The sequence below is a fragment of the Rhizobium sp. NFR03 genome (assembly GCF_900111275.1).
In the GTDB taxonomy this organism is placed as follows: Bacteria; Pseudomonadota; Alphaproteobacteria; order Rhizobiales; family Rhizobiaceae; genus Ferranicluibacter.
In genome coordinates this window covers 1-56,758 of record NZ_FOGR01000013.1, presented here as the reverse complement: position 1 = coordinate 56,758, position 56,758 = coordinate 1, and the positions used below count along the sequence as shown (strand labels likewise).

Genomic DNA, 56,758 nt, shown 5'->3' with positions numbered 1-56,758 from the left:
TCTCGTCGAAATCCGACGAGATGAGGATGATGGCGACGCCATCGGCGGCGAGCTTGCGGATGAGATCGTAGATATCGTTGCGCGCCGCCACGTCGACGCCGCGGGTCGGCTCGTCGAGGATCAGCACCTTCGGACGGGCAGACAGGCACTTCGCCAACAGAACCTTTTGCTGGTTGCCACCGGAAAGACCGCGCACCTCCTGTCCGGGGCCGGTGCACTTGATGCCCATCGAGGAGCGGAACGTTTCGAAGACCTTCCGCTCGGCACCCGGGCGCAGAAAGAAGGGCAGGCGATGTACGAGATAGGACGAGACATTCCAGAACAGCGGCGCCTCGAGAAAGAGGCCGTGTTGCTGGCGGTCCTCCGGCAGGTAGACGAGGCCGCGGTCGATACAGATGCGCGGCGACCGTTTTCTCAGCTCGGTGCCGTCGAAGACGACATTTCCCGCCGACTGCGGACGCAGGCCGAACAGCGTTTCGGCGAATTCCGTGCGCCCCGCGCCAACCACGCCGGCAAGGCCGAGAATCTCGCCCGCGCGGACATCGAGGCTGATATCGCGGAAGCCTTCGCCGGTCAGGCCGCGTACGCTGAGACGCGGCTGGCTGATGTGAGAAACCTTTCGGCCGCTACGGTCCTTGCCGGAGATCTCTGTGATCTGCACCCGGCTCATCGCATCGATGATCTCGGCATCGCTGTAGTTGTCGAGCGGACCGGACAGGACGATGACGCCATCACGCAGAACGCTGATCGTGCGGCAGATTTCGCGGATTTCCCGCAGCTTGTGCGAGATGAAGAAGATGCCGACGCCCTGCGCCTGCAACTTGCGCACCCGCTGGAACAGAGCATTCGTCTCGAAAGGCGTCAGCGCCGAGGTGGGCTCGTCGAGGATCAGTACGCGCGCATCGCGCACAAGGCCGCGCAGGATTTCGATGATCTGCCGCTCGGCGATCTCAAGCGCGGCGGCCTGCGCATCGAGATCGAGCGAGACCGCAAGTTCTTTGACCAGCTGCTTGACGCGCGGCCGGAGCGCCCGGGGCGAAGCGGCAAGGCCGAGGCAGATGTTTTCCAGAACGCTCTGGTTGGGCAGGATGTGCGCTTCCTGTGGCACCAGATAGAGACCAAGCTGCTGCGCATGCGCCGGCGATGCTGGGATGAGCGCCCGACCATTGATTTCAATGTCACCGGAATTTGCCGGAATGACGCCTGACATGATCTTCATGAGGCTCGACTTGCCCGCACCGTTGCCGCCGAGAAGCGCATGCACCTCCCCAGCCTGGAGGGCGAGCGAAACGCCCTTCAGCACCGGGACGGCACCATAGGACTTCCAGATATCCGTCAGCTGCGCAACCCTCCCGGTCGCCGCCTGATCCATCATACTGCACCTGTTCATATGTAGATTACGGTAATCATGTGATCACAGCAACAGATCGCCGTCAATATGCTCGCTGTGCTCGGCATGGCCAAAAACGCGAAATATCGCGCTGCGAAATATGATTTACCTGCCAGAATCAATGCATTGGACACACGAAGAATTTTTCGTCACCAAGAGCGTTGACGTATCAAAAGTTTATTTGCTATTCAAATGATCAGAATATGACCAAGGGGCGTTCGATGGCGACTGATAACAGGGAATGGAGTTATGCCGATACGGACGAGGAAATCCTCACCCGCATCGCCTGGTACTATTACAACGACGGGCTGACTCAGAGCGAGATCGGCGAAAAGCTGAACATGTCGCGCATCAAGGTGTCGCGTTTGCTCGAAAGCGGCCGCCGTTCCGGTATCATCCAGGTCCGCATCAACTCGCGTTATCAAGGCTGCCTCACACTCGAGCGGCAGATCAAGGAACGCTATGGGCTGCTCGAGGCCTATGTCGTGCCACAGCTTCCTGATCAGGAGCCGAGCGACCGGCTGGGTCAGGCCGCGGCACAGTTTCTGATGCAGCGTCTCCAGACCGATGATCTGCTGGCAGTCGGCTGGGGGGCCACAGTCTCCAATACCATCCAGCGGCTTGGCCATCTCGCCAACGAGCGCAATATTGGCCTCGTCAGCCTCACCGGCGGCGTCAGCACCTATGTCGACGGCATGCGCACGGCCAACTGGGGCAGTGGTGTGCATCTGGTTCCGGCGCCGCTTGTCGTGCGCGACCCGAACGTGGCGCGCAATCTTTCCTCCGAACCGGCCGTCGCGAACCTGCTCGACATGGCGCTCAACGCCACCTACCAGCTCGTCGGCATCGGCGAGCTTTCCGCCGCTTCGACGGTGGTGCGGGCCGGCTATGTCAGCCCCGACGAGGTGGAGCCGCTGCGCCGCAAGGGCGCGGTCGGCGATATCCTCTGCCAGTTCTACAATGAGCGCGGCGAGGCGCTCGACCTGCCCCTGCACGACCGGGTGATCGGCGTGAAACTTGCGGGGCTCTCGCGCGCCGAAAAGGTCGTAGCGGCGGCCGGCGGCATCCAGAAGGTCCAGGCCATCCACGCAGCGCTGCGCGGAAAACTCGTCGGCATCCTCATCACAGACGAAACGACGGCCGCCGGCCTCCTCAAAATCAAGGACTGAACGTATGACGACGACGTATCTGCTGGCCGTCGATGCAGGCACCGGCAGCGGCCGGGCCGTGATCTTCGACGAAAGCGGCAATCAGGTCGCCAGCGCCCAGCACGAATGGTGGCACAAGACCGATCCGCGTTTTCCCGGATCGATGGATTTCGATGTGGTGGGCAACTGGGCGCTTCTTTCGCGCGCCATCCGGCAGGCGATCGCCGACGCCGGCATCGCGGCTGCCGACATCCGTGCCGTCAGCGCCACCAGCATGCGCGAGGCCATCGTCGCGTATGATCGCGGCGGACGGGAAATCTGGGCCTGCGCCAATGTCGACAGCCGCGCCGTCAGCGAGGTGCGCGACCTCAAGCGCGATTTCCCGGACCTCGAAAGCGAGCTCTACACGCAAAGCGGTCAGACCTTCGCGCTCGGCGCACTGCCGCGCCTGCTCTGGCTGAAGCGCAACCTGCCCGACGTCTATGCACGTATCGACCGGATCAGCATGCTGTCCGACTGGGTGCTCGCACGCCTGTCCGGCGTGATCGCCAGCGATCCGTCCAATGCAGGAACGACTGGCCTCTACAGCCTTTCAGAACGCGATTGGCTGCCGGAAGCGATGGCTAAGGCCGGCATGCGTGACGATATCTTTCCCGAAAGCGTTGAGCCTGGCACGGTAATCGGCCACGTTACGGAGAGGGCCGCTGACGAGACCAACCTCGCGCCCGGCACGCCCGTCGTCATGGGCGGCGGCGATTGCCAGAGCGGGGCTGCGGCCATCGGCGTCGTCAACGAAGGCGACTGCGCCGTGCTCGGCGGCACCTTCTGGCAGCAGGTGGTGAATGTCGGCCTTGATGTCTCCGACCCGTCCATGGACCTGCGCATCAATCCGCATGTCGTGACCGGTCTTAACCAGGCCGAAGCGATCAGCTTCTTTGTCGGCATCGTCATGCGCTGGTTCCGCGACAGTTTCGGCGCCGAGGAAGTGGCGACGGCCGGCCCAGGCGGCGATGCCTACCGGCTGCTGGAGGAGAAGGCTGCGAAGGTGCCGATCGGAGCATACGGCATCATCCCGATCTTTTCCGACGTCATGCATTACGGCAACTGGTATCACGCAGCCCCTTCGCTGCTCAACCTGTCCATCGATCCCGAAAAGTCTGGCAAGGCCGCGATCTTCCGCGCCCTGCAGGAGAATGCGGCTGTTGTCGCGGCGCGCAATCTCGCGGCGATCTTCCAGCTGTCGGGCAGGACGCCCGACAAGATCGTCTTTGCCGCCGGTGCATCGAAATCTGCCCATTGGTCGCAGATCCTATCGAACGCCACCGGCCTTCCCGTCGTCACACCCGTCGTGAAGGAAGCGACCGCGCTCGGCTGCGCAGCGGCTGCGGCTATCGGCATCGGCCTGCGTCGGGATTTCGTCGAGGTGGCGGATGGCTGGGTGCGCTGGGACAGGCACTTCGAACCGAATTTCACGCACAAGGCCATATATGACGAGGCGGGCGAGCGCTGGGCGCGGGCCTACGCGCTGCAGCGTCAGCTCGTCGACGAGTGCATCACGACCCCCATGTGGAAAGCACCGGGCCTTTGACCCTTTCGTCCAGGACTTTAACATATAACAAGGAAATGAGACATGCTCATCCAGATGGTCAGCATCAACGTCAAGCCGGGCCATGCCGCAGAGTTTCTCGAGGCGTTCCGCATCAATTACGAGGGCACCCGGCAGGAGCGAGGCAATGTGCGCTTTGACGTGCTTCGCAATCCCGAAGACGAAAATAGCTTCACGATTTACGAAGTGTTTACCTCGCGGGAAGCTGTCGACGAGCACCGCAAGACGCTGCACTATCAGGAATGTGTACGCCGGATTGACCCGATCCTCGCAGGCCCCCGGACCAAGACCTTTTTCAATGCCGAAATGGCAGATTTCCTCGGCACCTAAATCAGTAACGGCGCGTGGCGCGACAACGTTTTCGTCTGGCGCTTCGGGGAACTGCGTAACGACTTTGCAAGTCTCATGGGTTGTTTCGATGTGGTGATAACGGCGGCATCAGCCTCCGAAGCGCCGCGCATGGACGACGTCACCTTCTGGGATGGATTTGGAATGTCGAGTTTCGCGCTGTCGTGGAATCTGACGGACTATCCCGCAATTGCCTTATGCATGGGGTTCGGGCCACAAGGACTTTCGCTCGCCGTAGAAGTCGGAGGCAGACCTTTCGACATACCAATTCTTTTCCAAGTGGTAGGTCAACTGGAACCGTCGACGCGCTGACGAACGGCGCGCCCCTGTTTGTAGGACCTATGTTTCAACGCAGCCTGTAAACGTTGTGTGGAATCGAAAGGTGCTAAGCCTTTGCATTAAGCTCGCGCTGCGTCATGTCGCAGGGAAATTAAAATGCCACACTGGGCAGTAGATAAGTCCCATACGTCTCGGTACGCGACAGTGTTTATCATTTCCAGCTACTTAAAAGAATCCAAAAAAACGGTCGCCGGTTCGATTCGCTTCAAGGCGCGGGACAGTAACGCGTCTTAATGGGAAGATATTTCTGCCCAGAACTTGCCACGACGAATCCCGTTAACCGGCCTTGCCAACTGAGGACAAGTTAATATGACATCGGACCACCCACGCCTGGCATGAACCGATACCTATACAAAAACGTGCCTTAACGGCTTACCCGATGGCCCATGTCGTTGCCGAGTAGACACCGTAGAGCAATGCCCCCGTTACGCCGAAGGCGATTAGCGACAAGAGAAGACCAAGCGCCGCTGCGAGCCCGTCTCTCTCCAGCATTGCAGCGGCAATGACGACAAGAGCGATAACGGGCAAGAAATTTCCGAAAGGGATTGGCAGCACGATCGCTATCGAAAGCACGAAAATGGGGATGCCGAGCAGACGCTGGGCTGTCGGTCCGGCCAGTGCTGGAAGACGACCCGGTCGCAGCAGCTTCTCGATACGGGCGATGACGCGCTCGGTGTACCCGACAACAAATGCAATTGTGCCTGCCGACATGCGCCGGCGGCCGATAAACCCAATTACGGTTGGATGCCGGGCGCCGAAGATCACCTGTAGCGACACGATGGCAAGGCAGGTGCCAAAGACCATGCCAAAAGGCCCAGGAATTGGACAGAGTGCCGGCAATGCCAGCACGAGGATCGTGAACGCGAAGCTCGCCGTGCCCATGGTCGCGACCATCTCTGCAACGGAGAGACTGCCTTGGCGGGCAGCCTCCTCCTTCAACCGGCGCAGCCCTGAGGATGTTGTATTGCCTTTTACCCCATCTCCTGCCTCCCCGCCGTGACCTGCGGGCTGCTGCATCAGACGTCTGTCCTTGCATCACGGGTCTTCATCAGGCTCCACACAACACCGAACGCGATGATGGCAAAGGTGATGCCGAGGGAGAGGCCAGCTGGAAACTTCTCAAGACCCAGGAGGTCGGCGATAAAAATTTTCGAGCCGATGAAGATCAGAACCACGGCGAGTGCCGGCTTCAGGTACTGAAAGCGATGGATCATAGCGGCAAGCGCGAAGTAGAGCGCACGCAAGCCAAGGATGGCGAAGATGTTGGAGGTATAGACAAGGAACGGGTCGGTGGTGATGGCGAAGATGGCCGGAACCGAGTCTACCGCAAAGATCACGTCGGCAACCTCAATCAGGACCAGCGCCATGAAGAGCGGCGTTATGAACCAGGTAAGCTTGCCGGTCTTCGGGTTGGATTGCTTGACGAAGAAGGCCTCGCCGTGATGGTTCTCCGTAACATTGAACCGGCGCCGCATGAAGCGCACCAGCGCATTCTTCGAAATATCGGGCTCAGCCTCCTTCAGAAAGAGCATTTTGAGGCCCGTACCGACAAGAAAGGCGGCGAATACGTAGAGAAGCCAGGAGAACTCGGCGACCAGAGTGGCGCCGACGCCGATCATTATGGCGCGCAACACGATCACACCGAGAATGCCCCAGAAGAGAACCCTGTGTTGGTAGAGGCGTGGGACGGCAAAGAAGGAAAAGATGAGGGCGATAACGAAGACGTTATCGAGGGCGAGTGTTTTTTCAACGACGAAGCCCGTCATGTAGGCGAGACCGGCGTCGGAGCCAAGGTACCACCAAACCCAGCCGCCAAAAGCGAGACCGAGCGAGATGTAGAGAGCGGAAAGCTTGATACTCTCGCCAACTTCGATTTCCTTGTTCTCCTTGTGGAGAATGCCAAGGTCGAACGTCAGGATGGTGATAACGAGCGCTAGGAAGCTCAGCCACACCCAGACCGGCTTTCCAAGCCAGTCGATGAAAATAAATGTTGTCTCCAAGAGGATCTACTCCACCGGCTTATGGTGTCGGAATAGGTCCGACATCACAAGCTGCCGGGCGCCTGTCAGAGGGGCCCGGACCAGCGGGTTGGGCAAGATTTGGGAGCGCGGAGTGTGCCGTTCAATACCGTCTGAGAAAATTCCTCAACAGGAGCAGCTCGGGGCAAAGTTGCCGGAATGAACAACGTATGCCGTCAAGGCTCAATACGGACATGTTTCTACCGAGATGCCGATACGGTGGTAGGCGCGCTTGAAATAAATCAGCGGAATGTTGCTGCCGGTTTCATGGATGCCGAGGACCTTGCAGAAGAGGACTTGGTGGGTGCCGATGTCGGTGCTTGTGTCAATCGTGCAGTCGAAGGAGACGACAGCGTCGGTCAGGACTGGGGCGCCGGTCGTGCCAGGCTTCCAGGTGGCCGCGGCGAAGCGTTCCTCGACGGGGGTCTTGCCGCCGAAGAGGCCCGACAGATGTTCGTGATGCCCCGCGAGCACGTTCACACACAGCGTCCGGTTGGCGGCAAAGGTCTGAAAGACCGAGCTCGACCGGTTGAGGCAGACGAGAAGCGTCGGGGGCGTATCCGTGACGCTACAGACGGCGGAGGCCGCAAAGCCTGCCTTGCCGGCCGGTCCATCCGTGGTGATGATGTTGACGGCCGCGCCGAGTTGCGACATGGCGCTGCGAAACGCATCGCGATCGACCTGCGCGGGTTCGACCAATGTGGCATCGACGAGGGGTGCTGCGGACATAAGACTTCCTTTTCGCGTTTCCGGCTTGCGCTCAGGCCGCGGTCGAGCGGGCAAATTCGTCTGCGAACGATCCAAGCGCCAGCACCTGCTCGATGTGGAGAGCCAGGGACGCTGCGCGCTGCTCTCCCCAGGGCGGCGCGACGATCTGCAGGCCCACGGGCAGACCTTCGCGGCTGCGGGCGACCGGCAGCGTCACCACGGGCAGGCCGAGGAAGGAGAAGGGGCGCGTGAGGGCCGTCATGTCGCTGACGATGCGGTTCATGGACGCACTCGCGCCGACGTCGACATCACTTGAAAGCGGCGGAAGGAAGGGCATGGTCGGGACGATCAGGACGTCGCAGGCCGAAAATACTGTATGGAGGAACTCTTTCAGCATCACGACACGGATCTGCAAGGCCCTGAGATAGACAGGTGATGGAATGGCGATCGCCTGGGAAAGCCGCATGCGCACTTGCGGACCAAAGTCCTCCGGTCGGCTGCGAAAAGCGTCGAAATGAACGGCCGCGGCTTCGCTGATCGCCACGACATTGGCAAGCTCCGCAAGGTCCGAAAGGTTGGGCGGCAGAACGGTTTCGACGGAATGGCAGGCGGGACGAAGAAAACGTGCCATGTCGTCCATTGCCGCTGCAACCTCGCCGGAGAGCCCTTCGGCGAAGACCCCGCCGCCAAGGCCGACGCGCAAGGTTCCGATCTCCGGTGTCAGAGCCGCGGGCACGGCGATATCGAGGCAGGTTGGGTCCCGGCCGTCGGCGCCGCTGATCAGCTGCAACAGGAGGTAGGCGTCCTCGACGGTGCGGGCGAGAGGGCCGACGCAATCCTGCGAGAAGGACAGCGGCATGGCGCCTTGACGACTGACGCGGCCCTGCGTCGGCTTGATGCCGACGACGCCGCAACAGGCAGCCGGCAGGCGAATGGAGCCGCCCGTGTCGGAGCCGAGCGCCGCAAAGACGACCCCGCCACCGACGGCCGCACCAGAACCGCTGGAAGAGCCCGCGGTGATGCGCGCGGGGTCGATCGGATTGATGGCCCGGCCGTGATGCGCGTTGTGACCGGTCGGACCCATGGCGAATTCCGACATGTTGAGGCGGCCGATCTGAAGCGCGCCGGCACTCTCAAGCCGGTTCATGACGGTGGACGTTTCCGTAGCCACATGATCCGCGCGAATTTTGGAGCCGCAGCCTGTGATTTTCGCCGCACGGTCGAACATGTCCTTGTGCGCCAGGGGAACGCCATGCAGAGGGCCGAGCGGAAGGCCACGCACAACGGCCTCGTCGGCAGCCTTTGCCGCTTGAAGGGCCGCGTCCCGCTCGATCGCGATGAAGGCGTTGAGATGCGGCTGCGATCGGTCCGCCCGCTCCAGTGCGTCCGTGGTCATCTCGAGGGAGGAGATTCTGCCGGTCGCAATGGCGGCGGCCGCCTCGCGCAGTGTTCCCGGTTCACTCCGGCTCATGACGTGCCTCCTGCAAGGTCTTTTCGAAATGCGTCGGCTCGATGGCGAAGAGGGCAACGCCGCGCGCAGCGGACGGAGCGGCGACATGTTTGGCCGCGCGCTCTGCCTGTCCTGACATCGCGATCAGCTCGGCCTCGTTTGCCGCGCGATGGAGGAACTGCCGCGCAAGGGCTGCGAAATTGCCATGGTCCATGGGGGGTCCTTAGCTGAAATCCTGGGGCTGCCGATTGCGCACCAGTTGAGAGAGTGCCACCGCGATCACCAGCGCGCCGCCGTAGAAGAGGTTCTGCACATAGGCGTCGGCGCCCAGCATGGTGAGACCGGTGATCCCCGTTACGAGGAAATAAACCGCGATGACGGCGCCGAACGGGTTGAACCGGCCGGGCGAGATGGTCGTTGCGCCCAGAAACGCGGCGGCAAAGGCCGGCAGCAGCAGGCTGAGGCCGGAAAGCGGATCGGCGGAGCCGGTCATGCCGGCATAAAGCACGCCGGCGAAAGCGGCGATCAGGCCGGATGTGATGAAGGAGACGGCGCGGACGCGATCGACCGCGATGCCATTCAGCCGCGACACCTCGCGGCCACGGCCGACGAACAGCAGCTTGCGGCCGGGAATGGTGAATTCCAGCACGTACCAGAGGATGCCGGCAAGAAGCAGCGCATAGAAGAAGGCGAGCGGGATGCCGAGGAAGCGGTTGATGATCACCCAGCTGACGAGGTCCATCGAGATGCCGGAAATCGTCTGCGACTGGCTGACCCAGAGGATCAGCCCATTGACGAAGGTGCCGATGCCGAGCGTAACGATGAGGGAGTGGATGCGGAAATAAAGGACGAAGACGGCATTGACCGCGCCGATGACCGCACCGCTGGCAAGAGCAATTAGGATGACCGGCACGATGGGCCAGCCCTCGCGAACATTGAGGACGGCAATCAGCATCGTGCTCATGGTGAGCACCGAGGCGCCGGAGAGATCGAAATCGCCGGAGGTGAGCGGAACGAGCAGCGCCAGCGTGAGGACGACGAGGACCGCCTGCGAGCCGAACATCGTGGAGAAATTTCGCCAGCTGAGGAAAGAGTCGGGCATCAGTATGCCGAAGACCGCGATCAGCAGCAGCCAGGCGCCGAGAAGCGCGAAGCGCTCCGTCTCGGCCTTCCAGTCGAGCGGCCGGCGTGACGGGACGGCGGGATGGTTCGTCGCAGGCGTTTCGGGCTTCGAGAGGTCGATGGTGGTCATTGCGCGGCCTCCGCTGCAGTTGTCTCGCCGTGGAAGCATGCCTCGGCGATGGATTTCCGGGAGATGTCTGCACCGGTGAGTTCTGCCACAGGTCGCCCTCGTGCAAAGACGATGATGCGGTCGCAGATCTGCTCCAGCTGCTCGTTGTCGGTGGAGGCGCAGAGAACGGATGTGCCCTGTCCGGTCGCACGGTCCAGCGCTTCGAAGATCTGCTGGCGCGCGCCGAAGTCCACCCCTTGCGTGGGTTCGTCCAGCATCAGCAGCGTCGGCTTGGTCTGCAGCCATTTGGCCAGCAGGACCTTTTGCTGGTTTCCGCCGGAAAGCGACCCGAGATTGAGCTCGGGCCGGGCCGGCCGCACGTCGTACGCGGTCGAAAGCGCGGCGGCCTGCCGCCGCATGCCGCGCTGATCGAGACCGAGCACCGAGAGATGATCGGCAAGCACGGGCAGGGTAATGTTGTCGGTAATGGGCAGCGATCCGACGCCGGCCGCACCCAGGCGGTCGCCGGGGAGAAAGGCGATGCCGAGCGATTGCGCGCGCTGCGGCGTCATGCGCGCGATATCGACCTCCTGGCCGCCTATGCGGATGCGGCCCGCGCCGCGGCGGGCGCCATAGAGCATGTAGGGTACGGCTGCAAAGCCCGAACCGATCAGCCCGGTGATGCCAAGCGTCTCGCCCGGGTGGATGTCGAGATCGAAGCCGGGGTGACGGTCATCCGTCAGGTCGCGCACACTGAGGGCCGGAGCGCCGATGCCTGTCTTCCGGGTCTTTTCGAAGGCATCGACCCTGAGGCCGACGATCGTGTCGAGGATGTCCTGCCGGCCGGTCGTCTTCGTGTCGAGAATGGCGACCAGCTTGCCGTCGCGCAGGATGGCGACGCGATCGGTGATATCCCGGACCTCGTCGATATCATGGGTGACGATGACGACGGAGGCGCCTGTCCGCACGATCGAACGGATGAGGGCGAAGAGGCGCTCGACATCCTGCGCGGGCAGGAAGGGCGTCGGTTCGTCGAGCACGAGAATGCCTTCGCCGCCATAGCCGGCATCGGAGGCGCGCAGGTCGTCGAAGGCGCGCACGATCGCGACGAACGCCCGCTCGACGGGCGGCAGGCTGGCGACGGTGGCGAAGGGGTCGATGGCCAGGCCGAATTCGGCAAAGAGCGCGGCGACGCGGGCCGCTTCCTTTTTCCAGGAAACGTGCCAGGGCGTCTTCTGCCCAAGAGCCGTCACCCGCATGTTCTCGACCACCGTCAGCGACGGCACGAGGCTGAGATGCTGGTGGACGAAGGCGACGCCGCGCTTCTTGATCGCCATCGGATCGAGCGGCAGGGTCATCGTCTCACCCCACAATACGATCTGGCTGCCGGCCTCCGGCTGGTGGAAGCCGGCAAGCACCTTGATCAGCGTCGATTTTCCCGAGCCGTTCTGACCGAGGAGGCCGAACACCTCCCCGCGGCGGATCGATAGCGTTACCCCGTCAAGGGCATAATAGCTGCCGAAGCGCATGCGGATGTCCGAGAGGAGAAGGACGTCTTTCCCACTCTTTGCGTCGGGTGCGGGCGTATCGAGTTCAGGCATGGGTGACGTCCTGGGGTTGCGGTCCGGCGGGCGCGGTCTCTCAGTTCAGCTTCCACAGCTTCCGGAAGCCGCCGAGATGGGCATCGCCATAGCCATCGTTGAAATTCGCGGGGACACCGGCCGTCTTCACGTTCTTCTCGTCGAAGATCAGCAGGGGCACGTTGAGTTTGGCGACGGAGGGCTGGCCGCAGATCATGCGCATGATGTTGTCGATAGCGGCATAGCCGGCCCAGCCGAGGCTTTCGCCGATATCCATGTCCACCTGTCCCTCGCGCAGCATGTCGAGAACGAAGGGTGTGCCGTTGAAGCTCGCGATCTTGACCGCGCCTTCCGACCCGGTGATGCGCAGGGCGGGGAAGACGAACTGCGACATGGAGTCATAGATCGGCAGCACGAAATTGATGCCGGAGTCGGCGATCAGGGCCGATTGCACGCCCGGCTGGATCTTCGTCGCCCATTCCGACACCGGTACATCCAGATGCTTCTGCGTGCAGTCCGGGCAGAGGGCCGTCAGCTCGCTCTGGATCGCCTTGACGAACGGAATGGAGGGCAGGACATCGGATGAGCCGACGATCAGTACATTCGGCTTGCCCCCGGTCTTCACGTAGGCCCAGGCGGCAAGCAGCTTGCCGGCACCGGAAAAATCGACCTTGGCGGAATAGTCCACGCCACCGAACTGCTCCTGCGTGATATCGTAGAGATGCGTGGTGCTGATCTTGAGGCCGGCCGAGCGGGCTTCGGAGAGTTGCGGGCCGAGCACTTCAGGATTGAGGCCGCCGGCGATATCGAGCGCGTCGTATTTTTGGCTGATCGCCTGCGAAACGCCCTGGATCCATTGATCGACCTTCAGCTGGTTGTCCCAGGTCGTGTAGGTGAAGCCGACCTCCGCCGCCGCCGAGGCCATCGCTTTCTGCAGTTCGACATTGAACGGAATGGTCATCGAAATCGGGATCGACAGGACCTTCTTGTCCTTCATGCAGGCCTTCGCATCGAAGGCTTCACCCGGCGGTTCGAAGACAGGCATCTTCTCATGCTCGGCGATGATGTCCTTTGCATCCGCCATCGGATCTGCCATGGCCGGAGCACTCATTCCATAGGTGCAAGCGGCCAGAAAGGCGCCGGTCAGAAGCTTATGCATGTATCCCCTTTTCCAGCTCTTTAGCGTGAGCCCATGGTCTGCGTGATCGCAAGTCCTAGAATGAGAATGTACGTACTTATTCTGTCCGTCGTCAACCGTATCTGCTCAAGAAATATTCCTGCACATAAACTATGCAAATCTGCTTGACGGTCAGGCAGAACGCTCTTTCCTTGGTCAGACGGCGTGTTGGATGGGTAAAGACTGGAACGCAAAAAACCCGCCTTCCCACCGAAGGAAAGACCCGTTTGTCCGTACTTTTCAAGATCATTCGGTCAGTTGGAAGCACGGTGGGCCTGCCAGGCCAACAGCATGCCGCTGAAGCCGAACAGCGAGAAGGTGAGGAAGCTCGCGCCGTAATGGCCGATCAGGGCGTAGAGCATGGCAAAGCTCGACGGGCCTACAATGACGCCGATGAAGGTGTAGACGAGAACGCCGCCGGTGATCGCGCCGACGCGGGTATCCGGCGCGTTGCGCGCGACCTCGGCGAGGAGCACGCCGTTCCAGCCGATGGACACGCCGCCCATGGCGACGAACAGCGCTATCTGGGCAATGGCCGACATATCCGGCAGCCAGAAGAGACCGGCATAGCCAAGGCCGCTGAGAAGGCCGAGCAGCGCGAGCGTGAGAAAGCCGCCGCCGATCCGGTCGGCGACGACGCCCCAGAAGATGCGGCCGAACGCACCGGCAAACTGCATGGCGGCTGCCACCGAGCCGGCGGCAAGCACCGACCATCCGGCATCGTGAACGAGCGTGACCACCGCAAAGGCGGAGATCGACAGCTGCATTGCGGAATAGGCAAAGCCGAGCGCGCTCAGCGCCCTCAGTTTCGGGCTTCTCCAGATGATCGTCTGCTCGTCGAGGAAGCCGCGGCGAAACGAGGTGGGCGTGCGGCGTGCGACAGGTTCCGCCGCATGCGTCGCCATCATCAGCAGGGAGACGAGGAAAGGCAATGCTGCGCCGACGAGGAGCGCCGTATGCCAGCCGAGTCTGGCGGAAAGATAGGGAAAGAGGAAGCTGGCCAGAATGCCGCCGAGCGGGACGCCGCTCTGCTTCAGCGAGAAGACGATGTTGCGGCGTGCGGGCGGGGTTACGCGGCTCAGCATTTCGGACGCTGCGGGGTTGTTGAGCCCGTAGCCGATGCCGATCAACAGCGAGCCGATCACGATCAGGCCAATCATGGCGGTGGCGATGCCGATGCAGCCGAAGCTGAAGCAGCCAAGCGCCGCCTGTTCGATCCGCACCGGTCCGAAGCGCTGGACCAGTGTGCCGGCGACGGCTGAGGAGATCATGCCGGAGGCGTAGATGAGGCTGATCTGGTAGCCGATCCAGTGCGCGCCGATGCCGAGATCGAGCGCGACAAGCGGCGCGATTGCGGTCAGGACAAGCACGCTGGCCGTGGCGACAATTTGCACGAGGGTGGCAACGGTGAGCGTTTGAAGGAGGGACGAGGCGCGCTGCGGCTCGGCCTCTTCTGCTAGCATGTCGGACATGGAGGGACTTTCGACGAGAATGGTGACGCATGCAAATTGTATATGTCCGTACTAATTGATTTCCCCCTTCTCGGCAACGAGGACGTTACCCTTTTCGCTATGCTGGATTTCGTTTGCCTCTCGTGGTGAAAACGGGTGAAGAAGACGTTGAGCGGGATGCGAGCGAGACGGATGGGCAAAGCGCCGATGGCGACACTGGGTGAGGGCGAACCGACGAGGGTTGTGGTCGATGCCGCGGACTGGAGGCCCGAACTCGTCACGGCGCCGCTCTACATGCAAGTGGCTCACCATCTCGAGGCGCGCATCCGGCGGGGCGAATTTCCGGTCGGCTCGCTTCTGCCGACGGAAAATGAGCTGGCGGCTTCCCTGGGCGTGAGCCGGCAGACCGTCCGCCAGGCCATCGGTACATTGCGTGCGAACGGACAGCTTTCGGCCCGCAAGGGTGTCGGTACGCGCGTGGAGGCGGGGTCCAACTTCGACGGGAAGCGCTTCATCGCGCATTCGCGGTCCGAGCTGTTCGAGATTGCCAGCCAGACGGAGTTCGTCATTACCCACAAGGAAGAGATATCCGCGCAAGGGCGCCTTGCGGTCGAACTCGGCTGCCGGCCCGGGCGCAAGTTCCTCCACATGAGTGGGGTGCGCTACCCGGCGACGCGGCATAAGCCTTACTCGTGGAACGAGGTCTATGTCGATATGCGCCTGGCCCCGGCCGTGCGCGACCTCAACGTCGCAAAATCCGCGATCTTCCATCTGATCGAGGACTATACCGGCGAGAAGATCCAGGAAATCCAGCAGGACATTAAGCCGATCATCCTGACGGCCGAGATCGCGGTGCAGATCGACAGCAAGGCCGGCGATCTCGCCCTTCAGGTGACCCGCCGCTATTTCAGCGCCGGCCGCCGCCTGATCGAATACGCCTTCCAGATTCTGCCCGCCGACCGGTTCACCTATTCGACGACGTTGCGCGCCGGAAGCTGACCGGCCGCAGCGCATGCCGGCGATGCCGCACAGGTGCGTCCAGCGGCCTCTCCTTCCATGAGCAAATTTCCGCCATCCGTTCCGATGATCGTCTCTTCCTGCGCGGAAGCGACGGCGTTGACCAGCGCCGCGGCAATGCCGAGATGCATTGCCTAAAGAATAATCACGCATAAATATACAGCAATTTTGCGCTGGACAGGCCTCTCGAATTTTGCATTAGTGCGTACATAATGCACGTCTCCTGCCTCCCTCGATCCTGCAAAGGAGTATCTCCATGGACATTGGCGTCTTCATTCCGATTGGAAATAATGGCTGGCTGATTTCGACGGAATCGCCGCAATACATGCCGAGCTTCGAGCTCAACAAGCAGGTGGTGCAGAAGGCGGAGTCCTACGGGCTCGATTTCGCCCTGTCGATGATCAAGCTGCGCGGTTTCGGCGGCAAGGCCGAGTTCTGGGACTACAATCTCGAATCCTTCACGCTCATGGCCAGCCTTGCCGCAGTCACCAGCAAGATCAAGCTCTTCGCCTCGACGGCTGTCCTTACCTTGCCGCCCGCGCTCGTCGCCCGCATGGCGAGCACGATCGACAGCGTGGCGCCGGGCCGCTTCGGCATCAACATCGTCTCCGGCTGGCAGATGGCCGAATACGACCAGATGGGCATGTGGCCGGGGGATGCCTATTTCGGCTATCGCTACGACTACGCCAGCGAATATGTCCACATCATGAAGGACCTGTGGGAGACCGGCGAATGCACATTCTCCGGCAAGCATTTCACCATGAACGACTGCCGGATGAAGCCGTCGCCGCAGGGGAAAATCGAGATCGTCGCGGCGGGGCAGAGCCCCCGCGGCATGGCATTTGCCGCTGAATATGCCGATTACAACTTCGTCATGGGCGCTGGGATCAATACGCCGAAAGCCTATGCGCCGAACAACACGACCTTGGTCGAGGCGGCGGCAAAGACCGGCCGCGATGTGGGCGCCTACGTGCTCTTCATGGTCATCGCCGATGAAACGGACGAGCTCGCCAAGGCGAAGTGGGAAAAATACCGCGCCGGTGCCGACGTGGACGCCCTTGCCTGGATGGCGGACCAGGGCGGCCGGGACCAGACGGCGGACCCGAACTCGACGGCCAAGCACATCAATCTTCCCGAAGGCGCCGTCAACTTCAACATGGGCACCCTCGTCGGCTCCTATGCCAGCGTGGCGCAAATGCTCGACGAAGCCGGCGCCGTGCCCGGCACCAAGGGCATCATGCTGACCTTCGACGATTTCCTCGTCGGTCTCGACCACTTTGGTCAACGGATTCAGCCTCTGATGCAGACGCGTGCGACCGCGACGGCCATCGCCGCGGAATGATCCGCACGGCTGTCGCTCCGCCGATGTCGACGCTGGAACCTCTCGATCCCGCAGTCCTACGGGATCCGACGCTCGCAGACGCTCCCTTCCGCTCAGCGCCGGTGTCTTCGCCTCTACCCGGGCAGGACCGGCTCATCGTCGAGAAGGATGGGGACCGGGTCGCCGCAGGCGGTTCGGTTTCAGACGATGTTCGAATTCGGCATATGGGTGTGGGCGATCTCCTGCGCGCCTATGCCAACGGCAAGACCACACCGACGGACGTGCTGTCTGCACTGCGAATCGCGATGGACAATGATCCATCTGGACGCGATGCGATCCTCGGTCCCGTTGCGCGAGCGCAAGAGGCGGCAGCGGAAAGCACGCTGCGCTGGCACGTCGGCACAGCCAGACCGCTCGAAGGCATTCCTTTCGGCATCAAGGACATCATCGACGTGGCTCAGACGCCGGTGACGTCGGGCTCGCTCTTCACAGGCGACAGAATCGCAAGGACGGATGCAGATGTGGTCGCATCCTTGCGCGCGGCGGGTGCCATTCCCTTCGTCATGACCGCCACGACCGAATTTGCGACCGGCTCTCCCTTCGGTCCGCGCTATGGCAGCGTCGGCAATCCTTGGGAAGCGACCCGCTGGACGGGAGGCTCCTCGACCGGTTCTGGTGCTGCCCTTGCCGCGCGCCTCGTGCCGCTTGCCCTCGGTACGGATACCGGCGGATCGATCCGGGTGCCGTCCTGCTGGTGCGGCACGACTGGCCTCAAACCCAGCCGCGAGCGGGTGTCACGCAAAGGCGTCGCGCCACTCTCCTGGACGCTCGATCATGTCGGACCCATGGCGAGAAGTGCAGCGGACATCGCCGCGAGCTTTCCCTTCATGACAGCCGCTTTCGATGCCGGTCTTGTCGCGGACTGCGCCGCCCTCGTCTCCGCTGAGCCCGATATCGCCGGTCTGCGCATCGGCGTTCCCGATGGCTGGTTTACGGATCAGGTATCGTCCGAGGTTCTCGCCAATTGGCGCACGGCACTGCGTGTTCTGGAGAGCCTTGGCTGCACGCTCGTGACCCTGCCGAGCATCGACGTCGAGCCGTTGCACAAAGCGGGTTGGACCATCCTCCTATCCGAACTTGCAACCTATCACGAGGAGCGGATCGACCAGGCAGCACTGTTCGATGCGGGTCTCATCCACCGCTTGCGGCAGGGCATGCAGATCCGCGCATCGGAGTATGGGCGCGCGCTGCAGATGCGACATCAGGCGCAGGAGACGGTGGCAGCGGCGATGGCCAATGTCGATCTCATGATCACACCAGGTATTGGCGGCGGGGCCGGGCTGCTCGATACGCTGACCGTGGATGTGGATGGCCGGTCCATTGCCTTCCAGGATATCATCTCCCGCAACACCATGCTTTTCAATCTCACCGGCTTCCCGGCGCTGATGCTGCCCTCGGGTTTTGCGCGAAACGGCCTTCCGACCGGCATCCAGATCGTCGGTCGGCCGATGAGCGACACGCTGTGCCTGCGGGCCGGTATCGCCTTCCAAGCCGTGACGGAGCATCACACGGCGCTGCCGCCGCGGCTGGCGGCACACGCATGAAAGCCGTCCACGAATGGACGGCATCCGAGATGCTTGCCGCGATCTCCTGCGGCAGGATCACGGTCCGGGCCTTGATCGAAAGCTGCCTTTTGCGGATTTCGGCGCGGGATGACGATGTGCGTGCCTGGTTGTGGCTGAACGCCGATGCGCTTGCGCAAGCCGACCGCCTCGATGCGCTGCCGGCCGATCAACGGGGGCGCCTGCACGGGCTGCCGCTCGGCGTGAAAGATGTGTTCGACACGATCGACATGCCGACGACGCACAATTCGTCGCTCTATCAAGGGTTCCGTCCCGCAGCCGATGCCGCGGCCGTTGCGTTGGTGCGGGCAGAGGGCGTGGTTCTGCTCGGCAAGACCGACACCACTGAGTTCGCGGCGGCAGGTCGTAACGCTGCGACCGGCAACCCACATGATCTGACGCGCACGTCCGGCGGTTCGTCCGCGGGCTCGGCAGCAGCGGTGGCCGATTTTCACGTTCCCGTAGCACTCGCGACCCAGACGGGTGGCTCCACCATCCGCCCAGCTGCATTTTGCGGCATTTACGGGTTCAAGCCGAGCGCCCATCTTATCAGCCGCGAGGGTGTAAAGGTCTATTCCATCAGCTTCGACACGGTCGGGTGGATGGCTCGCTCGGTTGCCGATCTCCAGCTTTTGGCAGGGGTCTATGGCATCACGGAACGCCTTCGCGCGCCGTTACCGAACGCAGATCTGATGATCGGCGTGACGGCAGGACCGCATGCGGGTGCGCTCGACAAAGAGGCGCTGCACGCGCTCGATACCGCGGAAAAAAGACTGGTTGCAGCGGGACATCGCGTCAAACGGCTTGAGCTTCCAACCGCTTTCCATGCGCTGGACCTTCAACATCGGACCATTTTGCGCCGGGAGGGTGCACAGGCGTTTCGAGCCCTTGCCCGAACCCATGGTACGGCGTTGCACGATGACTTCCATCGTCTTGTCGAAAACCGGGACAATCACGCGCTTGCAGATCTCAACGCAGCCTATCACGCCATCGCACAGGGGCAGCAAATGTTCGATGAGATCGCGAGCGGGTTCGATCTCATCCTTGTCCCGAGCGCGCCGGGCGTTGCGCCTGTCGGCCGCAAGCCGGGAGATCCGATTTTCAATGCCATGTGGACGGCCCTCGGCGTTCCTTGCCTCAATCTGCCGGTCAGCGGCTTGCGCGACGTTTCCATGCCAGTCGGCGTTACCGCCATTTCGATGCGCTTCGATGACGTGGCGCTTCTCGAAGCCGGTCGGCGGATCGCCCCGCTCCTGATCAGTCTCTCAAGCTTTTAGGGAAAAGACATGTCCGCCGATGAACTGCTGGAAAACTACCGCAAGGCTTACGACAACCGGATTGGCTTCGGTCGAAAACCGGCGCTGGTGTTGGTCGATTTCGTCCAGGCCTATTTCGAACCGGAAAGCCCGCTTTATGCAGGGGTCGATGCGGCGCTCGCAAGCGCATTGCGTATTCGTGCGGCCGCTCGATCAAAAGGCATTCCCGTCATTCTGACGGGGGTGGTCCTTCATCCGAGTGGTGCGGATGGGGGCCGGTTCTTTCAGAAAGCCAAACCGCTCGCCTGCTTCACCGCAGGAAATCCGCTCGGCCGCTGGCCAGAGGGGCTCGCACCCGAGGCCGACGAATTTGTCATCACCAAGCAGTATCCAAGCGCGTTCTTCGGCACCTCGCTCGCACCTCTATTGACCTCCATGGGCGTCGATAATGTCGTTCTCACCGGACTGACCACCAGCGGCTGCGTGCGCGCCTCTTGCGTCGATGCTATGTCGCACGGCTTCATTACGACCGTGGTCCGCGACGCCTGCGGTGATCGCCATCCTGCACCACATGAGGCGAATCTCTTCGACATGAACGCAAAGTACGCCGACGTCGTCTCCGAAGCGGACATACTTGCGCATTTCGAAAGTCTTTAATGCTTCAGCAACTGTCAACGCTGCGACCGAGGTGACGGGATCGAAGATGCCGATCCAAAACGTGATAGCTTCATTCTGCCTGCGTTTCGGCGTGGAATCGTTCCGAGCCGATTTACACCTCACGCCGTATGGATACATCTGCGGCATCCCGAAGAACGATTCAGGGCTCGATCCGATCTTTCAAATGCCGGACTAAAGATTTAGATCACACCCTTCTTGAAGATGAAGCAGCCGTAGGGCCCCGGATCGGCGGTCCGGACAATCACGAAAGATCGCTTGGCTGCCTCGTAAAACGCGAAGCGCTCTAGCGCGTCCATTGGTACGGCGCGTCCCTGCGACGCATCGACCACAGTCTGCATGGCGTCGAAGATTGGCATCCGCGCGCCGGGATCGCCAACCACCTGCATACGAGTGACGGGTTTTTCGACGAAGGTATCGAGCGGAAACACCGTGAGGACAGCGCGCGCGGCCTCCGTCAGTCCGCAGCCTGAGACGTCCAGCACGCTGCCATAGGTTGTGTGTGCCGCAATGGTGGCGGCAGGGTGATTGACGTCGCACAACACGAGGTCGTCACCATGGCCCATTCGCATCATGGCATGCATGAGATCGGCGTGAATAACCGGGTCGATTCCTTTGAGCATGATATCTCCTCCTCCGCTAAAACTTCACATTGCTACTACGTTCTGTGATGCGTCCAGTCCCCTCTTTCAGAATACAGTGTGAAATCGGACGTTCTTCCATCAGGTTCAGCTCTATCGCGCTACATAAACATCAAGGCCAACAAACTTAAGCTCACTGAGCGAATAACAATTTACAAGATTGTAGATATGTGTGAAGTTGTTAATCAACGGCGTCTCTGGCGCCGGGGCTGTGAGGGAGTGCACAGCGGGAGCGGGTAGGAGGCCCCCTTTGGCATCGATGAACATTGAAAACGTCGGCAAGGCCTATGGCAGCCTTGCCGTGATCCATGGTGTGTCCGTGGATATTCCAGATGGGGAGTTCGTGGTCCTCGTCGGCCCGTCCGGCTGTGGGAAATCCACGCTGCTGCGCATGGTGGCTGGCCTCGAGCCGATATCCTCGGGCGACATTCGCATCAACGGCAAGGTGGTCAACGACCTTCCGCCAAAGGATCGCGATATCGCCATGGTTTTCCAGAGCTATGCGCTCTATCCACACAAGACCGTTGCCGACAATATGGGCTTCGCCCTGAAGATGCGCGGAGACGATAAGGCGACGATAGAGGGTCGCGTGCGCAAGGCTGCGGAGATCCTCGATCTCGTGCCTTACCTTGCGCGTTATCCCCGCCAGCTTTCGGGCGGTCAGCGGCAACGCGTTGCCATGGGGCGGGCTATTGTACGTGATCCCAAGGTTTTCCTCTTCGACGAGCCGCTCTCGAACCTCGATGCCAAGCTGCGCGTGCAGATGCGCGCCGAAATCAAGGAGTTGCAGCGGCGGCTGGCCACGACCATGATCTACGTGACACACGATCAGGTGGAAGCCATGACTATGGCGGACCGGATCGTGGTGCTGCGCGACGGGCGCGTGGAGCAGATCGGCTCGCCGCTCGAACTGTACGACTGGCCGGCCAATACCTTCGTCGCCGGCTTTATCGGTTCTCCCTCGATGAACCTCATCAAAGGCCATATCCGGGCGGGTGCTACTCCGAGCTTCGAGACGGACGACGGGATCATGCTGCCGATGACGAGGGCACCGTCAGGTTCGGATGGGCAGCCCGCCTACTACGGCATCCGGCCGGAGCATTTTACGCTCGGCGGCACGGTGGAGGCCAAGATCTCGGTGATCGAATCCACAGGTTCGGAAACGCAGGTCTTTGCCCGGCTGGGACAGCAGAAGATCATCGGCGTCTTTCGCGACCGGGTAGAGGGCGCCACGGACCAGACGATCACGATGACGCCGAACCCGGCGCTGGTGCACCTTTTCGACGGCGCGTCGGGTCTGCGTCTCGGCTGATCGCGAGACAAGCGGCGCGCCTGGGGAGGGGCGCCGGAATGCCACGCAACGTGGCGACATCTTCACATGGGAGGAGACCATAATGAAAGTCAGCGATTTCGAACGAATGATGGCGATCGGCCTGAGCCGACGCGCCATCCTGAAAACAGGTGCCAGTCTCGGGGCGGTCGCGGCGGCCAGCACGATGCTGGATGGTCTGGGCGGCCTCGGTACGGTGTTCGCGCAGGATGCATCGTTCCGCGGCCAGCTGCTGCAGATCCCCGGTGTCGGCAAAGGCTCGCCCACGGATGCCGACTGGCAAAAGGTCGGTGAATTGTGCCTGGAAGCCACGAATAAGAGCGTGACGGAGGGCGAGTTCGCCGGCGTTGAGCTCTCGTTCATGGGTCTGAACAACCAGAACCTTCACAATGTCCTCTTCCGCGGCTTCCTGAAGCCCTGGGAAGACTATACCGGCGCGAAGATCACGTGGATCGATCTTGCGCAGGCCGACTATAACCCGCGCCTGCAGCAGGCCATTGCCACCGGCACGGTCGATTTCGACCTGTTGGAGATGGGTGCCCCGTTCGAGGGCGACGTTTGTGGCAAGGGGCTTGCCTCCGAGATGCCCGACTGGGTCAAGGCCCAGATCGACATGGACGACTACGTCGACTACCTGAAGGCGCCGGTTGGGACCTGGGAGGGCAAGACCTACCGGATCTCGGTGGATGGAGACTGCCACAACTTCAACTACCGGACCGACTATTTCACCGATGCCGCTCTCGCAAAGGCCTGGAAAGACGAGGGTCATGAGGGCGAGTGGAGCGTGCCGAAAACCTGGCAGAAGGTTCAGGAGGTCACGAAGTTCCTCAAGGGCAAGACTGTTGGCGGAATGGAAGCGGTGGGTTACCTCGACGCGCCGAAGGCGTGGGGCGGTTTCGGCTTCTACTTCCTGGGAAGCCGTGCCACGGCCTATGCCAAGCACCCGGATGATAAAGCCTGGCTATTCGACGTCGACACGATGAAGCCACGCATCAACAACCCCGCCTGGGTTCGCGCCATTCAGGACGTTATCGATGCGCTTCCGTCAGAGGCGGGCGACCAGCTGAATGCCGATCCGGGCACGACCGCCTTCCAGCAGTTTCTTGCCGGCACCGGCTCCATGGTCTCATGGTGGGGCGATGTTGGCGCAAGCGCGCGCACAAGCGACAGCTCGGTCGTCGGCGATACGATCGGCTTCGATATCCTGCCGGGTTCCGACGATGTCTACAACGCGAAGACGGGACAGTGGGAGAAGCTCGCGAGCGGCCCGAACCACGCGCCGAACATGGCGTATCTCGGCTGGGGCGTTTACGTCATGGCTCGCGTCGATAGCGACGAGAAGAAGAAAAAGGCGGCGTGGAGCGCTGCCGCGCATCTCGGCGGCAAGGACCTTGCACTATGGACGGCCGCTTACCCGTCCGGTTTTCAGTGCTATCGCAAGAGCCAGTTCGACATCAAGGAATGGGTGTCTGCCGGTTACGACGAGGCATTCATCACGAGCTACCTCTCCTCGCAGTCGAACTCCTACAACCATCCGAATGCTGCGATCGAGCCGCGCATTCCCGGTATCTTCCAATATTACAGTGTGGCGGAAGACGAACTGGCCAAGGTGTTTGCAGGACAGGCAACGGCGCAAGCCGGTGCAGATGCCATCGCGAGCGCCTGGGAGAAGATCACGGACCAGCTCGGCCGCGACAAGCAGATCGCGCTCTACAAGGCGTCTCTCGGAGCCTGACCGGAAAGGCCAGGCGGCGCCGTCGCACCGCCTGGCTCTCTCATTCGTGCACGAAGCGCTGTGCCCAAAGGTTTGCCGATGTCCCATATTACACTGCCTGCCGGCACGCCGCCGAACTCGATCGCTACCGAGCGTGCGGACCTTCAAGCAATTTCCGCCCGGCGCGGCCGAATGCTTTTCGCGGCTGCGACGGTTCTCCTCTTTGCGGTGCTCCTGCTGCAGCTGCTCGAAGCAGCTGGCGTGACCTCCATTGGTCTCGTCAGCTGGCGTCCACTCCTGTTTGCCTATATTGTCTGGGCGGCCGCGCTGTGCGCGGCGCAAATTCTGATCCGCGGCGAAGATGGGCAGAGGGCGGCCTTCGTGCTGCCGGCCGTGCTTTTCACTGTCGCCATGGTGGTTTTTCCAACCGTCTTCGGCCTCTACATCGCCTTTACAGACTGGAACCTCAGTGCCTCTGCCGGGCGGAGGTTCAACGGGCTCGACAATCTGCGAACCCTGTCTGCCGACGTCTACTTCTGGAACGCGCTTCTCAATATGGTGTACTATGTGGCGGCGGTGCTTGTGCAATATGCCATCGCTTTCGGCCTCGCACTGTTGCTGAACGCCGAGATCCGCGCCCGCAAATTCTTCCGCGTCGCTTTTCTTCTGCCGCTCATGCTCAGCCCCGTGGCTGTCAGCTGGATGATCGGCAAGTCGCTGATGGAGTATCGCTTCGGCCCGGCGGCAACGCTCGCCCGCCATCTCGGATGGGACAACCCCGCTTTCTTCTCGACACCCTGGCTGGCGCGGACCTCCATCATGGCGATGGATGCCTGGGTGTCGATCCCCTTCATGATGATCCTCCTGCTGGCCGGGCTTCAGGCCTTGCCCGCCGAGGTCAAAGAGGCAGCCAAGGTGGATGGGGCTTCGGGCTGGCAGAGTTTCAAGGAAATCACCTTTCCGCTGATGCTGCCGGTCAGCATGACCGTCGTCATCCTGCGCATCATCTTCCAGCTCAAGCTCGCCGATATCGTCATCAACGTCACGGCCGGCGGGCCGGGCGGCGCGACCGATACCGTGTCGAGTTTCATCTTTCGCGAGTATCGAGACCGGTCGAATGTCGGTTACGGCACCATGCTCGCCGAATTCTACCTCGTCGTCATCATCATCTTCGTCGCGCTCATCCTCAAAGGGGCGAGCCGCTGGATGCAGCGTTCAAACTGAGGCCCGGCCATGGCAAGCATCCCTTACACACCGTCGGCAGATGAAGGTCGGACAAGTCTCTGGTCGCGACGCTCGCGGTTCATGACCCCGAGCCTCCTCATCTATGCCGCGCTCATCCTGTGGGCGTTCATCTCGCTGTTTCCGATCTACTGGACGGTCACGACCTCGTTCAAGACCGCCGTCAACGTGACGCAGGGGCACCTCATTCCCTTCGTAGACTTCACGCCCGACTGGAAGGGCTGGCGCTCGCTCGGCCTGTCGCCGGACACGATCTCGGCACCCTCGACCGTGCGTGACGAGTTCATACGTCGGTTCTTCAACAGCATCATTGCCTCGGCGGGCGCCTCGTTCCTCGCTGTCGTCATCGGCTCGCTCGCGGCTTACGGCCTCAGCCGGTTCCCGTACAAATTCCTCTGGATGCGCAATAAGGATATTTCGTTCTTCTTCCTGTCGCAGCTCATCCTGCCGCCGGTCGTGCTGGCGATGCCGTTCCTCGTTCTCTACAAGCATTTGATGTTGCTCGACACGCTGGTCGGCCTCATCCTCGTCTACACGCTGATGGTGCTGCCCATCGTCATCTGGATCATGCGCGACCAGTTCGACACGATCCCGCTGGAACTCGAGCAGGCCGCCCTTGTGGACGGCTGCTCGATCTGGGGCGCATTCCTGCGCATCGTGCTGCCAATCGCGTTGCCGGGCATGGTGGCAGCGTTCATTCTCTCGGTCATCCTCTGCTGGAACGAGTATTTCTTCGCAGCCCTGCTTACCAGTTCGAACGCGAAAACATTGCCCGTGATGGTCGCGAGCCAGACCGGCTCGCAAGGCATCAACTGGTGGTCGATGGCTGCCATTGCCACGGCCGCGATCATGCCTTTGGTGCTGGTCGGAATCTTCCTGGAGCGTTACATCGTCAAGGGCCTTACGGCGGGAGCCGTGAAGTGAGATTACAAAAAAGCGGCAGGAGCCGCACTGACGACGTCATGGGAGGTTTCCTTGCTCAAGAATATTCATCCGGCGCTGAGCGCCGACGTCCTGCACGCTCTTCGGTCCATGGGGCATGGCGACACGCTCGTGGTATCGGACACGAACTTTCCAACCGATAGCGTCGGACGACAGACTGTGATCGGACGGCCGCTAGCGATGGCCAATCTCAGCGCGCCGCAGGCTATCGCCGCGATCTTGTCGGTTCTGCCGCTGGACACGCCACTGCAGAACTCCGCTGGCCGCATGGAAGTGATGGGCGCACCGGACGAACAGCCGGACGTGCAGCGCGAAGTTCAGGCGGAGATCGACCGTGCGGAGGGCAAAGCCTGCCCGATGTACGGAATCGAGCGTTTCGCCTTCTACGATCTGGCGAAGAAAGCCTATTGCGTCATCTCGACAGGCGAAACCCGCTTTTACGGCTGCTTCCTGTTTACCAAGGGCGTGATTCCGCCGGAAGGCACATAGCCGCGCCAGTTTCGTTTTCAAAAACGTCGGCCGTCAGGAAACTGCACGGCCGACGTCTGCACCGTGCTGTGTCGCGATGACACGATACGCCTAACGTCGATTTACCTCGGGCAGTGTCGATTTGGTGCGACGCACAACAGGTTCTCACTTTACAGATAGATATATTAATGTGAAGTTAGCTCACGAACCAACGAAGTGAGCACCTGCTGTGACCGATCTCAAATTTGCGACCCGCCTGAATTCCTTCGCCTCGCGCCCACAGGCCGAATGGCCGGATCTGGTGGGTAAGCCGAGCGTCATGCAGATGGTTGCACGCGCTGCCAAGGTCGAGGGTCTCACGGATCTCGATCTGAACTACCCCGATCACGGTGCTGACAAGCCGGCGGAATTGGCGCGTCGGATCAATGATCTAGGTCTCGCCGTCAATGGCTTTGCCATGCGTTACTATACGAATCCCTCCTTCAAGATCGGAGCCTTCACAAACCCGGACGTTGCTGTCCGCCGCGAAGCCATCGAGCTGACGAAGAAGGGTATCGATGCCACGCGCGAAGCCGGCGCCAAGCTGATGACGCTGTGGCTTGGTCAGGACGGCTTCGATTACGCATTCCAGGCGGACTATGCGACGCTATGGCAACACGAAATAGACGGAATTCGTGAAGTTTGCGAGCATGATCCGGAGTGCCTGATCAGCATCGAGTACAAGCCGAATGAGCCCCGTTCCTATAGCCTTATGCCCGATTGCGCGACGACGTTGCTGGCCATCAAGGATGTCGGCCTGCCGAACCTCGGCGTGACGCTCGATTTCGCCCATGTTCTCTATGCAGACGAGCAGCCTGCCTTTGCCGCGGCGCTGATTGCCCGCTACAGCCGTGTCCTCGGCGTGCACCTCAACGATGGATATGCCAAGCGCGACGACGGGTTGATGGTCGGCTCCGTCCATCCACAGCAGACGATCGAGTTGCTTCGCCAGATCCGCCGCGACGGCTACGATGGCGCCATCTACTTCGATACGTTCCCCGATATGACCGGTCTCGATCCGGTTCACGAATGCGAGGTGAACATTCAGACCGTCAAGCGCATGCTGAAGGTCGTTGATCGCCTCGAACAGGACAATCGCCTTTCCGGCGCGATTGATCGCCAGGACGCCGTCTCCGCGCAGGCTGTCGTTCAGGAACTCATGCTCGGCAACTGATGCCGCATGCGCTTGCCAATAGTCAAAATACGGACCGGCATGCCGCAGCGCATGCCGGACGGCCAAACTCGGGAGGAAAAATCATGAAGACATTTCTGAAGACCACGATCGCTGCCGGCTTTGCCGCCAGTCTGATGTTCGGCGCAGCTTTCGCGCAGGACCTTGCGCCTCTGAATTCGGATACCGAAAAAGATCGTCTGGACTGGTCGCAGCTCGAAGCAAAATTCGGCGCATTCCCTGCGATCCCCGAGGGCACGAAGGCCGGGGCAGTTTCCAAGACGCTGACGAACGAATACTGGCGCTCGCTCGGTCAGGGCTATGAAGCGTTCGGTAAGACGCACAACGTACCTGTCGCCTATCAGGCGGCGCAGAGCGAGGGCGATCAGCTCGGTCAGCTGACGATTGCCGAAGGCATGATCACGCAAGGCTACAACGTCCTGCTCGTCTCGCCCCAGACGGACGCCAATCTGCAGCCGGTCATGGAACAGGCAAAGGCGGCAAATATCCCCGTCGTGAACGTCAACGACGCCGTCATTCCGCAGGCCGAGCACTATGTCGGCAACGTCCAGCGCGACAACGGCGTTCGCGTCGCCAAATGGTTCATCGAGAACCGTCCGCAGGGCGGCAAGGTCGCCATCGTCGAAGGTCAGGCCGGCGTCTACGCGGCCGTGCAGCGCACCGACGGCTTCAAATCGACCGTCACGGAGAACGGCAAGTTCGAGGTCGTCGCCAGCGTGCCCGGCAACTGGGACCGCCAAACCTCCTACGACGCCGCGACCAATATCCTCAACCAGCATCCGGATCTCGTCGGCTTCTACGCCAACAATGACGGCATGGCGCTCGGCATCGTCGAGGCCGTGAAGTCAGCCGGTCTGCAGGACAAGGTTGCCGTGTTCGGGACCGATGGCATCTCGGACGCCTACGCGTCGATCAAGGCCGGCGAACTGACAGGCACAGTCGATAGCTTCCCCGTCCTGACCGGCGAAGTCGCACTGGAAACCGCGCTCCGGCTGGTCGCCGGGCAGAAGCTGCCGCGCGTCGTTGCAACCCCTCAGGCTTTGATCACGGCTGACAATCTGGCCCGATATCAGGGCGAGGGCGTCGATGTGCGCAAGGTTCTCATGGAAGACGCCAAGGCTGCGAAATAAGCAAGCCGACATGGGGCGCCGGCCTTCAGCCGGCGCTTCTTTCGCGAAAGGCAGGAGAAATCGATGAGCACCGATGCAAGATTGCGTTTCCAGGGGATCACCAAGGCGTTCCCGGGCGTAAAGGCTCTGTCGGATGTGTCGTTCGATGTTCAGCCTGGAGAGATTCACGGCCTGCTCGGCGAGAACGGTGCGGGGAAATCGACCCTTCTGCGCATCCTCTCCGGCGTCTTCAAGCCCACGTCAGGCACGGTTCTGGTCGATGAAAAGCCTGTCGCGTTCAGGAAGCCGATGGATGCTCGCCTTGCCGGCATCGCGATGATTCATCAGGAGCTACAGCAGGTTCCGCACCTCTCCGTCGCGCAGAATATGTTCCTCGGTCATTCCGTAACCAAAGCTGGCGGTCTGCTGGTCGCCCGGCGCGAGCAGGAGCGTCGCGCTGCCGAAGCCTTGTCCATGCTGGACCCGGGTATCGATCCGGGTGCGCCCATCTCGTCGCTGAAAGTCGCGCAGCGTCAGATCGTCGAAATCGGCCGTGCCCTTCTCGACAAGGCGCGCATTATCGCAATGGACGAGCCGACGTCGAGCCTGACGCCGAGCGAGTTCGAGCGGCTCGCCGAGGTCATCGCACGTCTCGCTGCAAGCGGCGTGTCCATCGTCTATGTCTCCCACAAGATGGACGAGGTCTTCCGCATCTGCCAGCGCGCCAGCATCATGCGCGACGGCCGCCTCATCGACGTGGTCGATCTTTCCAGGGTCTCGCACAGCGACGTGATCACCATGATGGTCGGGCGCGAACTGATGCAGGACGCTCATATCTCGCATGCCACCTCGACCGTAAAGTTGCAGGCGAAGAACCTCACCTCGCCAAAGATCCGTGACGTCTCCTTCAGCGTTCGCAAGGGCGAGGTTGTCGGGATTGCCGGCCTCGTGGGTTCGGGACGCACGGAACTCCTGCGTCTTCTCGCCGGTGTCGATCGCATCTCTACCGGCAGCGTCGAGATCGACGGCAAGCCGGTCACGCTTGCCAACCCGCGCGATGCGATTGCAGCAGGCATCGGCCTCGTGCCGGAAGAGCGCAAACGAGACGGCATCGTCCCCGGCCGCTCCGTAACGCTGAATATGGCGCTAGCCTCGCTTCCAGCCTTTTCCCGCAGCGGTTTCATCGCGAAGGGAAAGGTCAGGACGACCGCAAGCGACCTCCTGAGGCGCGTCAATCTGCGCCCGTTCCTGCTTGATCGGCCGATCCGACTGTTCAGCGGTGGCAATCAGCAGAAAGCTATCATCGCCCGCTGGCTCGCAGCGCGCTCGGAGGTCCTGCTCTTCGACGAGCCCACACGTGGCATCGACGTCGGCGCGAAATCGGAAATCTATCACCTGATCGAGGCGCTGGCCGCGGAGGGCCGCTCGATCGTCGTCGTTTCCTCCGAACTCCCGGAGGTCATCCGCCTGTCGGACCGCGTGCTCGTCATGCGCGACGGACAGATTGCTGCAGAACTTCCGCGCGAGGGTCTGAGCGAGAGCGCGATCGTCGCTCACGCCATACCCGGCGTGCATGAGACCGCTCCGGCTGCCTGACACATCATTCCAAGACCTTCACAAGATCTTCTCGAACGCTGAAGAAGACGAATAGGATGCTGCCATGACCACCTCTGCTGCCGCTCCGGCCGAAAAGACCGCATCGGGCTTTGGCCGTTTCTCCTTCTCGCTACGCGATGCCGGCACGCTGATCGGCCTCGTCGTCATCATCGCCGTCTTCGCGACGCTCGTTCCCGGCTTCCTGTCCGAGCGAAACCTCATCAACATCCTCCAGCAGTCGAGCATCAATGCCTGCCTCGCGCTTGGCATGACGCTCGTCATCATCTCCGGCGGCATCGACCTATCGGTCGGGCCGACGGCGGCGATCTCCGCGGTCATCACCGCGACGCTTCTGCTGGCCGGCACGCCCATTCCGCTGGCCATCCTTGCCGGCCTCGGCATTGGCGTGCTGTGCGGTTTCATCAATGGCGTGCTCGTCGCCTATGTCGGCCTGCAGCCCTTCATCGTCACGCTCGGCACGCTCAGCACCTACCGAGCGCTGGCGCTGATTTATACCGGCGGCAACCCCGTTCTCGGCATTCCCCCTGGCTTCCGTTCGCTCTTCAACGGCGCCCTGTTCGGCATCCCCACGCCTATCCTCATCGTGGCCGTCGTCGCTGTTGCTGCCTGGGTCCTTCTGACCAAGACGCCGATCGGTGAGTATCTGATGGCGGTCGGCGGTAACGAGGAAGCGGCCTATGTCGCAGGCGTCCCGATCGCCCGCACCAAGATCACGGCCTACGTCATCTCGGGTGGCCTCGCGGCGCTCGCATCACTCATCCTCATCGGACGGCTGGGTGCTGCCGAGCCTATTCTCGGCAACCTCTGGGAACTCGACGCTATCGCCGCGGCGGCGATTGGCGGAGCCTCGCTGATGGGCGGCAAAGGCAGCATCGTCGGCACCATTCTCGGCGCCATCATCCTCGGGACCATGCGCAACGGTCTGACGTTGATGAATGTGCAGGCGTTCTACCAACTTCTCGCAACAGGTCTTATAATCCTCGTCGCCATGATGATCGATCGTGCAACGAGGGGACGGGGATGAATACGGAAAGCTTCGACATGAAGGCGGTCGGCCCGCGCATCCGGATGATGATGCCGCTGCTGACCCCGCTCGAAGCAAAAGTGGTGGATACGGTTTTCGGTCTGCGCGATTTCAACGACGAGACGTCGTTGAAAAAGATCGCGGTGGAGGCCGGCGTTTCCGAGGCCATGGTGGTCAAGATCACCAAGAAGCTCGGTTTTGCCGGATACCGCGATTTCCGCGCCGCCGTCAGCCAGTACAACAGCCAGCCGACGGCCGAAATGCACAGGGAACTTTCGGTGGACGATACGTCTCAGGAGATCGTCCAGAAGGTGTTCCGCACCTCGATCCATGCGCTGGAGGAAACGCTCGCAATTCTGGATATGGCCGCGTTCGACAGGGCGGCCGATCTGATCCACGGAGGAAGCCAGCGCGATCTTTACGGCGTTGGTGGCTCGGCCCAGATTGCCCGAGATGTTTCCCACAAGTTTTTGCGCATCGGCGTGCGGGCCAATGTCTTCGACGATAGCCATATGATGCTGATGTCGGCTTCGCTGCTCAAGGAAGGGGACATAGCGGTCGGCTTTTCCCATTCCGGCAATACAACGGCCGTCATCGAGGCCATCCAGCTTGCTCGCCGCAACGGCGCCAGCACCATTGCGATAACCAATTACGGCGGGTCGGCGCTGGCGCAGGCTGCAGACATCGTGCTCTGTTCGACCGCGCAGGGATCGCCATTGATGGGGGAAAACGCCGCGGCGCGCATCGCCCAGCTCAACATTCTCGACGCAATTTTCGTCGCCGTCGCCCAGCGGGACTACCGCGCGGCCGAACGCAACCTCAAGCAGACCATGTCGGCCGTCAGCTCCAAGCGAAAAGATAGACTTCCATGACATCTTCTCCCCGCGTCACCGTCTTCGGCAGCCTGCACTACGATATCGCGGTTTTCGGCCCCGCGCGGCCGCGCAAGGGCGAGACGGTGACCGGCTCGGCCTGGCATCCGAAGAGTGGTGGGAAGGGCGGTAATCAAGCGGTCTCGGCGGCAAAGACCGGCATAGCGACATCCATGATCGGCGCTGTGGCGCAGGATGAGTTCGGTCACTTCCTTCTCGACAACCTGGCGCGCAAGGGCGTCGATCACCGCTTCGTAGCGCGGACCGCGCAACGCTCGACCGGTATGAGCGTCGCTATCTTCGATGACGAAGGCGACTATGGTGCCGTCATCGTCTCCGGCAGCAATCTCGAACTAAGCGATACGCATCTCGACGCGGCTTCCGAGATACTTGCGGAGACGTCGATCCTCGTCCTTCAGAATGAAGTTCCAGATGCCGCCAATGTTGCGGCCGCCCGTCGCGCGAAGGCGGCAGGAGCGCTGGTTCTGCTGAATGCAGCGCCGGCGCGCACCCTTTCCGACGCATTGAAAACACTCGTCGATATCCTCGTCGTGAACGCCATCGAAGCAGAGATGCTTGCGGGTGTTGACGTCGTGGAAACGCTGGATGGCGCGCTATCTGCGGCCCGCATCCTCAAGGCAGGCTATCCCCAGGTTGTGGTCACGGCCGGCGGGGCAGGGGTCGCAGCCGTGGATAAGGACGGACATGAGATCACGATCGAGCCAGTCAAGGTGAGTGTCGAGAGCACCCATGGCGCCGGCGACGAGTTTATCGGCATGCTCGCCGCCCAGACAGCACGCGGCGCGACACTTGAGGTTGCTCTCGCAGAGGCGAACAAGGCGGCGGCCAAACTCGTCGCTACGCCTGAGGCCGAACGCTAGGTGTTTCGTTCCGGCATTTGATCGATTGGATTTGAATCTTTCGGGCTCGATTGTCCACCTTTTGCAGATGAACTCGTACGGCGTGAGCCCCTTGAGGGTCTTGAGACGGCGTCCGAAGTTGTAGGCGGCAACAAAGCTTTCGAGGTGATTTCGAAGTTGCGCATGGTCGTCGTAACGGAAGCGTTTGATCGTTAACTTCTTGACGGTTCGGTTCATCCGTTCGACCTGACCGTTGGTCCAAGGATGCTTTGGCTTCGTGAGCCGGTGTTCGATATCGTGAGCTTGGCAGGCTCCATCGAATGGATGGCTTTGACTCATATGTGGAACGGCCCGGGTGGCAAGGTATTTCCTGCGCAAATCTCCGTCGGACGGTGCAGTCATATCTCCGGCCTGTCAGCGCGGTCATTGACCGCTGGCCACGATGAAATCCGCGATGTCGATCGCCTAGTCAATTTTTCACGCTCAATGACGCACTGAGTCAGACGGCCTGATCGGCATCGAGGTATCGTCCCTCGGGTTCATCATGCTTTCGTACCTTGCCGCTTTATCCCGACGCAGAGACGCTGGGAATTCTGTTTCTACGCCCCTGCCATCTCCGGCGCTCTGTATGTGCTGCCCTTGACGAGAAGCGCCCATATCGTGCGTGCCATCTTGTTGGCCAGCGCCACGGCTGCCACCTTGTAGCGGCGTCGTGCCATTATTGATACGACCCAAACAGGCAGCTTTGAACCTCTGCGAGCCTGTTTCAGGATAGACGTCGCACCCACAATCAGTAGAGTTCGTAACTGCTTCTTCCCACGCTTTGAAATTTTGCCGAGCCGCTCTTTACCGCCGCTCGAGTTTGCTCTCGGTGTGATACCGATCCACGCGGCCAAATCCCGCCCTGTTCGAAAGGCTGCCGGATCCTGAATGGTGTCACGAACAGTCGCTGCTATAATAGGGCCGACGTCAGGGATGCATGTCAAACGACGTGCGGCATCATCGGCTTTCACTGCTGCGACAATCTTACTGTCAAGCACTTCAACCCTTTCTGTCAGCCTTTCGATTCGATCGGCCATCTCCAAAAGCGCAGCTCTGGCCGAGTTTGGCAGACGACTGTCACGATCGTCGCGCAAGACGGCGACGAGCTTTGCAATACTGGTCATGCCGGTCGCGGCGATAATCCCGAGCTCGGCCATATGGGCGCGCATGGCATTGGCCGTCTGGCTTCGCTGACGCACAAGTAGCTCGCGGGTCTTCAAAACCATCCCGGCGGCTTGCTCCTTCCGGTGACTTGGCCGGCACAAAGCGCATCTTTGGACGCGTGACCGCCTCGCAGATTGCCTCCGCATCAGCCGCGTCGGTTTTGTTGCGTTTGACGTAAGGCTTCACGTAGGCCGGTGGCATCAACCGCACTGTGTGGCCCAATTCGCCCATCGCACTGGCTCAGTAGTGGGCACTCCCGCAAGCTTTAATACCCACCAGGCACGGTTCGATGTGACGAAAGATTCAATACCTGTGATCGTCAAGGCACGTTGGACGGCGACGTGTCCGGCTTCAGTGATGGCGTGAATCTGAAAGACCGACTTGGCCAAGCCCAGTCCGATAACTGTAATCTTCCCCATAAAGCGGTTCCCTTCTGTCTTGTGGCGAATGATATCACCATGCAGCTCCCGGACGATCTTCTTCACCGACCAGCCCTGCACATGGAAGGCTCGACGAACACGCGCAATTGTATCCACTCGCTTCAACTCCCCCTCCATCCGTCACCAAAAGACGGATGGTCAGCAAAACAGGTGGGGGGTCAAAATTGGGCTCTGACGCAATTTTGGTGGTCAGAGGCCTATCCGTCACTCCGCAGGCCAGATAGACCCGCACGTTCCCGGAAGGCCCGATCATGCCGCCTCCACGCAAGCAATCAACGACCCGAGCATTCTTAGCTCCACATCAGCCGGAACCCTCAAACGCCGACCGTTTCATAGCGAGATCTCGATGACCGCTGGCGTCGGTGGCGTGTCAGGTGCCTGGGTAGCGCTCGCCTCCTCGGTGATTTCCACCGGAAGGAACATCGCTGGTCGACCGACGTAGCTGAAGGACTGCCGCCACAAACGGATTTGGCCAGGATGAATATCATGCCGGCGAGCCACATCATTAATGCGAACACCAGGTTGATCCGCTTCTGCCAATATCCTCAGTTTCGCCTCGTCCGACCAACGCCTTCTGCGCTCAGTCCCGGACATGATCTCAATTCGAGCCATGAAACCTTTTTGATCTGGAATTAATGTCAGCACTAATGCTGGTTCTAATGCCAGAACATCGCCTGATTTGGCCGATCAGAGAAATTTGCTCGCCGGACGCTTACCACTCAAATCTCATATCCTGCGTAATGGAAGGCTTCGTGATACGCTCAGTTGTCACCACAAGCAGTGCATATATTTCTTCGCGAACATCGCTGCTGGAATTCGAAGTCCGTAAGCCTAACATTTAATTTACCTCATTTTTAGGGCCTTTTTTTCATCTCCCGACCGTAGGATTGGCGCGGAGGCTGAAAATGAAACAAATCCTATCTGATCGCCGTGGCAACCTAAGCCTGATGACCGCAATTCTTCTCGTTCCCTTGATTGGATCTGCTGGTCTCGCGTTAGACGTAGGGCGGGCTATGCAAGTAAAAGCTCACCTGCAAGCTGCAGCTGACTCAGCCGCTTTGGCCGCGTTATCTGAGCAATCAAAAGGCATCATCCTGGCGAGTGCCACCACACAGGACGGCAGAGCCGTTCTTTCCGAGACCGAAGCTAATTTAATATTCAAACAGAACTCACTGGTTGCGTCCGATGTGAAGATCACAAAGGCAGAGATGACTGTCTCAAAGACCGGCAAGGAAATGACTGCAACCGTATCGTTCGATGCCTCAATAGCGACGTCGTTGATGCGTGTTCTCGGTCAGGAGACGATCGGTGTTAAAGGCACTTCTAAAGCCATTTACCAGATCGCGTCCAAAAAGGACTTCTTCATGGTACTAGATAACTCACCTTCGATGGGCGTTGGAGCGACACAGAAGGATATTGACACCTTGATGGCAAACACGCCGGACAAGTGTGCATTTGCCTGCCACATCGTCTCAGAAAAAGGCGTCGAGGATAAAAACAGCTATTACAACCTCGCCAAGAGGCTTAGCGTAACGACTCGTATTAATGTTGTTGCGAAGGCTGCTGCTGCTCTAATGAAAGAAGCAGGCGCGACACAGCGATTTGCCGGACAGTTTCGTTTTGCGACTTACAGCTTCGGGAAAACCGCTCAAGATAAGAAGATGGCGGTCGTCCAGGAGCTAACGGAAAGCCTATCGACTGCTTCTACAAGTACGTCTGCCGTTGACCTGATGAGCATTCCGTATCAGTCATATAACGATGACCAACAGACACCTTTTGACGATGTTCTGAAAGACGTGAAGAAGGAAATGAACCGTGAGGGCGCCTTCAACGAAGACGATGGAAGAGACTCCGTGGTCTTTTTCGTCTCAGACGGGGTCGCTGACCATGCAAAAGCAACTGCCTGCAAAAAGAAGAAGACAGGTACGCGTTGCATGGAACCAATCGACATCGACTATTGCACAGCGATAAAAGAGGCGGGCGCAACCATAGCAGTGCTCTACACCACATACCTTCCTCTACCGACAAACGGCTTCTACAATTCTTGGATCAAGCCATTTCAGGGTGAGATTGGAAATAGGATGTCGCAATGCGCGACTCCGGGCTATTATTTTGAAGTCAGCCCAACCGGTGGTATTGAAGACGCAATGAAGGCATTGTTTCAGAAGGCAATTGGATCCGCTCGACTGGTGACTTGATACGCGTGCGCGATTATTGTCAGGTTGTTGGGCTGCCACAACCGATTACTGGAACCTGCGGATCACGCCGGTTCGGCAGGATAATTGCAGTTAGCGCAAGACGAGCGGGATTTACTAAATGGCACCGGACGACGGCGCCCTGTGCCGCCACAAGTAGGCATCCCGCTCCAACTTCATGCAAAGCGATCACATATTCCCCCCTTATGGAACCCATCTAAAGGTTTTTGTTCCAGATTTAAATAAGGAATATAAAATTCATAGTAGATCTCGCTAGAAGTTGGTACTGCGGCTTTAATACACCATAAGGGTTTTAAATCCAAATTTATGCAACCGTTATCGCTCATGCGATCACGGATACATCAGTTCTGGAGCATCCTATGCAGCGGCCTAGTATCAAAAAAACACTTGCGTCAATCTTTGCAATTCTGGCCGTGTCGTTCGCCGGCTTCGCTGCGCTGGCTCTATCAGGTCTGAGTCAGCTCGCTGGAAACATGGATTCGATCGCCAGCAACTGGATGCCCAGTATTGAGATCGCAAAAGATCTAGAGACACGAATGGGCGAGCTAAGGATTTCTTATCGGAGCCATATCCTCCGTGACGACGCAGAGGGAAAAGCCGCTGCCGAAGCTGGGATTGTTAAGGCGCTGAGCACCATCGATGGTGAACCGCTCCGGGTTTGCCGGAGGCTCCAACTTCTGAGAAAGTGGAGCCACCATGAGCAAGACAACGGACAAGTTTTCACCTGAAGTCCGCCAACGTGCGATTCGTATGGTGCTGGACCACGAAGCCGAGCACCCTTCGCGGTGGGCTGCTGTTTCATCTATTGCGGGCAAGATCGGTTGCTCGCCAGCCACGCTGCACGAATGGGTCAAGAAGACCGAGGTCGATAGTGGTAAGCGAGCAGGCCTGCCGAGCGATGTCGCCGAGAAGATGAAGGCTCTTGAGCGGGAGAACCGCGAGCTTCGTCAGGCCAACGAGATTCTGCGCAAGGCATCTGCTTATTTTGCGATGGCGGAGCTCGACCGCCCCTTCAAACGATGATCTCGTTCATTGACGAACACCGTGGGGTGTTCGGGGTCGAGCCGATCTGCAGGCTTTTGCCGATTGCCCCGTCAACCTACTTCGAGAACGTCGCCAAGCGTCTGGACGTGGATCGCCTGTCGGTCCGCGCCCGCAGCGATATCGGCCTGAAGATCGAGATACGCCGGGTGTTCAATGAGAACTTCCAGGTCTATGGTGTGCGCAAGGTCTGGCGGCAGTTGCAGCGGGAGGGCTTCGACATCGCCCGCTGTACTGTTGCTCGGCTTATGAGGGCAATGGGGCTGCAGGGCATCATCCGTGGCAAACCGATCCGCACGACGATCAGCGACAAAGCCGCCCCGTGCCCACTCGACCGCGTGAACCGGCAGTTCTTTGCTCCCGCGCCGAACATGCTGTGGTTATCCGATTTCACCTACGTGGCGACTTGGCAGGGCTTCGTCTACGTGGCCTTCGTCATCGATGCTTTTGCACGCCGCATCGTCGGTTGGCGGGCAAGCCGGACCGCCCATGCAGGCTTTGTCCTCGATGCCTTGGACCAGGCGCTTCATGATCGGCGGCCCGTCCATCGCGGTGGGCTCATCCACCATTCCGATAGAGGTGTGCAATACGTCTCCATTCGCTATTCCGAGCGACTGGCGGAAGCGGGCATCGAGCCCTCCGTCGGAAGTGTTGGCGACAGCTACGATAATGCTCTCGCTGAAACGATCAACGGTCTTTACAAGGCGGAGGTCATCCATCGGCGAGGACCATGGCGCAACTTCGAAGCTGTTGAGTTCGCCACACTCGAATGGGTCGACTGGTTCAACAACCGCCGTCTTCTGGAGCCCATAGGCAATATACCGCCAGCCGAAGCCGAGGAGCAGTATTACGCCAGCATGGACGCACCAGCTATGGCCGCATAACTTAAACGAAATGGCCTCCGGCAAACCCGGAGCGGTTCAACTGCTTCCCGGCCATCCCTTGGTCGACAGGCAATGCTTGCATTGCCGTAAGGCTCCCGGCATCGAGATGGCCGCGTCATTTTTTTCCTAAAGCCTCCTTCAGCAGTTCCGCTTGCATGCTCATCTCCGCATACATCTTCTTCAGCCGACGGTTCTCATCCTCCAGAGCCTTCATCTGGCAGATCATCGATGCGTCCATGCCGCCATACTTGGCCCGCCATTTGTAAAATGAGGCCGTGCTCATCCCGTGCTCCCGGCATAGCTCGGGAACTGGAACACCACCTTCTGCCTGGCGCAAGATGGCCAATATCTGCGGTTCGCTAAATCTGCTCGTCTTCATCAAAAATCTCCTCGATCATAAAGCCCGAGAAAATTCTACTTTTGAAGCCCGTTAATTTGCGGGGGGATTACCCGGTAGATGATCAAACTGGCCAGATAGGGCCGTATATTTTCGAACACCCGCCTGGATGCAACTGGAGCGATACGAAGCTCGCAGAATTCCGAAATTTTTCGCTGAAAATGTCGTGATGAAAGGTCGTGTTTGGTCATGCTTATTCCTTTTCGCTCGGCACCAGTGCCGAGGGCGAGCGGAAATAGGGGGCGCCCATTAACAAAATATGTTTAGGGCAAGAGGTTATACCAACCGTCATTGATCAGAACCCTTGCACCCATTTGCGTCGGCCGATCGACATGATGTTCCACGGTCGGTGCTGCAAGGTTCTCCAAGCGTAGCAGCAGTGGTCGACGATATCCTCGTAGGACTTGAAGACGCGGTTTGAGAGCCAGTTGTCCCTCATGAACTGCCAGATGTTTTCGACCGGGTTCAGCTCGGGTGATTTGGGCGGCAGTGGCAGGATGGTGATGTTTTTTGGGACCACGAGATTGTTGGACATATGCCATCCCGCCTGGTCCATGATGAGGACGGCGTGGGCATTGTCCGCGACGTTGCGGGAGATCTCGATCAGGTGCTGGTTCATGGCATGGGTGTCGCACCACGGCATGACGAGTGCCGCCGCCTTGCCCTGTTTGGGGCAGATGGCACCGAAGATATAGGCCGATCGCGTTCGCTGGTCGTGCGGCGCGGACGGCCTTGTTCCCCGTCTGGCCCAGCGACGGGTGATCTTGTTCTTCTGGCCTATCCGAGCTTCATCCTGGAACCAGATTTCGATCACTTTGCCCTTGGCGGGGCCGGTGGCGATTTCTGCCACAGCGGCGGGAAAGTTTTTTTAAATGCTTCGGCCGCCTCCGGATCCTGCGCATGATGTCTTGGGCGAGCAGAGAGCTTGCGATATCCCATGGCCCGCACTTCGCGCCCGAGGGTCTCCTCGCTTACCGAGATGCGGAACTCTTCCCAAATCCATTGAGCAAGATCACAAAGACGCCACCGAACCACACCCTCAAGATAGGGCGTCGGTCCGCGCTCGATGGCTTGCGCCAAGGCCTTTCGCTGTTCGTCGTTCAGCAAAGAAGGCTTGCCGGGAGACTTGCCGTTGATCAGCCCCTCTGGCCCGCGAGCATTGAAGCGCACCACCCAGTCGCGCACGATCTGAACTGTCACGCTGCCAAGCCGGGCGGCATCGGCGCGTGAGCCACCATCGTAGATCGATGCGAGTGAAAGAAGCCGCCGCGCCTGATCGGCATTGCGCGTCTGCCGGGCCAGACGCCGCAACATGGACCCGTCGAAATCCGACCGCAAAGAAAGGGCTGAACCCATCGCAAACCTCCCGTTTGCCCCAGAGATTCAGATTCGCCCGCTTTTAGGAATCCCCACGAGAGTCAAACTTACCGACGATTGGTATTAGCTGTCGATCGCTGCTTCTTGAATGGAGAGAAGCAGATTGTGGTGCTGAGCGATAGACGGGCTTGCAATAGCTCATTTCCAGCAATAATTATGAGCTATAGATAGGGATTCTATAACTCATGAAATGGAACTGGCAAAACACTGACTGGCCAAACTTCAGATACGACACCGCAAGCCTGATATCGTTGGAGCAGAAATTCTTGCAGTCCGCCGGCGAGGTTATCGGTGCTGTTCGACATTTCAACGATGACGACAGCAACCAACTTCGCATTGAGTTGCTGAGCGACGAAGCGGTCAAGACCTCAGAGATTGAGGGGGAATTTCTGGACCGCGTGAGTGTCCAGTCATCACTCCGCCGGCAGTTCGGGCTAAACACTGATGATAGACAGATCCGCCCCCAAGAGCGGGGGATCGCCGAGATGATGGCGGATGTCTATCGAAGTTGGCATAGGCCGCTGTGTCACGAGGGACTGTTCCACTGGCATTCAATGCTGATGGCCGGAAACCGATATATCGAAACGGTTGGTGCTTACCGCACGCATGAAGACGCCATGCAGATTGTATCGGGTCGATTGGGCAAACCCACTATCCACTTCGAGGCTCCCCCATCTCGCCAGGTTGCCGCTGAGATGGAGACCTTCAGCACATGGTTCAATCAATCCGGGCCAGATGGTCAAACGTCGCTTCAAGCTTTGACGCGAGCCGCAGTAGGACACCTTTACTTTGAAAGCATACATCCATTTGAGGATGGCAACGGCCGAATTGGACGCGCGCTCGCCGAGAAATCTCTAGCGCAAAACATAGGGCAGCCAAGCCTCATTTCACTCGCCTTCACAATCGAGAAGCGCCGGAAGGCCTACTATTCAGAGCTTGAGCGGCACCAGCGCACGCTTGATATCACCGACTGGGTCATTTTCTTTTCAGAAACTATCCTGGATGCTCAACAGGCGACGCTTGAGCGCGTAGATTTCTTCATCCAGAAAGCAAAGTTCTATGATCGTTTTCGGGACAAACTGAACGAGCGGCAAGAAAAGGTAGTCGCGCGCATCTTCAAGGAAGGCACGGCTGGCTTCAAGGGAGGTCTAAGTGCCGAAAACTATATCTCGATCACAGATACATCCCGCGCTACAGCAACACGCGACCTTCAGCAACTCGTGGAGATCGGTGCACTGACGCGTACGGGTGAACGTCGGCATACTCGGTACTCACTGTCATTGCAGAAATAATTCGCTACCACTTCAATGAACACCATCAAAGTCATTATCTAGGCGAACGGCTGTTCGAGTCCTTTCAAGGCGACGATGCCCATCCTGACGCCTTCGTAGGGATGAGTTAAACCCATATGGCGTCGCATATGTGCCGGAGAGCCTCGTCGGGATCAAATCGCTTCGAGGAAGGTTGTTCAGCCCCTTGATGACTGGTTGGCCATGTTTCCAGGCTACTACCTGTATTATCCAAGCCGCCGGCAGAACTCACCAGCGTTCAAGGTTGTTTAGACGCGTTGAAGGCCAACCCGGTTTAGGCGTTCGATGCGCACCACCGATGTCGCCACCAATCAGCTTTTTCCGAGAGCGGACCGGACGTGAACAACAACCGCGATCAACCCAAGCTACCCGCGAAGCGCTCCGGATACCGCTCGCGCTGAAACCATTCGACGACGAAGTCGATGAACACGCGTGTCTTTGCAGGAAGCAGGGTCTTGCTGGCGTAGTAGATTGATATTGGCCCGGCATCCACCCACCAGGCGGGGAGCAGGCGCACGAGCTCGCCCCTTTCGAGATGCAGCAGGGCGTCCGGCTTAGCGAGCAGCGTGACCCCTAGCCCCAGGATCGCGGCCGCTCGCATGGCGGCGGGGTCGTTAACGACAATGGTTTCCTTGAGAGAGACGGCATGTTCTTCGCCCGCGGCGTTGCGCATTTGTCTTTGCGTGACGCGGCCGGTGCGCAGCGATCGCATGACGATCCCATCCGTCTCAGCAAGGTCACTCGGAGCAGCCACCCTCGGCCGGCCTTCAAGATAAGTGGGGGAGGCGACCGCAATCAAATGGACAGGTGCCAGCGTCCTGGCGACAACGCCTTGCGCAAGCTCGAAGCCACCACCGATGGCGGCGTCATATCCTTCGGCGATAAGATCCACCTGCCGGTTTTCGAACGTCCATTCGGGCCGTATGAGAGGATATTGCTGTCTGAACTCGGGGAGCATCGGAAGGATGTAGCCCATACCGAAGGTCGGACCCATGCTAACCTTAAGAATGCCGGCCGGTTGCCCATCTGTCTTCGACACCTCCGCGATCGCACCCTGCAGGTTCTCGAGATGATCGCGGATGGAGGTGAGGAACCGTTCGCCGGCCTCCGTGAGTTTGAGGCTGCGGGTGCTGCGATGAAACAACCGAAGTTGCAGGCTGCTTTCGAGTGCCGCGACGTTGCGGCTGACGCCCGCTGGCGTAAGACCGAGCCGCCGCGCCGCAGCCGAGAAGCTGCCGAGTTCGGCACTTCGCACGAATGACTCCAAGTTCGCCAGGCTTTCCATCGTCTCCACCTTCAACAATCGCTTGAAACGGATAGTGTCGATTGACGGCTAATCAAAGAAAATTCTTTGAGCCATCTTCACGTCATCGAACAAAAGGAATTGAAGATGATGACCCAGACACATCAACCACTCACTGGCAAAGTCGCGCTTGTCACCGGCGGCTCGCGCGGTATCGGCGCCGCAATCGTCCGGCGCCTCGCTCGTGACGGCGCGGATGTCGTATTTAGCTACGCCGCTTCGGCCAATCGTGCCGATGATCTCGTTAAGGAAATCGAAGGCACCGGCCGTCGCGGGCTCGCTGTCAAGGCGGATCAGGCTATTCCGGCCGAGGTCGCGGCACTGGTCCGCGCGGCCCATAATGCTTTTGGCAGGCTTGATATCCTGGTCAACTCTGCCGGTGTTTTCGTCACCGGCATGGTCGATGACACCCAGGCGGACGTGGCCGCGTTTGACCGTCAGATCGACGTCAACGTAAAAGGCGTCGCCGCCGCTGTACGTGCCGCGGTACCGCTGATGACCGATGGCGGCCGGATCGTTTCGATCGGCACCACAGGCGCTGTGCACGTTCCCTTTGCCGGTGCCGCGGATTACGTTGCCACCAAAGCTGCGGTCGCTGCCTATACTCGTGGATGGTCTCGCGACCTTGGCCCACGGAACATCACCGTCAACATCGTCCAGCCTGGTGCGATCAACACCGACATGAACCCACAGGACGGTCCGTTCGCCGAAAGCTTGAACAAGCTTGCTGCGCTTGGCCGCTACGGACAGCCGGAAGATATTGCTGCCGCCGTCGCCTTCCTCGCAGGACCGGACGCCGGGTACATCACCGGCGCCACGCTCAACGTTGACGGCGGCCAGTCTGCTTGACCCTTGCCTAAACCAACAGGAGAAACGACATGACCACCATTGGCATCATCGGCGCTGGAAACATTGGCGCTGCATTTGCAAGGATCCTCGCTCGTAACGGAATTGCGGCGACCATCGCCAACAGCCGTGGGGCGGCAACGCTTGCAAGCTTGGCACAGGAGCTTGCTCCTCATATCACAGCCGGCACCATTGAAGCAGCGGCACAAGCCGATATCGTTTTAATTGCCGTTCCGTGGTCGAAGCTCCCTTCAGCTCTTGCCGGCCTGCCGAACTGGAATGGTCGTATCGTTATCGACGCGAACAATCCAATTGAGGCGCCGCTCTTCAAGCCTGCGGACCTGAATGGACGGCTCTCGACTGAGATCGTCGCCGGTCTGGTGCCGGGTGCGCGAGTGGTGAAGGCATTCAATCATCTTCTCGCTGCCCTTCTGACCAAAGACCCAAATGCCGAAGGTGGGGAACGTGTCCTCTTCTACTCGGGAGACGACGAGAGCGCGAAAGCAGAGGTTGCCGCCCTGATTACACAGCTCGGTTTTGCCGGCGTCGATCTTGGACCGATCTCGGTTGGCGGCAAGCTCACGCAGTTCCCTGGCGGATCCCTGCCGGCCATCAATTTCGTCAAGTTCGCTTAGATAGTCGCTGGAGAAACAATCATGTCCACAGATCCCATCGCGATCGCCACCACTTTCTTCGACTATTGGACGGCAAATCGCATAGAGGACGCCCTTGCGATGCTGTCGGATGACGTCCTCTACGACAACGTGCCGCTGCCCAACATCTCGGGCCGAGACAATGTGCGGAAGTTCCACCAGGACTTTGGAGTTGGAACGGCGTTCAAGGTTGACTGGACCGTGACCCACATCGCCGCATCAGGAAACGTCGTGCTCAACGAGCGCATCGATATCTTCACCCATAAAAGCGGCGCGACAATCACACTTCCGGTTATGGGAACGGTCATTGTGGAGAAGGGTGTGATCACCGTCTGGCGTGACTATTTCGATCTTGCCGACTTCGAGAGGCAGGTTTCCGTCATCAAGCGGTAAGAAGCTTTCGATAGCCGTCATGATGTTCCGCTTGAGCACGAACATATCATGCCTTCTGAGAAGGGTTTGATTTTGCGGTTGACATGATCCGCAGACCCGGGGACCGTTCAGTGAAGCTCATACGGACGGGGTGAAGGCATGGTTCAGTCGATCGTTGAATTGCGCAATATCGCAGGTACGGAAGCAGCAGTAGGTTGGGCTGGAGGCCACACGATCGTGGTCGATAGACCGGGAGGAACAGCCGGTGGATTGGGGCTGGGCTTCAACGGCGGGCAGTTGCTCGCTTTGGCTATCGGAGGCTGCTACTGCAATGACCTCCGTTATGTTGCCCATGATCTCGGCGTCGAGATCGGAGAAATAGCCGTGACGATACAGCTGGAACTGGACGGTGCGCCTCTTGTCGCCACCAACGCCGTCCTATCCGCGCGATGCACGACGCTGGATGGCTCCGACCCAAAGATTTTGATCGATCGCGCATGGTCCATTTGCACGGTAGCAAACTCGCTCACTCGTGGCGTTCCGACGACGTTGGAGGTGGTCTGATTGCTGCGCATCTTAAAGGAGATACGAACATGTTCACTCATATCATGATCGGCAGCAACGACCTGGAGCGGTCGAGAGACTTCTACGACGCCACGTTTGCTGCACTGGGTGGCAAGCCCGGCAAGATGGATGCGAGAGGCAGGCTGATCTATGTCCACGAGGGCGGTCGGCTGATGATCACGAAACCCATCGACGGAGGGCCGGCGACCGTGGCTAACGGTGGAACGATCGGCATTGGAGCTGCCAGCGCCGATCATGTTCTGGCTTGGCACGAAGCCGGTACCATGCACGGCGGCAAAGCGATCGAGAGCCCGCCCGCCGCGCGTTCTAACGGCTCCTTCGTCGCATATCTTCGTGATCCGGACGGACATAAACTCACCGCCAGAACGCAGCCGACGGCGGGATGAACTCTGCGACCGGAGCGTCGGCGATCTTCCTGTCCGACTGGCGACATGGAAGTGTGCTCCATATGCGGTGTCAAGGCATGAAGACGGCACGAAGGCAGCCATCCTCCTTGTGCTTGAACATGTCGTAGCCTTTGGGACTATCCTCCAGCGAGAAACGATGGGTGGCCAGGGCGGCTGGCGTCAACTCGCCGCGCTGTGTGTATTCAAGTAGCCGGGTCACGTAAGCCTGGCCATGCTGCTGCGCCGTCCTGACAGTGACACCCTTGTTCATCAGCACGCCCAACGGGAACTTATCCATCAGCCCATAGACGCCAAGAATTGCAAGCGTGCCGCCTTTGCGAACGGCCAGAACGGCCTGGCGGAGTGCCGCTCCCCGGTCGGTTCCCATATAAAGCGCCTGTTTCACTCGATCGTAAGCCTGTTGGAGCCCAGTGCCACCCGCCTCCATTCCAACGGCGTCGATGCATGCATCCGGGCCACGTCCGCCGGTCAGCTCTTTCAAAGCCTCAACGACATCGACTTTCGTGTAGTCGAGCGTGATGGCCCCGAACGCCTCTGCCTGCGCGAGGCGCTCCGGATATCGGTCGATTGCGATCACACGCTCAGCGCCGAGGATCATGGCACTTTGCTGCGCCATGAGGCCGACCCCGCCGCAGCCCCAAACCGCGATGACGTCACCTCTCTGGATGTTGCAGAAGTCAGCGCCCATGAACCCAGTGGGTGCGGCGTCAGAAATGAACAAGGCGTCCTCGTCAGAGACGCCTTCGGGAACTTTGAAGCAATCGGTATCTGCAAACGGCACCCTCACATATTGGGCATGCGCCCCGGCATAGCCGCCAAAGGCATGCGAGTAGGCGTAGATGCCGGCTGTCGGATACCCCAACAACGGCTCCGGCAGTTCGGGCTTCGGGTGGCTCGTATCGCACAGCGAATAAAGATCATGCTGGCAATACCAGCATTTACCGCAGGAAATGAACGAGGGCACCACGACACGGTCACCCTTCTTCACCTTTGTGACCTCTCGGCCGACATCGACAATCTCGCCCATGAACTCATGACCCAGTACGTCGCCGGCGCGCATGGTGGGGATCAGGCCGTCGATCAGGTGCAGATCCGAGCCGCAGGTGGTAGAAAGCCGAACGTTCAGGATCACGTCGTGCGGATTGATTATTTCGGGGTCAGCGACAGTCTCAACGCGAAGATCGTTGACGCCGTTCCAGCAGAGTGCACGCATCAGAATACTCCTATCGGTCAGTGCTGCCGGATCTAGCAGCAGGTTGCGGATTTGTTGTCGGTATCTCGCCCGTGACGGCCAAAGCTCGGAACCTGTAGAGCGCCTTGAGGACGATCTCCCGAGGAACGACATGGAACAGCTTGCTGACTGCCTCACCAACGACGCCCCCCGGGGGGTCGAACTTCACCTCCAGATGCAGCTCGGTGCCCCGATCGCCCGGCGCCGGGTGGAAGGTTACCGAGCCCACATTTGGCACGTCGGCTCCATCGAGACTCGACCAGCGGATCTCATTGGCGCCGACTTCAGCCGTCTCGGTGCGCCAGCGATATTCACCGCCCGCTGGACCATGGGCGACCCAATCGAGGGTGCGATCAGCAACCGGGGTCAGGTCAGCAAAGTCAGCCCAGATAAGGGCCTGAATGTCGGGGCGCTGCCATAAGGTCCTAAGCTCTTCTGCAGGCATGCCAATCGTGACATACGCTCGGGCAGCCGCGTCCAGCTGTGTCTCATGTTCAACGGCGTTCATAGTGACTTCCTTGTGCTAAAGCGATGTCTTCGGTCGAGCGCGTTCGAGACGACCATCATGATCGTCGTCTTGGCTCATCAGTTTCGAGTCTTCTCTAATTAAGCCCTTCATCCGCTGCACTGCGGCTGTCGATTTCGCTCATTCGGTAGCCAAGTGTCGGCGCAACGCGGCGAACGAGCGGTTCCCATCGGCTCCGTTGCGCAGCGTAGCTTTCTGCATGCGACTGCGTCTGGATGCCCGCGTTGCGCAGCACATCTGACGCGACGGCATAGCTCCTCTTGTGATGTTCGACAGGCACCGCACTGGAATGACCCGCATCAGTCGTCGGGAAGTTCCGATCCACTGTATCGAGTAGCAATCTTGCGCAGTCGCGCAGTGAACTGACGGGTCCCGACCCGATGAGTGCGCCATACTTCTGACGATCAAATGTCGTCTCGATCAGGGTGGTGAGATCAAGCAATATGAAGCTCATCCGCGACACGGAGTAGAGCGGCTCCCTGAAGCGGAAGTAGAACAGCAACGGATAGAAATGGTGCGCTTCCTTGGTCATGGCCAACGATCGCGCAAGATTGCTGAGTTCGCTCGTGGCATTGCTGAAATCCCCATCAGGGCCAAGCCGGGCCAGCATTTGAGCCGCATCTCCCGTGCCGCCGGTCATAAGATCGACAGTGAGCGCCAGAGCGTTACGGTCACGCAGAGCAGAATAGACCTGCACGAGATAGCTGAGTACCAGCGACAGGACCGATGCTCCGACCAGCGAATTAAAAAGGAAAAGCATACGGGTGCCGGACGTGTACGGCGAATAATCGCCGCCTCCGACGATCGAGAGGCTATTGCCGGCCACCAGCAGAGCGGTCACGAAATCCGTCGATGCGCCGCCGCTGCTCGGCCGGATCGCGGTCCCCAGTTCAGGGTGAATGATCAGTGCAGCCCCAGTCGTCAATCCAAGCGCCCAGAACCCAATGAGCGCGACGACAATCAGGGGGCCGGCAAACGACAAGGCTATCGAGCGGCGGGAGCCGAACAGGCCGGCCACGCTACCGATTGATGCCCAGACAAGGCGGTTCCAGCGCGGGGCGAGCAATCCGGTACCAGCGCGCGCGTAAAGAACGGTGAGGAAAATGTCGGCCAGGAAGAGCACCATCAGCCCCGCCCCGACGATTTGTTCGACAGTCATGATTGCTGTCTCTCACGGTTTCCGGAACAGGGACGGGCAGGGCTATTCGGCTCCCACCTTCCTGCAACGGATATTTCATCAATGACCAGTTCCGGCTGGCCTTCTGGATTTGTCGTTTGCTTCCTTCGGCGTTGATCGTAAATCCGCCAGCTGTTTTCGAGCTGCCCGGCGGGATGCTTCGACGCCCTTTGGAAAGCCGCTGCGGTCACCGTAGCTGCGCCGCTGGCCTTGGTGGCGCGTGTGGCGGACCGTACTTGCGCCGGTGGCAATGATGTCGAGAAGGGTAATGCCCGCCACCATCGCAAACGCAAGGGCAGCATTTCCGCGCTTGGGATTGTCGGGGCGCATGGCCGTGGCCAGGGTCGCAATGTCGAGCGCATCCCCGGCGATCCGGCTCATAAGCCCCGCCTGTTTGTCCACCGACAGCGTCATGAAACCAGAGGTGATTTCCCGCAATCCGAAGGCACGAACGAGATTTTCCTTGCCATGCATGCCAAGCGCGCTCGTGATCTTGCCTGCTGCGAGCAACTCCGCAAGACCGAGACCGATGCTGAACCAGCCAAGATTGCGAGCCAACCGGTCGGATGAGCCAAGCGAGCTCGGGCCCGACCGCAGCACTTTCGGATCACCGCCCGAACGGGCCATATTGCTGAGAAAAGACATGTTCAAATCCTCCTTCAAGGCTTCAGAACAACCTTGATGCAGCTGTCCTGCTTGTCGCGGAATACCTTGTACATCTCCGGACCCTCTTCGAGCCCGACGGTGTGGGTGATGACAAAGGACGGGTCGATCTGGCCGTCCTCGATGCGGCGCAACAGATCGTCGGTCCAGCGCTTCACATGGGTCTGACCCATACGGAAGGAGAGGCCCTTGTTCATGGCCATGCCCATCGGGATCTTGTCGACGAGACCGCTATAGACACCAGGGATGGAGATGATGCCGCCCGGGCGGCAGACATAGATCATCTCGCGCAGCACATGCGGACGGTCGTTCTCCAGCATCACCACCTGCTTGGCGCGGTCCAGCAGCGTGTCCGGCTGACCCATCGACACATGGCTTTCGAGCCCGACGGCATCGATGCATTTTTCCGGTCCCTTGCCGCCGGTCAGCTCGTTCAGCCGCTCGATGACGCTTTCATCCTCGAAGTTGATGGTGATGGCACCGCCAGCCTCCGCCATGGAAAGACGTTCGGGGATGCAGTCGATCGCGACCACCTGCTTGGCGCCCAGAAGCACGGCACTGCGGATCGTCATCTGGCCGACCGGGCCGCAACCCCAAACCACCACCGTGTCGGTGGGCTCGATGTCGCACTGGGCGGCCGCCTGCCAGCCTGTCGGAAAGATGTCGCCGAGGAAAAGCACCTGTTCATCCGTGAGGCTGTCCGGAACCTTGATATGTGTCTTGTCTGCGAACGGCACCCTCAGATACTCGGCCTGTCCGCCGGGATAACCGCCGGTCAGATGCGTGTAGCCGAACAGGCCGGCGGTGGTATGGCCAAACGCCTTGTCGGCGAGTTCCTTCTTCCGGTTCGTCCGCTCGCAGACGGAGAAATTCCCGCGCTTGCACTGGTCGCATTCACCGCAGTTGATGGTGAAGGGGACCACGATCCGGTCGCCTTTCTTCAAGCTAGCGCTTGCCTCCGCGCCGGTTTCGACCACTTCGCCCATCATTTCATGCCCCATGATGTCGCCTGGCATCATGGCCGGAATGAAATTGTGGAACAGGTGAAGATCCGAGCCGCAGATCGCGCAACTCGTGACCTTGATGATCGCATCACGCGGATGCTCGATTTCCGGGTCCGATACAGTGTCGCACCGGATGTCTTCCTTGCCGTGCCAAACGAGAGCGCGCATAGGTTTCTCCTGTCTGCGTTGATCGTTCAACCAGTGAGGAGGCCTCTGAACGCGCAAGAACTGAAGGTAGGCCACCTACCGATGCCCGCGCGAACCAGCACCGGGCGCGATGGTTCCCCGTTTCGAGCGAGTTTTTCCAAGGCGTGATGTTGACTGATGGGGCGACACGCAGTCCCGTTGCCCTCCGGCCGATCTTTCAACGCGGGGTAAATGCAGTGAGGCACGGATCCCGAAGTTCGGGAGGAAGTTCGGCATCGAATTCTGGAAAAGGAGGACATGATGTCATTCGATGCTCCCAGCGTTTCGCGCCTCGCCGTTGCAGCCGCCATTATCTCGCTCGCACATCCCGCAAGCGCTCAGACCCTCGACGAGCTGACGAACAAAGCCAAGGAAGTGGTTGCCCCGATTACAGGCCAGACCGACGATCGCCTGCAGAAGGTTGCGACCTTCGACCATCAAGTAAGTGGCGTCACGGTATCGGACTTCGAAAACCAAGCAGTTGAACTAACTCAAGGTTGCAAAGGTAATCTCGTGTAGAGTGTTCGATACCGTTCAAGAGCCGAAAGTCTAGGAGACGTGGCCGCCGCTCCCGATGTATCAAGCCTCTGCAGCGGTCCAGTTTGGGCCAGCAAATACTCAAACTGTGAACCGAAGCCGTCCAGCCTGCCTTCCCTTCTAACCGGCAGTCAGACCATGAACGAGTTCGCGAACCCAGCGGTGGCCCTGATGTCCTTGGCTGCGCTCATGCCATATCAGAGCCACCTCGAAACTTTCCGACAGCCACGGAACTTCAATAACGTCGAGTGGAGGCCCGGCGGTCCGCAGTAGCCGTCGCGGTACCAGGGCGACGAGGTCGCTGGACGCAACCATTCCGGGAACGATCAAGAAGGAGGCCGCCGAGGGAGCCACCCTTCGCTGGCAGCCCTGTGCTGCCAGTAAGGCATCGACCGGCGTGGAGAAGCTTCCGCCTGAAGGGGAGACGATCACCTGTTCGAGGCCGGCGAAACCTTCCACCGTCCGCGCGTCCTTGATGCGTGGATGCCCTTTCCGGCCAACGAGAACATAGTTCTCCTCGAACAGGTGCTGGGTGCGAAGGTCCTGATTAAGTGGATCAGGAGTGGCGATGGCGAAATCGACGTCGCCGTCTGCAAGTTGCCGGGCCAATGTCGGTGGGTTCAGGCGATGAACCGCGACGCGTATCTTGGGAGCTTGTTTGCGCAAAGCCAAGATCACCGGGATTGCCACAGTGGCCTCGACATAATCCGTGCAGGCGATGGCCACCTTCAGCTCTGCGGTTTCCGGGGCAAAGCTGTCATGGCTTTGGAGCATCTTGCGGAACTGGTCCAGCGAGGCCCGCAGTGGTTCCAGCAGCTCGAGCGCCTTCGCTGTCGGTATCATGCGTCGGTGGGTAGGAACCAGCAGCGGGTCCTCGAACAGGTCGCGTAGCCGATTCAACTGGGCGCTGAGGGCTGGCTGGCTCAGGCCAAGCCGAGAGGCCGCCTTCGTGACGTTCCGCTCTGCTAGAAGAACCTCCAGGCTGACAAGGAGATTAAGGTCCATTCGTGAAGTATCCATCCTTTGGATGGTAGCACCAAAAGGAATCGATTTCACAGATACGTTACGAGCTGCGATGACCGTTTTCGCAAGGAGCGTCAAAGAGGCTCCAACAGGTGATGGAGATCCACATGTCGTTCGAAAATAAACCCTTGGTTGCGGTGGCTGGCAGCCTGAGCAAGCAGGGCCGTAGCGTCGCCCAGTCGCTGTTGCAGAGCGGGCGCTACCGCGTGCGCGCCCTTACGGGTCGTACCGGTTCCACCGAGGCGCTTCGACTGGCGGAACAGGGCGCCGAGCTTGTCCAGGTACCGCTCGCGCTCAACCACGGGCAGGATCTCGTCAATGCGTTCAAAGGCGCGGAAATGGCTTTCCTCATGACCCCAGGTGTCGTCCCGCCAGCGGGCTACGAGTTCGCCATCGGGAAGGAACTTGCAGACGCCTGCGTGGAGGCAGGCGTTGGCCACGTCGTCTTCAGCTCGCTGGAGAATGTCGACAGCATCACAGGTGGAAAGAAATTCGCGCCGCACTTCACGGACAAGGCGAGGGTGGAGGCATACATCCGCGAGCTTCCGATCCGAAGCTCGTTCATTCAGCTCGCATTCTTCTACACTAACTTGCTCGAATACTATGTTCCGCGGAAGGACGGCGACGCGCTGGTTTTTCCGGGCTACCTGCCCGAGCCTTTTCAAGCTCCGTTTGTCGATCCGCTGACGGCCACCGGACCCGCGGTCTTGGAGATCTTGGATCACCCGGACGCCTATGCCGGTCATACACTGCCCGTCATAGGCGACGTCCTCTCCCCAGCCGAGATGATCGAGACATTCACCCGCGTCACCGGGAGGAAGGCCGTCTACGCCTCCGCCTATCGCTCCAAGGAACTGATCAACCACTTTCCCGAGTTTGCGGAGAACGAGGAGCTCGTCCGCGAGGTCATCGGGATGGCGGAATATGCGGTAGAGCACGGTTATTTCCGCAAGGACCGGGATCTCGAATGGAGCCGACGGATCAACCCGGCGAGCCTGAGTTGGGAGCAGTTCCTCAGAACGACGAACTGGGACGGCGATCGAAAAGCGTTTGGCATCGCCTAGCCGCGAAGGAGCGGCGGCGACGGTATCCGGCTGTCCGTCATTCTTGCTCGTCGTTTCCTGCCGACGTCTTTGAACCTCAGCGGGTCGCCGGTTCATCTCCCATCAAGGCGTAGGTCGTTAGCCTGCTGGCGGTCCTCTTTTCCGTTGGCGCGTAACTTTCAATAACCGTAATCTTCGTAAGTCCTCGCTACTTGATATTTGGGTATTTAGAAGCGTGGTGATCCCGAAGATTTCACCTGGGGCAGGACACTTCGAAATCGAGAAATTCGACAGGACGGGATCAATCCAGAATGACGTGTGGCACGAACCGCGATAGGTTGGCCGTAATGCGTGACGTGTCTTCACGCATGCCGAGCGCGCAGGCGCGGTCGCCGACGACCCAGCTTCCAAGAACCGCGTATCCGGTATCGCTTCGAAACAAGGGCGCATATGCCTGAAGAACGAAACCTTCGGCGCCGTAATCGCCGGGTGCGGCCAGCATCTCCCGCCCACGCTCGAAAATCGTCACATTCTCTCCCTCGCGCGACAGCAGCGGCTTTCTAACATAATCGGTTAGGGCAGCGGCGGCAGGATCGTCCAGAAAGTAGCTGGCAAGCAAGTTCGGATGGCCGGGATGCCGGTTCCAGAGCAGGGGCAGCAGGCCTTTGTTCGACAGGACGGATTTCCAAGCAGGCTCCACGAACACTTGTCCTGCAGACGAAAGCCTGTCAGCGAAGGGCTCTCGCAACAGAAACTCCCAAGGGTAGAGCTTGAAACAACGCTCGATGATCCGACCGTCAAGATCGGCAAAACGTCCGCCTTCGTCGATACCAATATCTGCCATATCCAATAGGGCAACGCGGTGGCCGGCCTGTATCGCGCAATTCATAAGATAAACCGTCGTGCCGCGATCCTCGTCGTTCTCCGTCACTGCGGCGAAGTGAAAGATCGGCTCTTCCGGGAATTGACGGAATGCGTCGATCAGCGTTTCCTGCAGCAGGTTGTATTGATCGGCATTGCTCGGCAGGTGTCCGAGCGCGATCATGTCGGTCAGCCATTCGTACTGGAAATAGGCTGTCTCGAACACGGACGTCGGTGTATCCGCGTTGTATTCCAGCAGCTTGGCGGGTCCAGTTCCGTCATAGGCAAGATCGAAGCGACCATAGAGATGCCGGTCGCCGCGCTCCCAGGAATGACGCACAAGATCATGGTGGTCCTGCGGAATGGCAAGTCGCTCAAGTATTTCCTCGTTTCCGACGATGTCGCCGACGAGATCCATGCACATGTCGTGCAATTCCTGGCTCGGCTCCTCAATTGAGGTCTCGATCTCCTCCAGCGTGAAAGTATAGGCTGCATCGTCGAGCCAGTATGGCTCACCATACATCTCGTGGAAGCCAAAGCCGACCTCGTTTGCCTTGTCCCGCCAGCCTGGGCGCTCTCGAAGCGTGATCCGCTGCATCTCAGCCACCACCACGCATGTGCGTCCCGAAGCCGCGCCGGCTGACGACCTTGACCGGATTGATGCTATGCTGTCCGCGCTCAAGCGTCGTCATGCCCTGACGGTCGCCGCGCATGCTGCTCGGGATCACCCTGTCGCCGTTCCGCTTCTGGTAGACTGCACTCGACCCGAATGCTCCGCCTGCCGAACCCCCAGCGTTATCCTCTTCTTCTTGTCGGCGCCGTCGATCTGCCTGATAATCGTTGATGTTCGTGAATGCGGAAGAGAGCAGGTAGCCTGACATAATCGGAACGAAGATGCCGCTATGTGTGCCGAAGGCCGTTGGGGTTCCTGCGGGTCTCTCGACACACTTCTTTTCGCCGAACTCGCCTTCGCACTGCGCAAGGCTGGAGAACTGCGGTGCCTTGGTTAGATTCGAGTGTACTGCATCCTGATAGCCCGCTTGGCAGACGAGCCTGTCCATGCCGGAGGCGATGCACTGTTCGGGTGTTGAGAAGATCAGGTCCGGGGTCGTGTCGCGACTGCACTGCGAGAGAAGGAAAGCAGAGGCTGCGATGGAGCCGAGGGCGAGAATGGGTTGATGTTTTTTCGCGAGATATTTGCGCATCACCAGCCCCTAGTATGTCATGCACGCAGCGTTGAGGATACCGATGATCAGCGCCAAGCCACCGCCCCAAAGACCCGCTGCTACGTTTCCTGCGGTGATTTTCTCATGCAGGCCGGTCATCGTGGCGTTGGCGATGAAGTAGGCGAGAACCTGCACAAGAATGCCCACAAAGGCCCAGACTGCATAGTCGAGAATACTCACGGAATTGGCGGCCGCCGAGGCGAGCGGCAGGCTGAACCCAACGAGCGCACCAAGAAAGGCTGTGACCGCGGCAAGGTTTCCCTCGCGAATGAGTTGCGCCTCGCGCTGCGGCGTCAGGCGCGTGTAGACGAGCGTGAAGATGCCGAAGGCAGCAAGGCCGACGACGAAGTAGCTCAGGAATGCCGGAAGGCCTGCAAGAGAGTTGATCATGCTCAGATCCCTGACACTCGTTCCGTTGCATTTGCCCGAGGTCCATTCTTTAGCTTTAACGAGGTCGAGCTAGCCGTGTAAAGGGCGTTCCGTCGGGTAGCCTTGGGATAGCGAGCACAACTGTTCGATGCAGCTTGACGGCTGCGGCAGCGCTGAGGCGCCATCGCATCTTTCACCGATGGAAACTAACCTAGAACGGTACGGTCCATGTATCATGCTGTCGCCGAGGGAGGTGTAAGGCTGAAACGGCGAGCGCAAAGCCCAAGCATCATCTACGCGGTTTTCAAGGGCCCGCCGCTTTGCGCAGCACCTCGCTCATTTGTGCGCGCCAATCCTCACTCCTGCTCCTGAACACCTCAAAAACACATGCGTCGTAAGCGCGAATTTCTCCGCACCTTCTGTAGTTGAGTGAGCTTTGGCATGAGGTGTCCACTTAAAAAAGGTGGACACCAAGTATGGGTGAAGGT

General features: G+C 59.8%; 53 protein-coding genes, 3 pseudogenes and 1 other annotated feature (1 of these 57 cut by a window edge). Of the genes and pseudogenes, 30 read left to right on the top strand and 26 right to left on the bottom strand.

Annotated features, from left to right (window positions below; translation table 11 throughout):
- Window positions 1–1,375 carry the 5' portion of an autoinducer 2 ABC transporter ATP-binding protein LsrA gene (lsrA, locus tag BSG19_RS23880; protein ID WP_210185415.1) on the bottom strand. 128 nt of this gene lie to the left of the window's left edge, so the window shows 1,375 of its 1,503 coding nt (coding positions 1–1,375); its start codon is at window positions 1,373–1,375; its stop codon lies off the left edge, out of view.
- Between the two features lie 236 nt (window positions 1,376–1,611).
- Here lsrA and BSG19_RS23875 point away from each other — a divergent pair, with 236 nt between their 5' ends.
- From BSG19_RS23875 to BSG19_RS23865, 3 genes are read left to right on the top strand one after another with little or no spacing between them, the layout of a single operon-like run.
- A complete protein-coding gene (locus tag BSG19_RS23875) occupies window positions 1,612–2,559 on the top strand; it encodes a sugar-binding transcriptional regulator (protein WP_092990523.1) in 948 nt (315 codons plus the stop codon).
- A gap of 4 nt (window positions 2,560–2,563) precedes the next feature.
- Window positions 2,564–4,126, top strand: coding sequence for an autoinducer-2 kinase (gene lsrK, locus BSG19_RS23870; RefSeq protein WP_167130300.1), 1,563 nt, complete (start codon window positions 2,564–2,566; stop codon window positions 4,124–4,126).
- A 42-nt stretch (window positions 4,127–4,168) separates the two neighbouring features.
- On the top strand, window positions 4,169–4,474 hold the full coding sequence (locus BSG19_RS23865; protein WP_092990512.1) for an antibiotic biosynthesis monooxygenase: 306 nt from the start codon (window positions 4,169–4,171) through the stop codon (window positions 4,472–4,474).
- 729 nt (window positions 4,475–5,203) lie between these two features.
- On the opposite strand, the gene BSG19_RS23860 is transcribed toward BSG19_RS23865, so the two are convergent.
- From BSG19_RS23860 to BSG19_RS23825, 9 genes are all read right to left on the bottom strand, one after another.
- Window positions 5,204–5,848: an exopolysaccharide biosynthesis protein gene (locus BSG19_RS23860; RefSeq protein ID WP_092990511.1), complete on the bottom strand. Its 645-nt coding sequence runs from the start codon at window positions 5,846–5,848 to the stop codon at window positions 5,204–5,206.
- Window positions 5,848–6,831: a TerC family protein gene (locus BSG19_RS23855; protein WP_092990510.1), complete on the bottom strand. Its 984-nt coding sequence runs from the start codon at window positions 6,829–6,831 to the stop codon at window positions 5,848–5,850. The genes BSG19_RS23860 and BSG19_RS23855 overlap by 1 nt, the downstream gene beginning before the upstream one ends.
- A 201-nt stretch (window positions 6,832–7,032) precedes the next feature.
- A complete protein-coding gene (locus BSG19_RS23850; protein ID WP_092990509.1) occupies window positions 7,033–7,578 on the bottom strand; it encodes a flavin reductase in 546 nt (181 codons plus the stop codon).
- 31 nt (window positions 7,579–7,609) lie between these two features.
- Window positions 7,610–9,028, bottom strand: a complete 1,419-nt coding sequence (locus tag BSG19_RS23845; RefSeq protein WP_170866092.1) for an amidase — start codon at window positions 9,026–9,028, stop codon at window positions 7,610–7,612.
- Window positions 9,015–9,221, bottom strand: coding sequence for a hypothetical protein (locus tag BSG19_RS25870; RefSeq protein WP_139274818.1), 207 nt, complete (start codon window positions 9,219–9,221; stop codon window positions 9,015–9,017). The genes BSG19_RS23845 and BSG19_RS25870 overlap by 14 nt, the downstream gene beginning before the upstream one ends.
- Before the next feature lie 9 nt (window positions 9,222–9,230).
- A complete protein-coding gene (locus BSG19_RS23840) occupies window positions 9,231–10,259 on the bottom strand; it encodes an ABC transporter permease (RefSeq protein WP_092990507.1) in 1,029 nt (342 codons plus the stop codon).
- Entirely contained in the window at window positions 10,256–11,839 is a 1,584-nt protein-coding gene (locus BSG19_RS23835; protein WP_092990506.1) for a sugar ABC transporter ATP-binding protein, read from the bottom strand. Before BSG19_RS23835 ends, BSG19_RS23840 begins: the two co-directional genes overlap by 4 nt.
- Window positions 11,840–11,879: 40 nt before the next feature.
- A complete protein-coding gene (locus BSG19_RS23830; RefSeq protein ID WP_092990505.1) occupies window positions 11,880–12,977 on the bottom strand; it encodes a sugar ABC transporter substrate-binding protein in 1,098 nt (365 codons plus the stop codon).
- A 272-nt stretch (window positions 12,978–13,249) separates the two neighbouring features.
- Window positions 13,250–14,467: an MFS transporter gene (locus tag BSG19_RS23825; protein ID WP_092990504.1), complete on the bottom strand. Its 1,218-nt coding sequence runs from the start codon at window positions 14,465–14,467 to the stop codon at window positions 13,250–13,252.
- 186 nt (window positions 14,468–14,653) lie between these two features.
- Here BSG19_RS23825 and BSG19_RS23820 point away from each other — a divergent pair, with 186 nt between their 5' ends.
- From BSG19_RS23820 to BSG19_RS23795, 5 genes are all read left to right on the top strand, one after another.
- Window positions 14,654–15,445, top strand: coding sequence for a GntR family transcriptional regulator (locus BSG19_RS23820; RefSeq protein ID WP_170866091.1), 792 nt, complete (start codon window positions 14,654–14,656; stop codon window positions 15,443–15,445).
- Between the two features lie 274 nt (window positions 15,446–15,719).
- Complete coding sequence (gene rutA / locus BSG19_RS23810; RefSeq protein ID WP_092990501.1) at window positions 15,720–16,805, top strand: pyrimidine utilization protein A; 1,086 nt, start codon at window positions 15,720–15,722, stop codon at window positions 16,803–16,805.
- Window positions 16,802–18,388 (top strand): amidase, encoded by a 1,587-nt coding sequence (locus BSG19_RS23805; protein ID WP_092990500.1) that lies wholly within the window; start codon window positions 16,802–16,804, stop codon window positions 18,386–18,388. Before rutA ends, BSG19_RS23805 begins: the two co-directional genes overlap by 4 nt.
- Complete coding sequence (locus BSG19_RS23800) at window positions 18,385–19,683, top strand: amidase (protein WP_092990499.1); 1,299 nt, start codon at window positions 18,385–18,387, stop codon at window positions 19,681–19,683. The genes BSG19_RS23805 and BSG19_RS23800 overlap by 4 nt, the downstream gene beginning before the upstream one ends.
- Window positions 19,684–19,692: 9 nt before the next feature.
- Window positions 19,693–20,319 (top strand): isochorismatase family protein, encoded by a 627-nt coding sequence (locus BSG19_RS23795; protein ID WP_092990498.1) that lies wholly within the window; start codon window positions 19,693–19,695, stop codon window positions 20,317–20,319.
- A gap of 200 nt (window positions 20,320–20,519) precedes the next feature.
- On the opposite strand, the gene BSG19_RS23790 is transcribed toward BSG19_RS23795, so the two are convergent.
- Entirely contained in the window at window positions 20,520–20,960 is a 441-nt protein-coding gene (locus tag BSG19_RS23790) for an RbsD/FucU family protein (RefSeq protein ID WP_092990497.1), read from the bottom strand.
- A gap of 268 nt (window positions 20,961–21,228) precedes the next feature.
- Between BSG19_RS23790 and ugpC the strand changes: the two genes are divergently transcribed.
- From ugpC to BSG19_RS23735, 11 genes are all read left to right on the top strand, one after another.
- Window positions 21,229–22,290: an ABC transporter ATP-binding protein gene (gene ugpC / locus BSG19_RS23785; RefSeq protein ID WP_244529410.1), complete on the top strand. Its 1,062-nt coding sequence runs from the start codon at window positions 21,229–21,231 to the stop codon at window positions 22,288–22,290.
- A gap of 82 nt (window positions 22,291–22,372) precedes the next feature.
- Window positions 22,373–24,043 carry a type 2 periplasmic-binding domain-containing protein gene (locus BSG19_RS23780; RefSeq protein WP_092990495.1) on the top strand — a complete coding sequence of 557 codons (1,671 nt, stop codon included), beginning with the start codon at window positions 22,373–22,375 and terminating at the stop codon, window positions 24,041–24,043.
- A 78-nt stretch (window positions 24,044–24,121) separates the two neighbouring features.
- Window positions 24,122–25,246 carry a carbohydrate ABC transporter permease gene (locus BSG19_RS23775; protein WP_092990494.1) on the top strand — a complete coding sequence of 375 codons (1,125 nt, stop codon included), beginning with the start codon at window positions 24,122–24,124 and terminating at the stop codon, window positions 25,244–25,246.
- A gap of 81 nt (window positions 25,247–25,327) precedes the next feature.
- Complete coding sequence (locus BSG19_RS23770) at window positions 25,328–26,188, top strand: carbohydrate ABC transporter permease (protein WP_244529409.1); 861 nt, start codon at window positions 25,328–25,330, stop codon at window positions 26,186–26,188.
- 51 nt (window positions 26,189–26,239) lie between these two features.
- Window positions 26,240–26,695 carry an RbsD/FucU family protein gene (locus BSG19_RS23765; RefSeq protein ID WP_092990492.1) on the top strand — a complete coding sequence of 152 codons (456 nt, stop codon included), beginning with the start codon at window positions 26,240–26,242 and terminating at the stop codon, window positions 26,693–26,695.
- Window positions 26,696–26,903: 208 nt separating this feature from the next.
- Window positions 26,904–27,887: a sugar phosphate isomerase/epimerase family protein gene (locus BSG19_RS23760; RefSeq protein ID WP_092990491.1), complete on the top strand. Its 984-nt coding sequence runs from the start codon at window positions 26,904–26,906 to the stop codon at window positions 27,885–27,887.
- An 83-nt stretch (window positions 27,888–27,970) separates the two neighbouring features.
- Window positions 27,971–29,035, top strand: a complete 1,065-nt coding sequence (locus tag BSG19_RS23755) for a sugar ABC transporter substrate-binding protein (RefSeq protein WP_092990490.1) — start codon at window positions 27,971–27,973, stop codon at window positions 29,033–29,035.
- 63 nt (window positions 29,036–29,098) lie between these two features.
- On the top strand, window positions 29,099–30,610 hold the full coding sequence (locus tag BSG19_RS23750; protein WP_092990489.1) for a sugar ABC transporter ATP-binding protein: 1,512 nt from the start codon (window positions 29,099–29,101) through the stop codon (window positions 30,608–30,610).
- 64 nt (window positions 30,611–30,674) lie between these two features.
- Window positions 30,675–31,655, top strand: coding sequence for an ABC transporter permease (locus tag BSG19_RS23745; protein ID WP_092990488.1), 981 nt, complete (start codon window positions 30,675–30,677; stop codon window positions 31,653–31,655).
- Window positions 31,652–32,527, top strand: coding sequence for a MurR/RpiR family transcriptional regulator (locus BSG19_RS23740; protein WP_092990487.1), 876 nt, complete (start codon window positions 31,652–31,654; stop codon window positions 32,525–32,527). Before BSG19_RS23745 ends, BSG19_RS23740 begins: the two co-directional genes overlap by 4 nt.
- Window positions 32,524–33,408 carry a PfkB family carbohydrate kinase gene (locus BSG19_RS23735; RefSeq protein WP_092990486.1) on the top strand — a complete coding sequence of 295 codons (885 nt, stop codon included), beginning with the start codon at window positions 32,524–32,526 and terminating at the stop codon, window positions 33,406–33,408. The genes BSG19_RS23740 and BSG19_RS23735 overlap by 4 nt, the downstream gene beginning before the upstream one ends.
- Here the strand turns inward: BSG19_RS23735 and BSG19_RS26215 are convergent.
- From BSG19_RS26215 to BSG19_RS23720, 3 genes and pseudogenes are all read right to left on the bottom strand, one after another.
- Window positions 33,405–33,687 (bottom strand): annotated as a pseudogene (locus BSG19_RS26215) (integrase core domain-containing protein); the annotation flags it as partial. The gene BSG19_RS23735 and the pseudogene BSG19_RS26215 sit on opposite strands and share 4 nt — an antisense overlap.
- A 299-nt stretch (window positions 33,688–33,986) precedes the next feature.
- Window positions 33,987–35,012, bottom strand: a pseudogene (locus BSG19_RS23725) (IS110 family transposase).
- Between the two features lie 351 nt (window positions 35,013–35,363).
- The gene (locus BSG19_RS23720) at window positions 35,364–35,678 is read right to left on the bottom strand and encodes a transposase (RefSeq protein WP_139274816.1); all 315 of its coding nucleotides are present in this window, start codon (window positions 35,676–35,678) and stop codon (window positions 35,364–35,366) included.
- 260 nt (window positions 35,679–35,938) lie between these two features.
- On the opposite strand from BSG19_RS23720, the gene BSG19_RS23715 reads away from it, so the two are divergent.
- The 3 genes from BSG19_RS23715 (at window position 35,939) to BSG19_RS23705 (ending at window position 39,174) form a co-directional block, all read left to right on the top strand.
- Complete coding sequence (locus BSG19_RS23715) at window positions 35,939–37,231, top strand: TadE/TadG family type IV pilus assembly protein (RefSeq protein WP_092990484.1); 1,293 nt, start codon at window positions 35,939–35,941, stop codon at window positions 37,229–37,231.
- Between the two features lie 377 nt (window positions 37,232–37,608).
- Window positions 37,609–37,977: an MCP four helix bundle domain-containing protein gene (locus BSG19_RS23710; RefSeq protein WP_092990483.1), complete on the top strand. Its 369-nt coding sequence runs from the start codon at window positions 37,609–37,611 to the stop codon at window positions 37,975–37,977.
- Window positions 37,946–39,174 (top strand): IS3 family transposase gene (locus BSG19_RS23705; protein WP_092990482.1). Its coding sequence is split into 2 segments (ribosomal slippage): window positions 37,946–38,234 and window positions 38,234–39,174, totalling 1,230 coding nucleotides; the frame shifts between segments, so codons are not numbered across the junction. The genes BSG19_RS23710 and BSG19_RS23705 overlap by 32 nt, the downstream gene beginning before the upstream one ends.
- Window positions 38,227–38,343, top strand: a sequence feature (AL1L pseudoknot). (Overlaps the previous gene by 117 nt.)
- A 92-nt stretch (window positions 39,175–39,266) precedes the next feature.
- Here the strand turns inward: BSG19_RS23705 and BSG19_RS23700 are convergent.
- Window positions 39,267–39,553 (bottom strand): annotated as a pseudogene (locus BSG19_RS23700) (transposase); the annotation flags it as partial.
- A 313-nt stretch (window positions 39,554–39,866) separates the two neighbouring features.
- Window positions 39,867–40,927, bottom strand: a protein-coding gene (locus tag BSG19_RS23690) for an IS630 family transposase (RefSeq protein ID WP_092990481.1) whose coding sequence is annotated in 2 segments (ribosomal slippage) — window positions 39,867–40,424 and window positions 40,427–40,927 — 1,059 coding nt in all. Because the reading frame shifts where the segments join, the coding sequence is not laid out codon by codon here.
- A 206-nt stretch (window positions 40,928–41,133) separates the two neighbouring features.
- Between BSG19_RS23690 and BSG19_RS23685 the strand changes: the two genes are divergently transcribed.
- Window positions 41,134–42,240 (top strand): Fic family protein, encoded by a 1,107-nt coding sequence (locus tag BSG19_RS23685; protein WP_092990480.1) that lies wholly within the window; start codon window positions 41,134–41,136, stop codon window positions 42,238–42,240.
- A 373-nt stretch (window positions 42,241–42,613) separates the two neighbouring features.
- Here BSG19_RS23685 and BSG19_RS23675 read toward each other — a convergent pair whose 3' ends face one another.
- Window positions 42,614–43,543, bottom strand: a complete 930-nt coding sequence (locus BSG19_RS23675) for a LysR family transcriptional regulator (protein ID WP_092990479.1) — start codon at window positions 43,541–43,543, stop codon at window positions 42,614–42,616.
- Window positions 43,544–43,651: 108 nt separating this feature from the next.
- Here BSG19_RS23675 and BSG19_RS23670 point away from each other — a divergent pair, with 108 nt between their 5' ends.
- The 5 genes from BSG19_RS23670 (at window position 43,652) to BSG19_RS23650 (ending at window position 46,403) form a co-directional block, all read left to right on the top strand.
- The gene (locus BSG19_RS23670; RefSeq protein WP_092990522.1) at window positions 43,652–44,410 is read left to right on the top strand and encodes an SDR family oxidoreductase; all 759 of its coding nucleotides are present in this window, start codon (window positions 43,652–43,654) and stop codon (window positions 44,408–44,410) included.
- Window positions 44,411–44,439: 29 nt separating this feature from the next.
- Entirely contained in the window at window positions 44,440–45,042 is a 603-nt protein-coding gene (locus BSG19_RS23665; protein ID WP_092990478.1) for an NADPH-dependent F420 reductase, read from the top strand.
- 21 nt (window positions 45,043–45,063) lie between these two features.
- A complete protein-coding gene (locus BSG19_RS23660) occupies window positions 45,064–45,453 on the top strand; it encodes a limonene-1,2-epoxide hydrolase family protein (RefSeq protein WP_092990477.1) in 390 nt (129 codons plus the stop codon).
- 138 nt (window positions 45,454–45,591) lie between these two features.
- Entirely contained in the window at window positions 45,592–45,996 is a 405-nt protein-coding gene (locus BSG19_RS23655; RefSeq protein WP_092990476.1) for an OsmC family protein, read from the top strand.
- Window positions 45,997–46,025: 29 nt separating this feature from the next.
- The gene (locus tag BSG19_RS23650; RefSeq protein WP_092990475.1) at window positions 46,026–46,403 is read left to right on the top strand and encodes a VOC family protein; all 378 of its coding nucleotides are present in this window, start codon (window positions 46,026–46,028) and stop codon (window positions 46,401–46,403) included.
- Between the two features lie 70 nt (window positions 46,404–46,473).
- On the opposite strand, the gene BSG19_RS23645 is transcribed toward BSG19_RS23650, so the two are convergent.
- From BSG19_RS23645 to BSG19_RS23625, 5 genes are all read right to left on the bottom strand, one after another.
- Window positions 46,474–47,637: a zinc-dependent alcohol dehydrogenase gene (locus tag BSG19_RS23645; protein ID WP_092990474.1), complete on the bottom strand. Its 1,164-nt coding sequence runs from the start codon at window positions 47,635–47,637 to the stop codon at window positions 46,474–46,476.
- A gap of 10 nt (window positions 47,638–47,647) precedes the next feature.
- The gene (locus tag BSG19_RS23640; RefSeq protein ID WP_092990473.1) at window positions 47,648–48,163 is read right to left on the bottom strand and encodes an SRPBCC family protein; all 516 of its coding nucleotides are present in this window, start codon (window positions 48,161–48,163) and stop codon (window positions 47,648–47,650) included.
- 94 nt (window positions 48,164–48,257) lie between these two features.
- Window positions 48,258–49,340, bottom strand: coding sequence for a hypothetical protein (locus tag BSG19_RS23635; protein WP_092990472.1), 1,083 nt, complete (start codon window positions 49,338–49,340; stop codon window positions 48,258–48,260).
- A 78-nt stretch (window positions 49,341–49,418) separates the two neighbouring features.
- Entirely contained in the window at window positions 49,419–50,003 is a 585-nt protein-coding gene (locus BSG19_RS23630; RefSeq protein WP_092990471.1) for a hypothetical protein, read from the bottom strand.
- A 14-nt stretch (window positions 50,004–50,017) separates the two neighbouring features.
- Window positions 50,018–51,193, bottom strand: coding sequence for a zinc-dependent alcohol dehydrogenase (locus BSG19_RS23625; RefSeq protein WP_092990470.1), 1,176 nt, complete (start codon window positions 51,191–51,193; stop codon window positions 50,018–50,020).
- A gap of 276 nt (window positions 51,194–51,469) precedes the next feature.
- Here BSG19_RS23625 and BSG19_RS23620 point away from each other — a divergent pair, with 276 nt between their 5' ends.
- Complete coding sequence (locus BSG19_RS23620) at window positions 51,470–51,730, top strand: hypothetical protein (RefSeq protein WP_244529408.1); 261 nt, start codon at window positions 51,470–51,472, stop codon at window positions 51,728–51,730.
- 138 nt (window positions 51,731–51,868) lie between these two features.
- Here the strand turns inward: BSG19_RS23620 and BSG19_RS23615 are convergent, their stop codons facing one another.
- The gene (locus BSG19_RS23615; protein ID WP_244529407.1) at window positions 51,869–52,753 is read right to left on the bottom strand and encodes a LysR family transcriptional regulator; all 885 of its coding nucleotides are present in this window, start codon (window positions 52,751–52,753) and stop codon (window positions 51,869–51,871) included.
- Window positions 52,754–52,878: 125 nt separating this feature from the next.
- On the opposite strand from BSG19_RS23615, the gene BSG19_RS23610 reads away from it, so the two are divergent.
- Window positions 52,879–53,835, top strand: coding sequence for an NmrA/HSCARG family protein (locus tag BSG19_RS23610; protein WP_092990468.1), 957 nt, complete (start codon window positions 52,879–52,881; stop codon window positions 53,833–53,835).
- A gap of 280 nt (window positions 53,836–54,115) precedes the next feature.
- Here the strand turns inward: BSG19_RS23610 and BSG19_RS23605 are convergent, their stop codons facing one another.
- Genes BSG19_RS23605 through BSG19_RS23595 form a run of 3 tightly spaced genes read right to left on the bottom strand, consistent with a single transcriptional unit; the run spans window position 54,116 to window position 56,291 of the window.
- Window positions 54,116–55,273 carry a glutathionylspermidine synthase family protein gene (locus BSG19_RS23605; protein ID WP_092990467.1) on the bottom strand — a complete coding sequence of 386 codons (1,158 nt, stop codon included), beginning with the start codon at window positions 55,271–55,273 and terminating at the stop codon, window positions 54,116–54,118.
- Window position 55,274: 1 nt separating this feature from the next.
- Complete coding sequence (locus tag BSG19_RS23600) at window positions 55,275–55,880, bottom strand: DUF1190 domain-containing protein (RefSeq protein ID WP_092990466.1); 606 nt, start codon at window positions 55,878–55,880, stop codon at window positions 55,275–55,277.
- Between the two features lie 9 nt (window positions 55,881–55,889).
- Entirely contained in the window at window positions 55,890–56,291 is a 402-nt protein-coding gene (locus tag BSG19_RS23595) for a DUF350 domain-containing protein (RefSeq protein ID WP_092990465.1), read from the bottom strand.
- Window positions 56,292–56,758 lie beyond the last annotated feature (467 nt).

Coding starts and splice junctions, on each gene's coding strand:
- BSG19_RS23645 (WP_092990474.1), bottom strand. CDS start 47,637: ATGCGTGCACTCTGCTGGAACGGCGTCAACGATCTTCGCGTTGAGACT.
- BSG19_RS23620 (WP_244529408.1), top strand. CDS start 51,470: ATGATGTCATTCGATGCTCCCAGCGTTTCGCGCCTCGCCGTTGCAGCC.
- BSG19_RS23650 (WP_092990475.1), top strand. CDS start 46,026: ATGTTCACTCATATCATGATCGGCAGCAACGACCTGGAGCGGTCGAGA.
- BSG19_RS23820 (WP_170866091.1), top strand. CDS start 14,654: ATGGCGACACTGGGTGAGGGCGAACCGACGAGGGTTGTGGTCGATGCC.
- BSG19_RS23735 (WP_092990486.1), top strand. CDS start 32,524: ATGACATCTTCTCCCCGCGTCACCGTCTTCGGCAGCCTGCACTACGAT.
- BSG19_RS23640 (WP_092990473.1), bottom strand. CDS start 48,163: ATGAACGCCGTTGAACATGAGACACAGCTGGACGCGGCTGCCCGAGCG.
- BSG19_RS23665 (WP_092990478.1), top strand. CDS start 44,440: ATGACCACCATTGGCATCATCGGCGCTGGAAACATTGGCGCTGCATTT.
- BSG19_RS23795 (WP_092990498.1), top strand. CDS start 19,693: ATGTCCGCCGATGAACTGCTGGAAAACTACCGCAAGGCTTACGACAAC.
- BSG19_RS23715 (WP_092990484.1), top strand. CDS start 35,939: ATGAAACAAATCCTATCTGATCGCCGTGGCAACCTAAGCCTGATGACC.
- BSG19_RS23805 (WP_092990500.1), top strand. CDS start 16,802: ATGATCCGCACGGCTGTCGCTCCGCCGATGTCGACGCTGGAACCTCTC.
- BSG19_RS23840 (WP_092990507.1), bottom strand. CDS start 10,259: ATGACCACCATCGACCTCTCGAAGCCCGAAACGCCTGCGACGAACCAT.
- BSG19_RS23610 (WP_092990468.1), top strand. CDS start 52,879: ATGTCGTTCGAAAATAAACCCTTGGTTGCGGTGGCTGGCAGCCTGAGC.
- BSG19_RS23770 (WP_244529409.1), top strand. CDS start 25,328: ATGACCCCGAGCCTCCTCATCTATGCCGCGCTCATCCTGTGGGCGTTC.
- BSG19_RS23845 (WP_170866092.1), bottom strand. CDS start 9,028: ATGAGCCGGAGTGAACCGGGAACACTGCGCGAGGCGGCCGCCGCCATT.
- BSG19_RS23675 (WP_092990479.1), bottom strand. CDS start 43,543: ATGGAAAGCCTGGCGAACTTGGAGTCATTCGTGCGAAGTGCCGAACTC.
- BSG19_RS23850 (WP_092990509.1), bottom strand. CDS start 7,578: ATGTCCGCAGCACCCCTCGTCGATGCCACATTGGTCGAACCCGCGCAG.
- BSG19_RS23685 (WP_092990480.1), top strand. CDS start 41,134: ATGAAATGGAACTGGCAAAACACTGACTGGCCAAACTTCAGATACGAC.
- BSG19_RS23775 (WP_092990494.1), top strand. CDS start 24,122: ATGTCCCATATTACACTGCCTGCCGGCACGCCGCCGAACTCGATCGCT.
- lsrK (WP_167130300.1), top strand. CDS start 2,564: ATGACGACGACGTATCTGCTGGCCGTCGATGCAGGCACCGGCAGCGGC.
- BSG19_RS23780 (WP_092990495.1), top strand. CDS start 22,373: ATGAAAGTCAGCGATTTCGAACGAATGATGGCGATCGGCCTGAGCCGA.
- BSG19_RS23600 (WP_092990466.1), bottom strand. CDS start 55,880: ATGCGCAAATATCTCGCGAAAAAACATCAACCCATTCTCGCCCTCGGC.
- BSG19_RS23800 (WP_092990499.1), top strand. CDS start 18,385: ATGAAAGCCGTCCACGAATGGACGGCATCCGAGATGCTTGCCGCGATC.
- BSG19_RS23605 (WP_092990467.1), bottom strand. CDS start 55,273: ATGCAGCGGATCACGCTTCGAGAGCGCCCAGGCTGGCGGGACAAGGCA.
- BSG19_RS23865 (WP_092990512.1), top strand. CDS start 4,169: ATGCTCATCCAGATGGTCAGCATCAACGTCAAGCCGGGCCATGCCGCA.
- rutA (WP_092990501.1), top strand. CDS start 15,720: ATGGACATTGGCGTCTTCATTCCGATTGGAAATAATGGCTGGCTGATT.
- BSG19_RS25870 (WP_139274818.1), bottom strand. CDS start 9,221: ATGGACCATGGCAATTTCGCAGCCCTTGCGCGGCAGTTCCTCCATCGC.
- BSG19_RS23710 (WP_092990483.1), top strand. CDS start 37,609: ATGCAGCGGCCTAGTATCAAAAAAACACTTGCGTCAATCTTTGCAATT.
- BSG19_RS23755 (WP_092990490.1), top strand. CDS start 27,971: ATGAAGACATTTCTGAAGACCACGATCGCTGCCGGCTTTGCCGCCAGT.
- BSG19_RS23615 (WP_244529407.1), bottom strand. CDS start 52,753: ATGGACCTTAATCTCCTTGTCAGCCTGGAGGTTCTTCTAGCAGAGCGG.
- BSG19_RS23860 (WP_092990511.1), bottom strand. CDS start 5,848: ATGCAGCAGCCCGCAGGTCACGGCGGGGAGGCAGGAGATGGGGTAAAA.
- BSG19_RS23790 (WP_092990497.1), bottom strand. CDS start 20,960: ATGCTCAAAGGAATCGACCCGGTTATTCACGCCGATCTCATGCATGCC.
- BSG19_RS23750 (WP_092990489.1), top strand. CDS start 29,099: ATGAGCACCGATGCAAGATTGCGTTTCCAGGGGATCACCAAGGCGTTC.
- BSG19_RS23740 (WP_092990487.1), top strand. CDS start 31,652: ATGAATACGGAAAGCTTCGACATGAAGGCGGTCGGCCCGCGCATCCGG.
- BSG19_RS23630 (WP_092990471.1), bottom strand. CDS start 50,003: ATGTCTTTTCTCAGCAATATGGCCCGTTCGGGCGGTGATCCGAAAGTG.
- BSG19_RS23745 (WP_092990488.1), top strand. CDS start 30,675: ATGACCACCTCTGCTGCCGCTCCGGCCGAAAAGACCGCATCGGGCTTT.
- BSG19_RS23625 (WP_092990470.1), bottom strand. CDS start 51,193: ATGCGCGCTCTCGTTTGGCACGGCAAGGAAGACATCCGGTGCGACACT.
- BSG19_RS23595 (WP_092990465.1), bottom strand. CDS start 56,291: ATGATCAACTCTCTTGCAGGCCTTCCGGCATTCCTGAGCTACTTCGTC.
- BSG19_RS23835 (WP_092990506.1), bottom strand. CDS start 11,839: ATGCCTGAACTCGATACGCCCGCACCCGACGCAAAGAGTGGGAAAGAC.
- BSG19_RS23670 (WP_092990522.1), top strand. CDS start 43,652: ATGACCCAGACACATCAACCACTCACTGGCAAAGTCGCGCTTGTCACC.
- BSG19_RS23635 (WP_092990472.1), bottom strand. CDS start 49,340: ATGACTGTCGAACAAATCGTCGGGGCGGGGCTGATGGTGCTCTTCCTG.
- BSG19_RS23660 (WP_092990477.1), top strand. CDS start 45,064: ATGTCCACAGATCCCATCGCGATCGCCACCACTTTCTTCGACTATTGG.
- BSG19_RS23830 (WP_092990505.1), bottom strand. CDS start 12,977: ATGCATAAGCTTCTGACCGGCGCCTTTCTGGCCGCTTGCACCTATGGA.
- BSG19_RS23875 (WP_092990523.1), top strand. CDS start 1,612: ATGGCGACTGATAACAGGGAATGGAGTTATGCCGATACGGACGAGGAA.
- BSG19_RS23825 (WP_092990504.1), bottom strand. CDS start 14,467: ATGTCCGACATGCTAGCAGAAGAGGCCGAGCCGCAGCGCGCCTCGTCC.
- BSG19_RS23655 (WP_092990476.1), top strand. CDS start 45,592: ATGGTTCAGTCGATCGTTGAATTGCGCAATATCGCAGGTACGGAAGCA.